Source organism: Cryobacterium algoritolerans (assembly GCF_004402785.1).
GTDB classification, from domain to species: domain Bacteria; phylum Actinomycetota; class Actinomycetes; order Actinomycetales; family Microbacteriaceae; genus Cryobacterium; species Cryobacterium algoritolerans.
Genome location: NZ_SOFP01000035.1, coordinates 1 through 50,775, shown reverse-complemented (window position 1 = coordinate 50,775; position 50,775 = coordinate 1). Strand labels below are relative to the sequence as shown.

Below are 50,775 nucleotides of genomic sequence, written 5' to 3'. Positions count from 1 at the left end.
GCTGCAGGATCTGCTTCGCTTTGATCTTCCGTACCATTGCCGGTACTCCTTCCACCGTGTGGCGCTCACACGGTGGAAGGAGCTTTTCAGGTGGGGCTCAACCACGCCGCTAGTGGGGCTGAACGATACAAATCACGCATCTAAACAGTGGGGCTCACTCGCACCACAGGTGGTGCCCATCGAAGCCAATATTCATGGAGCCCACAAAAATGGGTCACCTCCCAGGCTCCAGAACGGGCGCTCGGACAAAAGCAGGTCGTAAGTGAGAATCAGGCGGAATTGATCGGAATCCAGGCTGCGATTCTCTCTAGCGACGAAGTCTGCTGTGGCGTCCTTACCGTATTTGGACACGATCAGTGCCGACCAGGGGGAGCGAAGACGGGTAGCCAAGCGGTCTAGTTTCTCTACTTCTTCATCGGTCATTCCAGTGAACGAGTGCTTCACCTCCATCGGTATAAGGTCGCCGCCAGTGAGGAGCATCAAGACATCGGCCTCGCCTTCGGCGTCGGCATTCCCCTTCAGTCGCACTTCGATCCCCGGGTGGAACCCTACAAGTTCGCTGCCGAAGGAGCCACCGAAAATAAAGTGGAAAAATCGCATTGCCATTAAATACCCCATGGCGTCGTGTTCGTAGACCCGCCGCGTTCGCTCTGACAGCCTGTATTTGAATTCAGCGGTCGGGCGGTCGCCGAAAGGGGTCTCCATGCCTGCCGCGCAACCGCGGCAGATAATCGGCGGTGCAAATGCTGCCACGGGAATCCATTGCTTGGACCCGCATTTCTCACACAGGAGTGGGAAACCTTTGACGATTAGGCCGCGCCGTTCGGCCCAGAGAAGCCAGGACTTGGCTGCGTCTTGGTTGTTCCCGAGAACTCTCTTAAAGTCGTTCATTGACTTTTCGGGCAGGTCATCAATTGTGCGGGCGACGACTTCCGACGGCTCGATAGTTTGACCTTGCTGCTGTTGCCGGCGCTTGTAGAAACTTATCCCTGTGTGAGCCGCCATCTCCTCCAAGAATTCGAGCAAGGGCGCATGGGCAAGGTAGTGCAGCTCCCGGAGATCGAGAAACGATGTGACTGCTACCCGTCCCGCGCGACCAGGTTCAGATTCGTTGAGCTCGAGGCCTCGGCAACCCGCAGCTATGCGTGCCGTGAGCATTCGACTGGGCCAGTGGATATCGACCGCAGGACTTTTGTCGGAGGAAACGCCGCGATTTTGAGCCCCGGCAAAGAATCGTCGCCCATGCGCGTCAGCCCTAACATCGTTGCCCCGCGGAAAGGGGTCCGATAGTACTTGCACGTCTACCTCGAAACCCACCAGCCGACCGAGGGCGTTGTTCCTCAGTACATTCCGGTGAGTATCCGGTGCCAGCGGAACCAGACTCGTCTCTCCTTCGTTCCAGACGAGCACTTCGTCGCGTGTCCAGCCGGCTGGAAATCCGAAATCATACAGGTCTTGCTGTGAGGCAGCTGGACGCCGGGGCGGACCCGAAAGCTCCGGGCCGCATCTCCCTGGCCGGTCCTTGCCTGGAGCTCCTGATCGAGCTCATCGAGGGCGAGGGTGATCCCGGGGAGACGATGGTGCAGATGCTGGAATCGTGGCGGGACGATGCAGCCCCCGGCGACGGGGGGTATTTGGGTGATATGGTCGCCGCGAACGGATTCGTCGCTGAGGTGGCCGCGTGGTCGCTGGCCTTTTGCACAGTCAACTCCGACCTCATCGACGAGGCCGCGGCGATGATCATCCACGCCGGCAGCCCAGTTGAGTTCGCGGCGTTCGCAGCGCGGTTCAGCGGCCGGATCGCGGACGTCGACCCGGAAGCGCTAGACGCGGCCGAACGCCTGTTCGCCGGCTCCCTGTTGGCCCTCGAACGCATCGACGAGGCCGTCGCTGACTACCTTAACGACCAGGCGCGCCGGTAGATGCCCAGCTTCACTCCCGAGGACGAAGAGGGCCTGTCCCGCGCGATCTCAGATGCCGTCACCGGCGTGCTCAACGAGCACGGTGCACGTGCAGGCCTCCAGCCGCTGAGATGGAGCCTCACTACCGAACTGGAGACTGACTTTTACGGCACCCACCCTGGTGGCCGTGAGCATCCCGATGCCCAAGCGCTGTGTGCGTCCTGGGCGGACCACCTGGGGCTGGCCGAGTGGGGTGCAGGCTATCCGGACGAGGCTAGCCGGCTGTGGGCGGCCAGACTCGGCAACTGGCGGCTCAGTGTCTCCGTTTTCACGGACCCCGAGCTCTACCGGTCTGTGTACCCCGACGAGCCCGACGAGGGCGGCTGGTAGGCCCGGACGCCGAAGGCGTCGCCCCAGTGGGTGAAGGGACAGGTTGCTGGTCAGGAGCTAGGAGCCAAGCGAATCGACAGCAGTCCCTAACGTGTAGTCAAGCAGTGCGGTGGGTTGGATCGAGGCTGGGGCGCTCATCATTGAACTCCCGGGCGAGATGTCGATGCCGCGAGCGGCCGGGATGACGATGGCGGCGGCGGCGAGGAGGTGAGTGCCACGGGAACGCATTTGGTGGCGACTTCGTCTGGCGTCTGCCAACCAGTAAATCGGATACCGAACGCGTCTTCAAGGATATTCCGCACCTGCCGTACTAGTGACTGGTCTCCATCAACGCGCACCCGGATAGTGGGTACGCGCCCGTAAGACGGACCTTGAGCGACACGGATTTGGGCCCAGTCGCAGAGTCAGGGCTGGCCCCGCTCCTCGTTTCACAAGGGAACCTTGAGCGACACGGATTTGGGCCCAGTCGCAGAGTCAGGGCTGGCCCCGCTCCTCGTTTCACAAGGGAACCTTGAAGGAGCACCAGGAACGGTCGCGCCCGGACGGACACCCGTCCTATCGACGCGAACTCTGCGATGCCATGCAAGTCGCTTGACATCAAGAGGAGCATCCACTCGGCGGGACGCAACCTTCGCAGTTCCCGTGCGACAGGTTCCGTGGACGGCAAATGGGTGCACCGGACGCGTGGCAATAGACGCTTCGAAGGGAGGGCTTCATTTACTTGGTGCTCTTCGTGGCGGCGTCATACGTCGGTGCGTCCGGTGCGTCCCTGCCGGGTCCGATGCCGACGGGCAGGGCGGCTTCGGGGTGGTTCAGGTCGAAGGCCGGGCGCTCCGACCGGATCCTCGGGATGGAGCTGAAATTGTGTCGCGGTGGGGGGCAGGACGTTGCCCACTCGAGGGAAGAACCGTACCCCCAGGGGTCGTTCACAGTGACCTTAGGGGCGCGGCGGGCGGTGATGTAGACGTTCACGAAGAACGGGATCATCGAGATCGCCAGGATGACCGATCCGATGGTCGAGAGCTGATTCATCCAGGTGAAGCCATCCTCTGGCGTGTACGACGCGTACCGGCGAGGCATTCCGAGTACCCCGAGCCAGTGCTGGATGAGGAAGGTCGTGTGAAACCCGATGAAAAGCAACCAGAAGTGCCACTTACCCAGATGCTCGCTGAGCATCTTCCCGGTCCACTTGGGCCACCAGAAGTAGAACCCGGCGAACATAGCGAACACGACGGTGCCGAAGACGGTGTAGTGGAAGTGCGCGACGATGAAGTAAGTGTCGGAGACGTGGAAGTCCAGCGGCGGTGAAGCAATGATGACACCGGTCAATCCGCCGAAGAGGAACGTCACCAGGAAGCCCAGCGACCAGAGCATCGGGGTCTCAAAGGTAATAGAACCTCGCCACATGGTGCCGATCCAGTTGAAGAACTTCACCCCGGTCGGTACCGCGATGAGCATACTCATCAGGGCGAAGAAGGGCAGCAGCACGGATCCGGTGACGTACATATGGTGTGCCCACACGCTGATTGAGAGGGCGCCGATAGAGATGGTCGCGTAGATCAGGGTCTTGTAGCCGAAGACCGGCTTCCGGCTGAAGACCGGGAAGATCTCGGTGACGATACCGAAGAACGGCAACGCAACGACGTAGACCTCAGGATGGCCGAAGAACCAGAACAAGTGCTGCCAGAGGATGGGGCCGCCGTTGGACGGGTCAAAGATGTGCGCCCCGAAAATGCGGTCTGCGGCCGCAGCAAGCAGCGCAGCGGCCAGCACGGGAAACGCCATCAGGATCATGATCGCGGTGACCAGCGAGTTCCAGGTGAAGATCGGCATCCGGAACATCGTCATCCCCGGGGCGCGCAAGGTGATGATCGTGGTGATGAAGTTCACAGCGCCCAGGATCGTGCCGAAGCCGGACAGGGCCAGTCCCATCATCCACAGGTTCCCGCCTACGCCTGGTGAGAAAGTCGTGCTCGCGAGCGGTTGATAGGCGAACCAGCCAAAGGATGCCGCTCCTTGCGGCGTGAGGAAGCCGGCCACCGCGATCAAACTACCAAAGCTATAGAGCCAGTACGTGAAGGAATTCAGCCGCGGGAACGCCACATCGGGGGCGCCGATTTGCAACGGGATGAGGACGTTGGCGAAGCCGAGGAACAGCGCGGTCGCGAACATCAACAACATGATGGTCCCGTGCATGGTGAACAACTGGTTGTACTGCTCTTTGGTCTGCACGACCTGCAGGCCCGGTTCGAAGAGCTGGGCCCGCATGACCAACGCCAGGACCCCGCCCAGGCAGAAGTACAAGAACGAGGTGGTCAGGTACATGTACCCGATGACCTTGTGATCTGTAGTGGTGATCAGCGAGATCAGCACATCCCCTCGTTTCGAGGGTACGGCCTTCGGGGGCCGGATACCCGAAGTGTTCTGCGCGCGATCGCTAGTAGTAGTTGTCACCGATGTCAACTTTCTTGCGTATTTGCAAGCTTCCGCATGCGCCTAACTGACAATATTTTGAACTTATGCATTGTCTGAGTGGGTCGTGACGGCGACGCGTTAAGTTCTCTGAGATTCGCATCAGCATGTTTCCAGAAACATGAGGATGCTTCACGCTACTCCGATGAGTCTGCGGGAGGCAAGGACCATCGCCGCGAATGCCAAGCAGGGGCTTTCCGCCACGGAGGACATTGGTATTCGGTGGGTCACCGTCGAGGCGTACCGGACGCTGAGCGCCGCTGCGGAAAGATACAGCTGGACCCTCGTCGCGCCCGGCGGGGGAGGCCGATCGTCAGCCTCATGTTCCGTGCGGGGAAAGCCGTGGTCGGCGCGATTATTTGGTTCCTTCTCATCATGACTCAACAGAGCACTGCAGGCTCCTAAGACCCGCAGGCCAGCCTGCGAGAAGTCCGGCCTGGGTCATCGCTGAGGAGCACGGTGTTGCCGTCGATGCCCCGCTGATGAGCGTCGCTGCACTACCTATTTCACGCTGACGTACGTCGTGCCATCAGGCCCGTCGTCGACGCTGTTGCCCAACTACAGACCCTGAACGACCGGTGGATCGAGGGTGAAAACTTGACGAAGCGACAACGCGCATCCGGTACAAAGGATGGCCTTTCTCCCTGGAAAGGCTAGGCCCAACGCCACAAGTGGCCTACCGTGGGTAAAGTCCCGGAGGCCAATTCGTTGCTGACGAATGTCGGCCGGCACCGCGATCGAGTAAGGAAGCTCCCCGTGGCGTACAACGTTGCCCAGAAACTCATCGCGTCGCACTTGGTCTCGGGGGAGATGGTGCCAGGGACCGAAATCGGCCTGCACATCGACCAGACCCTCACCCAGGACGCGACCGGGACGCTGGTCATGCTGGAGTTGGAGGCGTTGGGACTGGATCGAGCGCGTACGGAGGTTTCCGTGCAGTACGTCGACCACAACCTGTTGCAGGCCGACAGCAAGAACGCGGAGGACCACGACTTTCTCCGTTCCGCCTGCCAACGGTTCGGCCTGTGGTTTTCGAAGGCCGGCAACGGGGTGTCACACCCCACTCACATGCAGCGCTTCGGCGTCCCCGGCAAGACGATGGTCGGCTCCGACAGCCACACCCCGGCCGCCGGCTCGCTGGGAATGCTGGCCATCGGCGTCGGCGGCACCGAGGTGGCCCTGGCGATCGCCGGTGAGCCCTTGTACATCAGGATGCCCGAAATCTGGGGCGTGAAGCTCACCGGACAACTGCCACCGTGGACCAGTGCCAAGGACCTCATCCTCGAAATGCTGCGCCGGTACGGCGTCAAGGGCGGCGTCAATCGGATCGTCGAGTACTACGGTCCCGGCCTCGCCACCCTGACCGCGATGGATCGGCGCGTGATCGCCAATATGGGCGCCGAACTGGGCGCGACCACCACCGTCTTCCCGGCCGACGACCAGGTACGAACTTTCCTGCGCGCCGAACAGCGCGAGCACGATTTCACCGAACTACTCGCGGACGAGGATGCGACCTACGACGTGACCGAGGAGATCGACTTGGCTTCGATCGAGCCGTTGATCGCGCTTCCCAGTTCGCCCGGCAATGTCGTTCCAGTCAGGGAGGTCGCGGGGCGCCCGGTGGAGCAAGTCGTGATCGGGTCATCCGCGAATCCGGGCCTGCGCGATTTCGCGATCGTTGCCGCAATCATGAAAGGGCGCCAGTCATTCCCCGGCCTGTCCCTCGACGTCAATCCCAGCTCCCGCCAGATTCTGCAGGACCTCACCATCATGGGGGCCACCCTGGATCTGATCGGGGCGGGCGCCCGGCTGCATCAGTCCGGCTGCATGGGCTGCATCGGCATGGGCCAGACCCCGGCGAATGGCAGCATCAGCCTGCGCACGATGCCGCGCAACTTTCCCGGTCGCTCGGGCACCCAGGAAGACTCGGTCTACCTATGTTCGCCGGAGACGGGGGCCGCCGCCGCGCTGACGGGACAGATCACCGATCCGCGAGACCTGCCCGGGCTTTTCGGCTTGGAATATCCCCAGATCACAATTCCAGTGGTGTCGAGTGTGAACCTGGCGATGCTCGAGAAGCCCTTGTCGCCGGAGGAATCCATCGCTGTGCACCTAATCAAGGGCGAGAACATCTCCTCGTTGCCGGTCTTCGGACCGCTCGCCGAGCGCATCGAGGCACCCGTCGCCCTGATCGTGGGCGATGACATTTCAACAGATGAGATCCTGCCGGCCGGTGCGCGCGTGCTCCCTTTTCGCAGCAACATCCCCAAGCTCGCCGAATTCACCTTCGATCAGGTCGACCCGACCTACCCGACTCGCGCCGCCCAAACCCGAGACACGACCGGTCACATGATCGTCGCCGGGGCCAATTATGGGCAGGGCTCCTCTCGGGAGCATGCCGCGATCACCCCGCGTTTCCTCGGACTGCGGGTGGTGTTGGCGGTCTCGTTCGCTCGTATCCACTGGCAGAACCTGGCCAACTTCGGCGCGCTGGCGCTCCAGTTCGTAGATGCCGCCGATCACGATCGCATCGCGCAGGATGACGTGCTCGTGCTCGACGGGATCCGTGAGGCTCTCTCGAACGGAACGGAGATCCTCGTGCGCAACACAACCCGTGATGAGGTCTACCCCGTGCGCCACGAACTCTCGACCCGGCAGATCGAGATGCTCCTCGTCGGTGGCCTCATCCCGTGGCTGCGCGCCAGGAGCGCGCGCGGAGCCACCGTTCCTGAGGAACCCGAAATAGGCCAGCCCCGTTTCATTTTGCGCCCAAATTCCGTTCTGTGACGATACCGCCCCGGCGCGCACGTGACGGTCGGCACCAGACGAGCCACGAGCGCGTATTCGTCGCCGGTGAAATGCAGCCTGCCCCGTCCGGTCAAGCCAACGGGCCACCCTTCATCAGCTAATTGACCTTCAACTCAACCGCGGCACTATGCGCCCAGACCGCGCGGAAAACGGAGATTCACCATTATGGGATGCTCGAAAATCAGCGGACTCCACGCGCTGGCAGCGTAGCGGGATTCCGAACTGAGAACGGGCGTACTGACCAGCCATGCGCGGCAATCACAGCACCGTTGACACTCGCACGGCGGTAGCGGAGCATGAGTGCAATGAAAGTTGAGAATGACATGCAAAAGAAGTCGCTCACCGCACTCGTGCGCCACCATCTTAATCACGCACGGGACGCATCCATGGTCGCAGCGCGGAGACCGTGTACGGCGGCCACGTGCACGTCCTTCGGCAAACGCTGATCGCTCTCCGTGCCGGGCAATGCCTTGGAGAACACGACAACTTGGCTGAAGCGACCGTGCAGGTCCTCGAGGGGCGGGTCGTTCTCGCCTCGGGTGGCGCAGCGTGGTCTGGATGGTGCGGGGACCTGATCACGATGCCGCCGGGCCGCAACTCGCTGGAGGCTGTCGAGGACGCGGTCATCCTGCTCACTGTAGCCAAGCTCATCGCTCCGGCGCGGAGTCCTGAGCCGATTGCACTCGGTCGGCCAGCGGCAGATTGGGCCGTTGACGGGGCGGCCCCGGAAACCATCGTGCTCGACGCCCGCACCATCCCGCACGCTATCCGGCGCGCGGCCATCTTCGGGGCGCTCGACGCTGTTGCGCCGGGGTTCGCCCTTGACGTGATTTAGGAGACGCGCCCTTGCCTGGACATCGTCCAGGGAGCGCGCTACGGACCATGGGGCTCCTTCGCGGCCTGGCCGCACTCGTCTACCTTGTAATGCCGGTGAGCACCGTCGTCGCAACGGGCTCCTCGGGCCGAGGCATCGATGCGGCGCCCGCCCGGCGACTGTAGCGTGGAGGACATGGCACTCACCTATTTCAGCGGCCTCGATTCTAGCGTGGGCGCTATCGGGGACGACGCTGTCGGCGCTAACGCCCGAAGGTGGTCCGTTGACAGGATCGTTCCGGTCGTGGGGGCCGGACTGGCTGCTGTGTCCTATATTTCTGTGAGCGAGGGGGCGTGCAGGGAAGCCGGTGTTCCTGGAACCGTGGGTCCAGCTTGGGTGCTCCGCGGAGCAACGAGCTATAAGCGGTATACCGAGAGCGTCGAACAGGCCATGCTCGACGCCGTGCAGCCCGCGCTGGGGCGACCGGAGGCTGGGCGCGCGGCCTTGCTCCCGATTACGACGTCCACCGCCTGGTGGGAGTTGCCCCAGGACGCGCGCCGAGCGATTTTCGAGGAGACCTCGCACCACATCGCAGTCGGCCTGGAGTACCTGCCCGCGGTCGCGCGACAGTTGTGTCACGGCCGGGACCTCGGCGAGCCCTTCGACTTCCTGACTTGGTTCGAGTTCGCTCCCAGCGATGAGTCCAGGTTCGACCAACTCCTTGCGCGGCTGCGCACGAGTCGCGAGTGGGAGTACGTGGAGCGGGAGATCGAAATCCGCCTGACACGCGAACCTGAAGTCGAACGTCTACCCTTGGCAAACCGATGAACCCATTCCGGCGCGCGACCAAAACCGTTTTGCATCTCGTCTGAGATCCGTGAGATGCGTTAAACCAACGTTTACCGGGCGGCGGTCTCCGCCATCGGCTCAGTGGGGTCGGCAGCACGTTCTCGGACGGGCCCTGTGACAAGTAGAAAGGCTGCGATTGGCCCCAGGAAGAGCGTCAGAAGGAACCACGTCCATGCGGACCTGTTACGCGTGCGCGCATAGCCCCCGGCGAGGATCGCCACGGTAAACCAGAGCGCTCCGACGGCAGATGTATCCCAAGTCACCCGGTCAAGCTAGCACGGGGCCACTTCCGGTCATCCAGCCGACGCGGTCTACCGTCGTAGATGGCAAACGTCGAACGGACAACGATGCACAGTGCCATCAGCTCGCGGAAGCTCAATACGCCAGATCCGTCATCCAGCTCAGACGCCTCAGGAAACCGCCGAGTCGTCTCGCCCAAAATGTCGAGAAGCGTTCTGGGCGCCGGCGCACTTGTGCTGCGGGACTCGATGCCGTCGAGGCGTCGCTCCATCATCAGCACAGACATATCGAAGAGCTCATCTACAAAAGGGCTGCGAGCATATTGCATCGAGGATCAGCGGGTGTCCATAAATTGTTCATCGACTCGCGAGATCGCAGCCCGATGCGGTTGCGGGCGTCACCACCGAGGCACGCCTGAGAGTCCGCGTCGTCATGAGATGGTCGAAGCAGCGAGGGATGAGTGCTTTACCGCAATGCCTAGGGGCAGATTGGGAGGTCATGGCGGGGCGACCTGCTGGAATCCGCATCGTGTGTTCCCGCTCATGCTCGTGGGCGGTTTACCCCGAGGACGCAGCATCTCGCCACATCGTGACTATGTCGGGACCGCCTTTGGGCAGTGTAAACGAACCATGCACTTTGAACCCGTGCCGTTCGTACAGTGCGACGTTCGAGGGGTTGCTGGCCTCTAGGTAGGCCGGCATCCCGGCCAGGTCGATCAGGCGTAGATTGCTCGCCAAAAGGTCGAGTCCATACCCTCGTCCCCGATTCTCGGCTCTGGTGCCCAGCAGACTCAGGTAGAAGTGCGCCATATCCCGGGGGTGGGCCTGGTCAAACAGGTCAAACGCCTCCATCACCGGACCGGCATCTGCACCCAGCATCTCTTCGATGGTCGGTTTCAATGCCGCTTCCTGCTCATCCGAGAGATCTGTTCCATTCGGCGGGATCCACACGGCTGTGGCGGTATTGCCCGGGGTCAGCCACACCCGCGGATAGCGCATCGCTCCATCGACGAACAGCGTCCATAACCGTCTTTGCTGCTCAGCACGTAGGGACGGATCCGGAAACGCCCAGCTCCAGGTCGGATCGTTGTAGAACGCGCTGACAAGGATCTCGACAACTTCATCTCTGTCGTCTGGGGTTGCGATACGCGGGCTGGTGTCTTTCGAGTCCATGCCGTTCACCCCAATCTTGCGGGTTACCCCACGGCGCCGGCCGGGCCATGGAAACCATGCTGGGCAGCGACAACCGAGCACGGGCATTCACGCTAGTCCCGTTGAAACTTATTGGTCAAGTTCTAGGCGAATCTGTAGTCAGGAACCTTCTGCGCACTCGGGCGAGGCGGCGCCGATAGCCGAAAGACTATCGCTTCGAAGGGTTTAGAGGGATCTCATCTCACTGAAATCATGCCGAGGACTCATCTACGACAAGGACGGATCCGTGGCCGAGGTCGCCTCCCAGCTGCACCTGCACCGAACGAGCATCTACAACCGGCTGGGCCGGATCAGAGACCTCATCGGGGTGGACCCGCTCAACGGCTACGTTCGCCTGTAGCTGCACCTGGCGATGAAAGCCCGCCGCTGGGCCGGGCGGCCGCGACTCTGACCGCGGACGCGGCAGAATGCGTATATGACCACCGATGATCCGTGCCCCGTTTTCTTCCTCTCGGACAGCACCGGCATTACCGCGGAAACGCTCGGGAACACGCTGCTGACCCAATTTCCGGCCATCGAGTTCGATCGCATGACGATTCCGTTCATCCTCAATGTCGAACAGGCCCAGGCCGTCGTCGACACCGTCGACGGCCTGGTCGCGCGCGGACTGAGACCGATCGTGTTCTCGACCGCCGTCGGCAGCGACATCCGCCGCACGCTCGCCACGTGCACGGGTACCCTGGTCGACCTGCTCGGCACCTACCTCGGGCAGCTCGAGGAGGCCCTCGGAACCCGGTCGAGCAATATTCCCGGACGGGCGCACGGCCTCGGCAACGCGGAGCGATACCAATCGAGAATGACCGCCGTGGAATACGCCATGGAGCACGACGACGGGCAGAGCCTGCGTGCCCTGGAGAAGGCCCAGATCATCCTGGTCGCGCCCTCCCGGTGCGGGAAGACGCCGACAACCATGTACCTGGCCTTGCAGCATGGAATCTTCGCCGCGAACTTCCCCCTCGTCGACGAGGACTTCGATCGTGAGGGCCTCCCGGAACCGTTGAGACCATTCGTCGACAAGTGTTTCGGCCTGACCACCAATCCCCTGCGCCTGAGCCAGGTGCGCACGGAACGACGACGGGGATCGTCCTACGCCTCGCTGCGTCAGTGCGGATTCGAACTGCGCAGCGCGGAACGCCTGTACACGTCCCATGGGATCCCGTTCCTGAATTCGGCGAGCATGTCCGTCGAGGAAATGGCGGCGATGATCCTGCAGCGGATGAAGCTCAAACGCTAGCGAAATGTTCCGCGCAGTGTCGGGTGCCGTTCGCCCGGCGGGTCGGGCGGGGCCGCGGGGCCGCGGGGCCGCGGGGCCGCGGGGCGTGACACTATGGGAAAAGGACCTCGCCCACAACGTCGGGGAATCCGTCCAGCGTGGCAGCACCCCGCCCGCATATCTGCAAAGGAGCAGCAATCATGACGACTGACATCCTCTGGTTCTCGGAAATCGGACTCACTGACCTGGACCGGGTGGGTGGCAAGAACGCCTCCCTGGGTGAGATGGTGCAGAACCTGACCACCGCCGGCGTCAAGGTGCCGGACGGATTCGCGACCACGGCCGATTCCTACCGGCATTTCCTGGCCGATTCTGGCCTGGACGAGTGGATCGTCGACCGGCTGCTCGGCCTGGACATCGACGACGTGACGGCCCTCGCGGCCGCCGGCCGGGATATCAGGGCCCGGATGCGCGAGACGGCCTTCCCGCCGGAATTTGAGGCCCAGGTCAGGGTCGCCTACCAGGAACTCGTCGACCGGCACGGCGACGCGGCGGATCTGTCCTGGGCGGTCCGCTCCAGCGCGACGGCGGAGGACCTGCCGGACGCCTCGTTCGCTGGCCAGCAGGAGACGTTCCTCAACGTTCGGGGCATTGAGAACATCCTTCCGGCCATCAAGGACGTCTACGCGTCGCTCTACAACGACCGGGCGATCGCCTACCGGGTGCACCACAACTTCGCGCATGCTGAGGTGGCCCTGTCAGCCGGGGTGCAACGCATGGTCCGCTCCGACGTCGGCTCATCCGGCGTCATGTTCACGATGGACACGGAGTCCGGGTTCCGCGACGCGGTCTTCATCACCTCGTCCTACGGGCTCGGCGAGGCCGTCGTCCAGGGCGCAGTCAACCCGGACGAGTTCTACGTGTACAAGCCCGCCCTGCAAGCCGGTCGCCCCGCCATCCTCAAACGCAGCCTCGGCGAGAAGGCGCTGCAGATGACTTACACGGCCAGTCGCGAAATCGGCCGCACGATCGACTTCGTGCCGGTTGCCCCCGAGCTGCGCAACCGGTTCAGCATCACTGACGAGGACGTCGCCGAACTCGCCCGCCACGCCATGGCCATCGAGGCGCACTATGGGCGGCCCATGGACATCGAGTGGGGCAAGGATGGCCAGGACGGCGGGCTCTACATCCTGCAGGCGCGTCCGGAGACCGTGCAGTCTCGCAAGTCCGCGGTCGAGCTGAGCCGGTTCCGGTTGCACGAGACGAGCCGGGTGCTCGTCGACGGTCGCGCCATCGGCCAGCGAATCGGCGCGGGAAACGTGCGGATCCTTTCCTCAATCGACCAGATGGCGAGCTTCGCCACCGGCGATGTGCTCGTCGCCGACATGACCGACCCGGACTGGGAACCGATCATGAAGCGGGCCAGCGCCATCGTGACCAACCGCGGCGGGCGCACCTGCCACGCGGCGATCATCGCCCGCGAACTCGGCATCCCCGCGGTGGTCGGGACCGGGAATGCGACGGACATCCTCTCCGACGGCCTCGAGGTGACGGTGTCCTGCGCCGCGGGTGAGACCGGCCTGATCTACGAGGGTCTGCTGGGCTTCGGGGTCGAAGAGACCGAACTCACCCGGTTGCCCGCGGCGCCGGTCAAGGTCATGATGAACGTCGGCACGCCCGAGCAGGCGTTCACCTTCGCCCAGCTGCCCAATCACGGGGTGGGACTGGCCAGGCTCGAGTTCATCATCAACCGCCAGATCGGCATCCACCCCAAGGCACTGCTGCACCTGGACGAGCAGCCCGCCGCGGTCGCCGCTGAGATCCGCGCGCGCATCGCCGCCTACCACGACCCCCGGGACTTCTACCTCAAGCGCCTCGCCGAGGGTGTGGCCACGATCGCAGCGGCCTTCGCCCCCGAGCCGGTCATCGTCAGGATGTCGGATTTCAAGTCCAACGAGTACGCGAACCTCATCGGCGGGCAGGGCTACGAGCCGCACGAGGAGAACCCGATGCTCGGTTTCCGCGGCGCCTCCCGATACCTGGAGCCCTCGTTCCGGGACTGCTTCGACCTCGAATGCGAGGCGTTGTCCTTCGTCCGCAACGAGATGGGGCTGACCAACATCAAACTGATGATCCCGTTCGTGCGTACCCTCGACGAGGCCAGGGGTGTGATCGAGCTGCTCGACGAGAACGGGCTGCGCCGCGGCGAGAACGGCCTGGAGATCATCATGATGTGCGAGCTGCCGTCCAACGCCCTCCTCGCCGACGAGTTCCTGGACTACTTCGACGGATTCTCCATCGGTTCCAATGACATGACCCAGTTGACGCTGGGCCTCGACCGGGACTCCGCCATCGTCGCCGGCGGCTTCGACGAGCGCGACCCGGCCGTGAAGAAGCTGCTCAGCATGGCGATCGCGGCCTGCAGGGCCCGCGGTAAATACGTCGGCATTTGCGGCCAGGGGCCCAGCGACCACCCAGACTTCGCCGAGTGGCTCGTCCGCGAGGGGATCGACTCCGTGTCGCTCAACCCGGACACCGTCGTGGACACCTGGCTGCGCCTCGCGAAGGCGGCCGCCGGCACCGAGGTCGACGACGACGCCGGGGCCGACAGCGCTGCCGCCTGACCGCCCGGACCGGGTCAGGGCCGCCGGAGCGCCCTGACCAGCGGGACCTTGCCGAGGGCCGTCCGTTCCCCGGCGTCGACCACCTGCACGGTGACCCTGGTTCCGCTCGCCCCGGCCCCCGCGAGGGCGGAGGCCACGGCGGAGCCGACCCGGGAAATCGGGCGGCGTTTTAACAACTGACCCACGCTCCTAGGCCGCCCCCAGCCGATTGGATACCGGGATGGCGCGCCGGTTGAGGTAATTTACGACCCGTCACGGGCGCGCTCAGGTCAGCGTAAGCGCGCTCTTGCACCGCGGATACCTGCGGCATCCGAGGAACTGCCCGCGCTCGCCGGTGCGCTCAGCCATGAACGCAGGGCCGCACCACCCGAGGGTTAGGCTGCAACGTGTGATATCAGCAGCCGTGCCCACCGCCACCGAACGGCTGCCGGAGCGCGCAGCCGTGATCGACCTCGACGCGATCAGACACAACGTTCGCCACCTCGTTGCGCTCGCCGCCCCAGCCCGGCTGATGGCGGTCGTCAAAGCGGACGCCTACGGTCACGGGGTTCTCCCCGTCGCTCGCGCGGCGCTCGAGGCGGGAGCGGAGTGGCTCGGCGTGGCACACATATCGGAGGCACTGGCACTCCGCGCTGCGGCCATTCCGGTGCCGGTACTGGCCTGGCTGAACACCACAGACAGCGACTTCGCCGCGGCAATCGCCGCGGACATTGATCTCGGATGCTCCGGCTGGGAGTTGCCGCTAATCGCCCTGGCCGCGCAGCAGCAGCAAAAAACCGCACGCATTAATCTCAAGATTGACACCGGTCTGGGCCGCAACGGTAGCACCCCCACGGAGTGGGCCGACCTCGTGGCCCGCGCCCGACAGGCGGAAGCCAGCGGATCTGTGACCGTCGTGGGCATCTTCTCGCACCTCGCGGTGGCCGATGAACCCGACCGCGTCGAGACCGACGAACAGGTTGCGGCATTCACGACGGCCGTTGCTGTGTCGCAGGAGGCGGGGTTGAGCCCGAGGGTGCGGCACCTCGCCAACAGCGCCGGCACGCTGTCCCGCCCCGACACGCTCTTCGATCTGGTGCGGGCGGCGCTGGCCATCTACGGCCTGTCGCCGTTCGCCAACCAGACCTCGAACGACCTCGGATTGCGCCCGGCGATGACCTTGCGCACGCTCGTATCGGTGTGCAAAGAAGTTCCCGCCGGACAGGGCGTCTCCTACGGGCTCAACTACCGCACCACGGCCCCGACGACGCTCGCCCTGATTCCATTGGGCTACGCCGACGGCATTCCGCGCATCGCCACGGGAGGCCCGGTGCGAGTCAACGGCGTGACCTATCCCGTGGTCGGGCGCATCGCCATGGACCAGATGGTCATCGACCTCGGTGAGGCCGCACTCGTGGCCTCCGGCTCGTCGGTGATCGGTGCCGAAGCGGTGCTGTTCGGCCCCGGCGACGACGACGCATCCGTTGACGAGTGGGCGGCGGCCGCCGGCACCATCAATTGCGAAGTGGTCACCCGCATCAGTCCCCGCGTTCCCCGCGTCTACCAAAACGTCTGAGACCAATCCGGGCAGGCCCGTCAGAGGCGCGGACGGCCAGCCCAGCGGTCGGCCTTGAGGGCCAGGTGCAGCTCAAGGCGCGCCTGCCCGCCGAGCGGGTCGACGCCCAATGCGGAACGGATGCGTCCCAGCCGGTTGTAAATACTGGTTCGGTGCAAATGCAGGTGCTCTGCGACCTCGGCCACGGACCCGTTCTTGTCGTAGAGCATCTCGAGCACGGGCAGCAGTTCCCCGTTTCGGTCGAGTGCCCGGAGTTCGGAGAAGAGCGCTGACTCGGACGGCAACACGTCTCGACTTGCGACGGCCAGGAATTGGTAGACCCCGGTAGCGCGAAACGAAACGAGCGTGCCGAGCTGGGTATCAACCCAGGCCGCTTGCACGGCGCTCCGCGCCTCGGAGTAGGCACCGGGCAGCCGTCGCAGGTCGGTGAAGGGCTCGCTCAGCCCGATCAGGACGGGTGCAGCCACCTGCCCACCGCGGCGGGACACCTCGAACTCAAAGCGCATTCGAACCTCGGACAGGTCGAAGCCGTCAACCTCGTCGTGGAGCAGCAGAACGGCATGCGTTTCGGTGCCGGCCGAGAACAGCACGGTATTGATGCCAAGCGTGGCATAGAGTGCGGCGAGACGGTGCAGCAGGCCGCTCTTGGCGGGGTCGCGCTGCGCGTTGTCACCGCGCTCGAGCAGCGCGGCGAGCCGCCAGGGTCCGCGCCCGTGCACACCAGGCCAACCGTCCACCGCCACGCCGGCATTGCGGTCCCCCAAGCACGCGGCGAGGAATTGGGCCTCGTCGGTGCGCCGCGCTTTAGAATCGGCGCTGGAACGGTTGAGCAGCATCTCAGCGAGGGCGTCCATCTCCGGGCGGATGAGCCGCAGCTCACGCAGAATCACCTCGGGCGTTTGCTCGTCGTCGAGCTGGAGGACCCACAGATACCCCACCCGGAATCCACGTGCCAGCAGCGGCACGCACACGCGGCCCAACATTCCGAGGTCGGCGTTGGCCGGCACGGGAACCGGCTTCACTGCCGAGGCGATACCGTGGCTGAGCTGCCAGGCGCTGACATCGGGCGGAACAACCTTGCTCAGCAGAAAGTTCGTGCGCACTCGGTCGGCCGTGGATTGATGCGCGCTATACGCGAGCAGCCCGCCGTCGAGGTCTTCAAGCGAGAGAGCCCGGTCAATTCGCGCGGCGATGTTGACCACTGCTTGGTCAATATCGGCCGTTTTCATAGATTCACTCTAACGGAGCAGCGTGGACGTCAGGAGACGATCGACGCACCTGGGCGCTACAGATGTCGAGCTGACTGCGGGGTGTCTGCACGATGAATCCGCCCCTGACCACCGGCCTCGAGAAAGACAAATACCTGTGTAAATACCAATTTTCTGCCTTGTGCACCGTGCGACGGAGTTACCCTCGGCGTCCGTTGTCCCCATGGCAGAGCCAGGGCGGCCCTTAAAATCCGCGTTTATCATCTTAAAGCTGACCAAAGTCGATCAGCAGGCGTCTACAAGAAGCAGGAGTTCCCCATGATCATTGGCGTTCCAACCGAAGTCAAGAACAACGAGTTCCGCGTGGCCATCACCGCCGCCGGAGTGCACGAAGCCAAGATTCACGGCCACACCGTGCTGGTACAGGCCGGCGCGGGAATCGCCTCCGGCTTCGCTGACACCGACTACGAAGCCGCCGGTGCAACCATCGTCAAGACCGCCTTCGATGTGTGGGCCGGCGCCGACATGATCCTCAAGGTGAAAGAGCCGATCGCGGCCGAGTACTCGTACTTTCGTGAGGGCTTGATCCTCTTCACCTACCTGCACCTCGCCGCCGAGCCCGCCCTCGCCAGCGCCCTGCTCGAGTCCGGCGTGACCGCGATCGCTTACGAGACCGTGCAGAAGGCTGACCGTTCACTGCCGCTGCTTGCCCCGATGAGCGAGGTTGCCGGACGCCTCGCCGTTCAGGTCGGCGCCGCGTCGATGACCCGACCGGGTGGTGGCCCGGGCATGCTGATGGGCGGGGTGCCCGGGGTGCGGGCCGCCAAAGTAACTGTGATCGGTGCCGGCGTCGCAGGCTCCAACGCCGCCGCCATGGCCATCGGGATGGGCGCTGACGTCACCATCCTGGACATCAACATCGACCGCCTGCGCGAACTCGACGCCCAGTACGCCGGACGTCTGAAGACCATCGCCTCGAACGCCTACGAGATCAACCGTTCCGTCACCGAGGCCGACCTCGTGATCGGCTCCGTGCTGATCCCCGGCGCCAAGGCCCCCAAGCTCGTCACCAACGAGCTCGTGTCGCGCATGAAGCGGGGCTCCGTGCTCGTGGACATCGCGGTCGACCAGGGAGGCTGCTTCGAAGGCACACACTCCACAACGCACGAGAACCCCACCTTCCCCGTGCACGGTTCGATCTTCTACTGCGTCGCCAACATGCCCGGCGCCGTTCCGCAGACGTCGACCCTCGCGCTGACGAACGTCACTCTGCCCTACGCTTTGTCGATTGCCGACCGTGGCGTGCGTGCAGCATTCGAGCGGGACGCCGCCCTTGCCGGTGGCCTGAACATCGCCGCCGGAAAGGTCGCGAACCGCTCGGTCAGCGTCGCCCTCGACCTACCGCTCACGGATTGGACCGACCTCGTCTCAGAGGTCGAGCTCGCGCTGGTCTAGCAGCACTGGTCGCGGATGCCGGGTACGGCCTGATCGGTCGGCCCCGGCCTCCGCGACCCACAATTTCTGCAGAGATCGGTGACCCCGACACTGTGCCCATTGCCTGGACTACAAGGAAGTATCTCCGATGTCGCAAATGAAAACCAGCACGCATCCAGCGCCGAACGCGCAACCACACCTGGCACGATCGCTCTCGAACCGTCATATCCAGCTCATCGCCATCGGCGGTGCGATCGGAACGGGTCTGTTCATGGGCTCGGGGAAGACGATCTCCCTCGCGGGGCCGTCCGTGATCTTCGTCTATATGATCATCGGCTTCATGCTGTTCTTCGTCATGCGGGCCATGGGCGAGTTGCTGCTCTCCAACCTCGAATACAAGTCGTTCAGCGACTTCGCCGGTGACCTGCTCGGGCCGTGGGCCGCCTTCTTCACGAGCTGGACGTACTGGGTGTGCTGGATCGTCACCGCCATCGCCGAGCTGATCGCGATCGCGCTGTATACGAGCTTCTGGTGGCCCGATCTGCCGCTATGGATTCCGGCGCTCGTGGCGGTAACGATTCTGCTCGGCTTCAACCTCACGAGCGTCAAGGCGTTCGGCGAGACCGAGTTCTGGTTCGCGCTGATCAAAATCGTGGCAATTGTCACGCTTATCGTCGTGGGCCTCGTGATGGTGTTCACTCAGTTCCAGTCCCCCAACGGCACCCCGGCGAGTTTCACCAACCTGTGGAACGACGGCGGGATGTTCCCGACCGGCCCGATGGGGTTCATCGCCGGTTTCCAGCTCTCCGTGTTCGCGTTCCTCGGGGTCGAGCTCGTGGGCACCACGGCCGCCGAAGCGCAGCACCCGGAGAAGAACCTTCCCAAGGCAATCAACTCCATTCCCATTCGCATCATGCTGTTCTACGTTCTCGCCTTGATCATGATCATGACGGTCACGCCGTGGCGTGAGGTCCGCGCCGATGTGAGCCCGTTCGTGGCGATGTTCGCCCTCGCAGGGCTCGGCGTGGCCGCGGCCGTGATCAACTTCGTCGTGCTCACGAGCGCGACATCCTCAGCGAACTCCGGTCTGTATTCAACATCCAGAATGCTTTTCGGGCTGTCGGTCGAGGGCACGGCATCGGGGCGGTTCCAACGTCTGACCCGCCACAAGGTGCCGGCCAACGCCCTGCTGTTCTCGTGCATGTTCCTGCTCATATCGGCTGTGCTGCTGTATTCGAGTCCATCGATCATGGCCGTGTTCACCGTGGTGACAACAATGGCATCGGTGCTGTTCATCTTCGTGTGGACCATCATCGTGGTGAGCTACATCGTGTATCGCAAGCGCCGCCCGGCGCTGCACGCAGCATCCAAGTTCAAAATGCCCGGCGGTGTGTACATGAGTTATGTCCTGCTCGCGTTCTTCGTATTCCTGATCTGGGCGCTCACCCAGAAGACAGATACGCTGCAGGCGTTGGTCGTGACGCCGGTGTGGTTCATCGGGCTCGGCATCGCCTGGCTCATCATCCGCCGTCGCCCCGAAATGGCCGCTAATCATGAACTTCACCGGGCGAGTGTCGAGGCCGACCGGGCTTTGGCGCTCACCTTCCGCGACTGAGGGTCGAGACGAGCCGGTCAGTCCGAGGCAGCGCGGTGCTCAGCCGGCGTCACAGGGGAGACATCTGCATGTACTGCAGCCTGTCCGCCTCCCGCCGGGCGTCCCAGAGGAGCCTCACCGTTCGCAGCACGAACCCGATCAGCGTCAGCACAGTGGAGACCGCGACCAGGTAGAGGGAAACCGTGACCATGAGGGCCGGCCTCTCCATTTCCACTCCGGGGTAGCCGGCTCCGAACTGCCACAGGGCGTATCCGGCACCGGCAAGCAGAACCACCAGGCCCAGGCTGCCCAGGAACAGCTTCGGGCCGTCGCCTCGCAGAAGCTGCACGATTCCGTCCAGGAGGAACGACGCCGCGAACGGCAGACACACCGTGCCCATCAGGATCGACTTACGGGCACCGACGGGCCATTGCTCCACTCGTTGTCTTAGGTCTTCAGTATCATCAGCAGATGGCTCAATGCACAGCTCCAAGAGAAGGCCACCGCACTGCAAACGGTCGCGCGAACTGCCCTGCATGCTCGTCCAGCTATGGGCGTTCTTCATACTCGCCGCCTCGGTCGTACCCGTCCTACTCCACACCGGCCGTGCCTGTGCGTAGGAGTGGAAGCCTGTCGGGCACTAGCGGGGGCGGGGGACGTGGTGTCGCCCGTCCGGCTTGGCAGCCCAGCGGGTCGACTGCCTCGTACACGCAACAGCAGGTGCGCGACCTGGAGTCTGTCCGCGCGGCGACTGTCTTCCGAACTCAGGTAAATGACGTGTTCCTCTGTCACGCCTGGCCCGACAGTCAGGCGGCCGCGAATGACGTTTACGAGTTGCTCCTCGGAAAAGACGTGTCGGTGTGGTTCAGTGAGGTGAGCCTGCGACCTGGCTCGGACATGCGAATAGCCATCGACCGTGGACTGGTGAGTTCGCGCATGGGGATCGTGCTGGTGACGCCCGCAATGCTCGACAAGCTGCGTACCGACCGCAGCATTGCGAGCAACGAGCTCAGCGCTCTGCTGCGCCGGAGCCTCTTAGTGCCGGTCATGCACGGGGTGACGTTCGAGGAGCTCGACCAGGTCACCCCGACACTCGCGTCGCGTGGTGGATTCAGTACGGCCGAAGAGCCCACGGAAGACATCGTCGTGAAGATTGCTGAGCTCGTCGGAATCGTTACGCAGGAAGAGGCCGACGAACTCAGCACGAAGTCGGCCGCCAAGTAGCGCTGAGTGGCAAGCCTCCACGACGCCTCGATGGCCCAACCAGGAACAACCCGATGAACCAGCGTCAATGCTTACCGGCCGGTTAAGGACATCAGCGTCGTGCCCGTAAGCCGGACCTCCATCGGGAACAGTCCCGCGGAGGCTGGATTGCACCGCCCACCCATGCAGAATTGTCGAGTTTAACCTGTCCGTAGAGAAATCTCGCTCCGGTGCGTCAACCGCAACAGGCTGAGTCCCGCATGCGCGCTACGGCTGCGCAACACAGCGGCATGGCTCTCAACAAGGTCGCTGCCGGTTTGTCCGAACTACGTTGCAAAAGTCCGCACTGGACTATCACGCGACAGGGGCGGTCCGAGACCCTCCTGGCACTCGCGGGAGAAAAAGGTGGCATAGGCCGGCAGCCGAACCATCGACATCAGCCGTGGGGGAGTACGACTGGGCAAACTCGCGCGTGTTCGGCAGGATGATTCCCCCGCGGGACAGACTCGAACTTGTTGACACCATCGGTGCAGGGAAGCGAGAAACCACCCTTCCTCGGTTCGACAACAGGATCACCGTTAACATGGGCGACGACGCTTTCGCTGACAGGCGGCAGTGCGAGGTGGCCAGCGGGAGGAAGGTCTAGCAAGCTCCGTTCGCGGAACAGCGTGCAGTACCTGTCGACGAGTACTCGGCGGCAACGCCCAGTCGTCGGCGTGCGCCGCGTACTGGAGCAACCGTGTCAACTTCACTAGGCCAGCACGGATTTCGCTTCCCGTGTCCCAGAGGAGTCGTTCCTGACGCCGACACGAAGAGGGAAAAAGACCGACTCGTCGACAAAGATCCATCCAGCTCAGCGATTCGTTGGCGTCGACCGTAATTTGTATGACATGTGGATCGGAAATGGAGACGCCGTTTGCGGCGAGCCCACGCACGCCAACCATCGGTCTGGTCCTGTGAGAAGGGGCCACACACGCTCTTGCGCCCCTGAGGGTTGGCTGAACCGCGCCAGAGGTCGCAGTCAGTGGCAGTCGATGCGGCAGCAGCCTTTGGCGTTCACAGGTCGACGGGTAGGCCCTAAGAGGCATTCGCAGACTCCGGAGGTTCCTCCGCCGGAGGGAACTCCGAGACGGACGAAAGGAGGTGATGTCGGTGGATTCCTGCGGACCTTCTCGACTTGCTCGGAACTCGCAGACGGCAGGCCTGACCGCTCAGCCGAACGTTGCCTCGGCGCACCCTGAGGTTCCGGGAGTGAGACGGAGTACCGTCCACCGAAGCCAATGATGGAGCTAGGGGACTTGGCGTTTTACTGCGCCGTCGGACGGTTCGAAGTGCGCGTCGCTCGTGATGGTGTCCATCGTGGCAGCGATGAAGGTGACGAGGCCGGGAATCACGTTTGCCCAGTACATGAGATCGGTCAGGGTAATCATGGTTTCACCCCGATTGATGCGCTGGAAGCGTTCGTAGTTCAAGCCCGCTGGGAGCGTGGCTCTCGAGCAATAGGACTTGAGATCTGCGTTCTGGTCCAGGAGGTACTCGCGAATCCGGTTTGCGATCGCGTGCTGAACTTCGGCCGCTGCCTGTTGCGGCGACTCGACATTTGTGGATGTGAGCCGGGAACTGGAGTTGCCGAACTTCTTGCGATTCGTGGCGAGGGAACGTGGTTCGAACACGGCGCCCCCGGGTTTGGGAGGTCTGGGCATGACGCAATCATACGCACTATTCACCATTTCTATCGGATATGTCTTCCGTGAAGACAGTTATCGAGAATTCCTGGCTGATTTACACCGCTTTTGAAATATCGGTGTGCGGGGTAGCCGCACACGCACATAGGCATGACCCCCACACTCCTCATTTCCGTCCTGCCCGCCCCCGAAATCGCCACGCGGAAAGCGCCCACCGGCTCTGCTCGCTCAAAAGCCCACCTCGCCGGGATGAAGGCGCTTTCAGACGTTACGTACGACAGCGAAGCGCGGGTGCTTCGATTCGGGACGACGTCCGATGACCCGAGTTTGGCGGCCGCCAGGATGACACTCCGAGGCGGAGTTCCCGACGACAAGGACCAGGCAGCGATGGCGGCGGCTCGGGCCGCCCTGAGCGCACTGAGCGCGACGAAGATGGCTGAGTATGTGCCGGACCTGCCGGCCGAGCAGCTCGAGTCCATTCGGCCCTTTGTCGAAGATGCTGTTGCGTTGGCACTGCCGCAGACGACGTACTCCGTCGAGACGCTCCTGGGGCCCTGCATCCATTTCGCGTATTGGGCTGTGTACGTGGTCGGCGCCGAATTGGATGCCACGATCATCTTCAACCGGGAGTTGATCGAGCACTATGTGCGCGACAATCTCCCCGATCTGGCCCAAGGAACCCAGCGCAACTATCGCTCATGGCTCTTTCGAGTCGCGGAAGCCGTCAACCCGGAAGCCAACCCGCGGAACCCGATGCCGCTCAACGAGCGAAGCCTCGACACCCCCTATGACGAGGCCGAGCGCGTCGCGCTCGACCGGTGGGCGGCAGGGCAGGGCACCGTGTACATGCGTCGTGGCGCTAGGACCCTGATTGCCCTTGGCGCTGGGGCTGGCCTTACGTCGGTAGAAATTGCGACGCTTCGACGCGACTCCGTGACGGTGAGCCCCGATCGAGTCGTCACCATCAACGTCACCAACGACGGTCGCGTCCGCACCGTCATCGTTCGTGCTCGCTACGAGAAATCTCTGGCCAAGGCCATCCGTGATCTGCCGGGCGAGTCTTTCGTGTTTCTGCCCAAGCGAGCGAGCACGAAGAACAACGTCGTGAGCGCGTTCGTGGCCCGTGCCTCGAGCCCGACCGGCAGCCCCTCCGTTCGGGTTCGTCGACTCAGAAACACCTGGCTCGTGCAGCAGATGACCGACCGTGTCGATGTCTTCACGTTGATGGAGGCCGCCGGCCTCCAGTCCCTCGAATCGATCTCCAGGCTTGCTAGCTATGTTCCACGCCTGAGCAGCGACGCACGCATCGCACAGCTGCGGGGCATGAAGTGACCCGCCCCACCGGTGCCAGCCAGCGTGAACAGGCCGAGGAATGGATGCTCACAACGTTCGGGCAACGCATGGGCGACTACCTCAGCGAGCTGCGCACGGAACCACTTGGTCTCGCCGTGGTGGAAGTTGACCGAGTCCTGAAAGTGGCGCGCGTTCGGCAGCTCCTGGCGGGCTGGCGTTCCGAGGACGTGTTGTCGGCGGCTGGACGGAAACCGATATTGGACGAATCTGCCGCGCTAAGCCTGATCTTGCTCCAGATCCGGATCAACCGTCCCACGTTGATCACGGAACTGGCCCAGACGTTCCTCAAGCTCAGTCCGAGACAGCGCGCTGTGCTCCGGCTCACCCACGACGGCCTGGACGAGCGTGTCTATGAAAGGATTTGGCGCGCGCTCCAGCGTCTGATTGCCTTGGTCGACGAATTCCCCGGCCGACGGGACAAGGTCCTCACCGAAGCCGAGTACCGGAAGGTGAAAGCAGCTCGCGATCCCGAGCAGTGTCGCTCCCGTCGCATCCGAATGTGGACCTTGGCCAATGACCTGGTCCATGGCTCGTGGCTACTTCTTCCCGAGGAACTTCGCAACCGGTCCGATGGAAACCACGCCATCGATGCCACATTTGTTCCGCTCCAAGGAAAGATTGGAAACCCGTCGTCCAGGAACCTCGAAGGCAACCGTCGCACCGCCAACCCTGACGGTGGCTTCTACAAACGCGAAGGCAGCCACGGAGCCGTCACCCATGCGGACGCTCGTGCGTTCAAGAAGTCAGATCCAGGCCAAAAACACAAGGGCCGATCCATTGAGAAACTCTCTTGGGGTGTGGAAATCGAAGTTGCTCGGCTGACTCCCAACACACCGGGTGAAGTGGATTCCTTCCCCTTGGTGACAACAGCTCTCGGATTCCACATACCAGGCGCCATCACCGGGGAAGGCTTGAATCTCCTGAACGCTCTGGCCCTACGGCAGCGCAAGATCAACTTCGTCATCATGGACCGCGCCTACTCAGGCGCCAAGTTTGACGAGTTTCAAGTGCCGGCGCGCCGTCTGGGGGCGAAATTGGTGTGCGACTACAAGGATGAGGATCTCGGCGTTAAGGCCTTTGACCCGCGCGGCTTCATCCAGGTCTCAGGAACCTGGTACTTGGACACGCTCCCGGGAGTCCTCTGCAACGCGGACAGGATCATCAACGCAGTTCGGAAGAAGCACGGTGAAGATGCGGGCAAGCTTGCCAAAGCGGAAGCGGCTCACGAGAAGAAGTCAGGACAGTTCAAAGGGTCTCTCCGCAACCCGATTGAGAACGAGGAGGACCAAGAGGAACTCACGTTGACCATCGAGGCGGCTCGAAAGAAGTACGGCAGCAGCGCAAGCGTCCTGGGCCGGGCGGAAACTCTTTACTCCCAGCAGGTGAAGCGTCGGGAGCTGTTCCGGCTCAAGAGCAAGGGGCGCATGAGCGCGGATGGCACGCGCCGTTACATGATTCCCACGGACGCGCCGGGTTATGAGCTTTGGAAGGCGAAGCCGCTCGCCCACCAGGGTGACAGCGTGCTCATGAAGCTGCCGACCGGCAAGGACGCCGAGACCCCCAACGCCGGCGGTCTCAAACACGAGCAGTACTACCCCTACGGAAGCGAGCAGTGGCGAACCACGTACGGAATGCGCAACGGGGTCGAATCGGTCAACCGGAACCTGAAACGCAGCCAGTATGAAGACATCGCCAACCCCGACAAACGCGCCGTGCGCGGCAACACGTTCTCGTACATCGTCGTCGCGCTTGCCTCCGTCGTCGAGAACATGCGCCAGATGCTGAGCTTCTACAAACGCAAACTCGCGATCAGCTCGGTAACAGCGAAGAACCGAGAACTCCCCGGTACCTTTTGGCAAACCGCCGGCCCTGCCCCCATCATCGTCGAGGACCTGCAACCACCCGGCTAGAAACGGCCCGCTCCACACACACCCCCCCGCTTACCGAGCAAGACCAATTCCATTTGGCGTACCTGAAATTCTCAGGTACGCCATTTTTGCATTTAACCCGACGGTTGCACATGTCGCGAGGAGCCCGTAGTACACGATTTCGGGCAAAAAAATAGGCCGGACAACCGATATCGGTTGTCTCGACCTATTTCCCAAACGGAAGTCCGGAATACTCCGAACCTCTCTCTGTGCCCGAGGGGGGACTTGAACCCCCACGCCCATAAGGGCACTAGCACCTCAAGCTAGCGCGTCTGCCATTCCGCCACCCGGGCTGGTGCTTCGGCAGTCGTTGTCCGGCCGCCGAATAGATAATCTAGCATGGATTCCGCCGCTCTCAGTCCGCGCCTATCGTCCCCGTTATCCGACGTGGCCCGGTAGCGTGAGGGCCATGCTTTCCTCCGCTGAAAACGCCCCGGCCGACGCTTGTCTGGACCTGACGGCCGAGATCGCCCGCGACCTCATCCGTTTCGACACGACCAACTATGGGGAGGGTCGTTCCAACGGTGAAACGGATGCCGCTGAATACGTCGCCGCCAACCTCCGCGCCCTCGGCCTCGCCCCGCAGCTGTTCGACTCCGAACCGGGCCGCACGAGTGTCGTCGCCCGCGTACCCGGTCGCGACTCCAGCCAGGGCGCGCTCGTGGTCCACGGGCATCTCGACGTTGTGCCCGCGGACCCTGAGGCCTGGTCGGTGGACCCGTTCGAGGGCGTGATCAGGGACGGGCTGCTCTGGGGCCGCGGCGCCGTGGACATGAAGAACATGGACGCGATGATCCTCGCAGCCTTGCGGGACATCCTTGGTTCGGGTCAGCAGCCGGCCCGGGACCTGGTCGTGGCCTTCTTCGCCGATGAGGAGGCCGGGGGAGTGCTCGGCTCGCACTACCTGGTCGATACGCACCCCGAACTGTTCGCGGGGGCAACCGAGGCGATCAGCGAGGTCGGCGGTTACTCGATCACCTTCGGCGGCCAGCGCGCCTACCTGCTTCAAACGGGTGAGAAAGCTCTCATCTGGATCAAGCTCATCGCCCGCGGCGAGGCGGCCCACGGCTCCCGGCTGATCCACGCCAACGCGGTCACCCGCCTCGCCGAGGCGGTGGCCCGGGTGGGCAGGCGCGAGTGGCCGATCCGGCTGACCGACACCACCAGTGCGCTCCTGGCTGAACTGGCGCGCGTGCTCGGTGTCGACCCGCAGCGAGTCGGCCCGGACGAACTGGCACTTGCCACCGGCACGGCCTCCGGTTTCATCCAGGCCAGCCTGCGCACCACCACGAACCCGACCATGCTGCAAGCCGGTTACAAGCACAACGTCATCCCGGACCGTGCTGAGGCGCTGATCGACATCCGTACCCTCCCCGGCGACGAGGACGCGGTACTGGGCGAGTTGGCCGAGCTGGTCGGGCCCGACATTGAAATCGTGATCATGCACCGGGACATCGGGCTGGAAACCGAATTCGGCGGACCACTCGTCAACGCCGTCGTCGACACGCTCGACCGACACGACCCCGGGGCGCCGGTGCTGCCGTACCTGCTCTCCGCCGGAACCGATAACAAGGCGCTCAGCACTCTGGGCATCAAAGGCTACGGGTTCGCCCCGTTGAAACTCCCAGCAGATCTTGATTTTCCGGCGATGTTCCACGGCGTAGATGAGCGGGTGCCGCTTGACGCGTTAGTGTTTGGCAGGCAGGTGCTGACCGACCTGCTCTCGAACTACTGAAAGCGAAGCGAGCGGCAAGTGAATCTAATCAACGCGATCATCCTGGGACTCGTCCAGGGGCTGACCGAGTTCCTTCCCGTCTCCTCGAGCGCCCACATTCGCATTGTCGGTGAGTTGCTCGGCACCGGGGCCGACCCGGGGGCTCGCTTCACCGCCATCATCCAGATCGGCACGGAGGCTGCCGTCGTGCTCTTCTTCTGGCGCGACATCGTGCGCATCATCGGCCAGTGGTTCCGGTCCCTCACAGGCAAGGTGCCGCGCACGGACCCGGATGCCCGAATGGGCTGGCTGATCATCTTCGGCTCCCTGCCGATCGTCATCCTCGGTCTGATTTTCCAGAACCAGATCGAATCGTCGCTCCGGAACCTGTGGATCACCGCAACCGTGCTGATTGTTTTCGGAATCCTGCTCGGAATCGCCGACTACGTCGGCGCCAAGAGGCGCAGGCTCAAGGACATCACGGTCGGTCACGGTGTCGTCTACGGGTTCGCCCAGGCCCTCGCGCTGATCCCCGGGGTCTCCCGCTCCGGCGGCACCATCACCGCAGGCCTCTTCATGGGTTACGAGCGCCGCGCCGCCGCCCGGTACGCCTTCCTACTCGCCATCCCCGCGGTCCTGGGCAGCGGCTTTTACGAGATGTACAAGTCGATCGCCAAGCCCTGCCTCACCGGTGCGACCAACTGCACCCCCGAAATCTTCGGCCCGTTCGAGACCCTCGTGGCCACGGTCATCGCGTTCGTGGTGGCACTGTTCGTGATCGGGTTCTTCATGAACTACATCTCCAAACGCAGCTTCCTGCCGTTCGTGATCTACCGGATCGTCCTCGGCCTCGGTCTCTTCGTGGCCCTGGCGACCAACACCATCGCCGCCTAGTTAGGCTGGTGGTATGCGCGCCTGGCAACGACCCGAGATCCCGAAACTCCCCGGCCAGTCCGGCGCACCGTGGCTCTACGACACCGCCACTCAGACTCTCGTCGAGGCAAAGCCGTCCGCCGCGGCCCGGCTCTACGTGTGTGGCATCACCCCGTACGACGCGACCCACCTCGGCCATGCGGCCACCTATCTGGCCTTCGACACGCTGCAGCGGGTGTGGCTCGACGCGGGGTTCCGGGTTCATTACGCGCAGAATGTTACCGATGTCGACGACCCGTTGCTCGAGCGCGCGACCGCGACCGGTGCCGACTGGCGCGAACTCGCCGCCAGCCAGGTTCAGCTTTTCCGCGGCGACATGGAGGCACTGGGGATCATCCCGCCGAACGATTATGTCGCCGTCACCGAGGTCATCGACGAGATCGCGGCTGCCGTCGCCCAGCTCTGGGATGCCGGGATCGCGTACACGGTGCCGACCGTCGACTCCATCGTCGACACCACCCGGTTCGGTACGATCGGTACCGCCGGTTCGGACATCTACTTCGACATCGCAGCGGCGGAGCGTTCCGCGCCGTGGACCCTCGGCGAGGAGAGCAACCTGGCCCGGACCGAGATGCTCGACCTGTCGGCGGAGCGCGGGGGAGACCCCGACCGCCACGGCAAGCGCGACCCGCTCGACCCGTTGCTCTGGCGCGCCGCCCGGGCCGGCGAACCGTCCTGGCCATCACCGGTCGGCGCTGGACGACCCGGCTGGCACATCGAATGCTCCGTGATCGCCCTGAAGGAACTCGGCACGGACTTCACCGTGCAGGGCGGCGGCAGCGACTTGGTCTTTCCGCACCACGACATGAGCGCAGGGCACGCTGCCGCGCTTTCCGGGCATCCGCTCGCCGGGGTGTACAGCCACACCGGGATGGTCGCCTACCAGGGCGAGAAGATGAGCAAGTCCCTCGGCAACCTCGTGCTCGTCTCCCGCCTGCGCGCTGCCGGGGTCGACCCGCGGGCCATCCGGCTCGCCCTCCTCGCCCAGCACTACCGCACCGACTGGGAATGGATGGACGCACACCTCGACTCCGCGGTCACCCGGTTGGCAGCATGGACCTCCGCGTTCGGCAGCGGAGCCGCCCGTGGCCCGGTGGACGCCCAGTCGGTCATCGACGCGCTCCGCGCCGCCCTTGTCGCCGACCTCGACACCCCAGGTGCTCTGGCCGTGCTCGACGCCGCAGCACTCGAGGCCGTCGACAACCCGGCCGCGGTTGCCCTGGCCGTGGACGCGCTGCTCGGCGTGGCGCTCTAGCCTGGTCCTGGTCCTGGTCCGACCTGACCCGACTTCCGGCCCGGCCGAAACTGGGTTCAGGGCTGGCGGGGCCCCTCAGGGCCGGGCCGTCCATCTGTACGCCCGTCCGTCCGGCCGTCGCCGCGTTTGCGGAGGTATTTCTCGAACTCCTGGGCGATCGCCTCGCCGCTGGCCTCCGGGGAATCGACGGTGTCCCTGGCTTGTTCCAGTTGGGCGATGTAGGCGGCCATTTCCTCGTCCTCGGCGGCAAGAAGATCAATCCCGCTCTGCCACTCCGCAGCCTCATTTACGAGGTCGCCCCTGGGGATGACCACGTCGATGATCTCTTCAAGCTTGTCGATCAGAGCCAGCATCGCCTTGGGCGAGGGCGCATTGTGCACGTAGTGCGGCACGGATGCCCAGATCGACAGGGTGGGGATGCCCACCGCCTCCGCAGCTATCGCGAGCACACTGAGTATACCGACCGGGCCCTCGTACGAGCTGCGCTCGATCTGCAGCTCGGCCCGCACCTGCGGGTTATCACTGGAAACGAAGATCGAGATCGGCCGAGTGTGCGGCACGTCCGCGAGCATCGCACCGAGGAAGACGATCCCACCCACGTCCGCGGCGAGGGCCGCGTCCAGGATCTCCGACGCGAAGCTCTTCCAACTGCGCGAGGGCTCGGTGCCGAGAAGCAGGTAGATGTTTCCGGCGTTCGTGCCGCTCACCCGTAGCTGGGCATCGTCGGCAAGCGGCACCGCTGACTCGCCGGGGGTCGTCGGCCCGTACATGATCGCGCCCGGCCACTCGAGCAGCCGAATGCCGTCCTCACCGGTGGAGATGGTCGGCCGATTGAACTGGTAGTCGAAATAGGTCTCTGGGTCGATCTCCGCGAGGGCGGACACATCGAGCAGATCCTTCAGGGTGCTCACCGCGCCGGTAGCGGCCTCTCCCGCGTCGTTCCAACCCTCGAACGCCACCACGAGGAGTCGTTCGCTGAGGAATCCGTTGCCATCTGTCACTGCCTGAAACCTCGATCCCGGGGATGCGCCACCCGGCACACCATCAGTCAAGGATAGGCGGTGCCCTCTACACTTGGACTCCGTGCACCCGATCCAACCCGAATCCCTCCTGCCTGCGGCCGTGCTCTGGGACATGGACGGAACCATCGTCGACTCAGAGCCGTACTGGATGCGCGCCGAGACCGAACTCGTCGAATCCTTCGGCGGCGTCTGGACACACAGCGACGGCGTGCTGCTCGTCGGTTCCGGCTTGTGGGGTTCCGCCTCGATTCTTCAGGGCCGCGGGGTCAACCTGGGCGCCGACGCGATCGTCAACCAGCTCACCGACCGGGTCCAGGAACTCCTGCGCGACTTCGGCCCGCCGTGGCGCCCGGGCGCCCTGTCCCTGCTCACCGAGCTCAAGGGGGCCGGCGTGCCGATGGCGCTCGTCACAATGTCCACCGCGCGGATGGCGCGCCAGATCTCCGACCTGGTCGGGTTCGCGGCCTTCAACACGATCGTCGCGGGCGACATGGTCACCAACAGTAAGCCGCACCCCGAGGCGTATCTGTCCGCGGCCGGGCACCTCGGCGTCAACCCGGACCTCTGCATCGCCGTGGAGGACTCCCTTCCGGGGATCGCCGCGGCCGTCGCCTCCGGCGCGGTCGTCATCGGCGTGCCCCACATCGTCCCCCTCCCGGAGAGCGCCCACTACGACCTGTGGCCGACCCTCTCCGGGCGAACGCTGGCGGGCTTCACCGCCGTGTTCGGCGAGCGGCGCGGCCGCACCGAACGCACTCCGATTCAGCCCGATTCCGATTCCGCCGACAACGAGGATGTAAGCAACGCATGAGCGACAACCAGGTCATCCAGAACAGCGGACCGTTCAGGATCGGCGACCGGGTGCAGCTGACCGGTCCCAAGAACAAGCTGAACACGATCACGCTAGAGCCGGGTAAGGTCTTTCATACCCACCGTGGAATCCTCACGCACGACGACATCATCGGCCTTCCGGACGGGTCCGTCGTCACCAACAACGTCGGCGTCGAACACCTGGCCCTGCGCCCGCTCCTGATCGACTTTGTCATGTCCATGCCGCGCGGAGCCGCCATCATCTACCCGAAGGACGCGGCACAGATCCTCGCCCAGGCCGACATCTTCCCCGGCGCCACCGTCGTGGAGGCTGGCGTCGGTTCCGGCGCGCTCTCGATCTGGCTGCTCCGGGCGATCGGACCCGCCGGTCGGCTGGCCTCCTTCGAGCGCCGCGAGGAATTCGCGGATGTGGCCCGCGACAACGTGGCCACGTTCCTCGGTGCCGACCCGGAGAACTGGTCGATCACGCTCGGCGACCTGGCCGCCACCCTGCCGGTTACGATGCCCGACCAGAGCGTTGACCGGGTTGTGCTCGACATGCTCGCCCCGTGGGAGTGCCTCGAAGGCGTCTCCGCCGCCCTTAAGCCCGGCGGAGTTCTGCTCTGCTACGTGGCAACGGTGACCCAGCTCTCCCGAGTGGCTGAAGCCATCCGCGCAACCGGCCAGTACACGAACCCCGACTCGCACGAGACCATGGTGCGCGGCTGGCACGTCGAGGGGCTGGCCGTGCGGCCCGACCACCGGATGATCGGCCACACCGGTTTCCTGATCACGGCCAGGCGGCTCGCCCCGGACACCATCCTGCCTGAGCTCAAGCGCCGCCCGTCGAAAACCGACTTCTCCGACGCCGACGTGGAAGCCTGGACGCCCGGCGCCCTCGGCGAACGTAGTATCAGCCCCAAGGTGATGCGCAAGAGGGTGCGGATTGCCGAGACCGGGGCCGCCCTCTCCAAGGCGCGCAACCTGACCGGGGACGATCCGCAATCCGGCCGACCTGACGCCGGTTAGGATTGGCTCCGGCCACGATTCGCCACGCAATTCCCTGCACCACCCGGACTTCCCCAGAAATGAGAACCCGTGCGTAGAGCTCCTGCACTCGTCGCAACCGCAGCGCTGCTGATGACCGTCCTGAGCGGTTGCAGCGCTTTCGGCCCCGCTGCCGCGTCCTGCCAGTCGCCGGTCAGGGACGGCGCCGCCGCCAGGCTGGTCACAGTCACGGGGAAGGCCGGCGGCGCACCCACGGTCAACTTCCCCACACCGCTGAAGTCAACGACCACCCAGCGCAGCGAGATCCACCCGGGCACCGGTGTCGGCCTGGCCGCCGGGCAGCAGGTCAAGCTCGAACTCTCCGTCTACAACGGCACCTCGGGCAAGGTGATCACCCAGAGCAAGTACGACGCTTCCAGCGCCACCACCTTCGTGCTGAACGACAAGACGATCAAGGGCCTCGCCGAAGGCCTCCAGTGCGCGCAGGTCGGATCGCGGGTCGCCGTCGTCGTGTCGCCCGACGACGCATTCGGACCCCAGGGCGGCAACGCACAGATCGGCGTCGCCAAGGACGACAGCCTGGTCTTCGTCATCGACGTGATCAAGTCCTACCTGCCGCGGGCGAACGGGGCCGATCAGCCCGTAGCCAACGGCCTGCCCGGCGTCGTGCTCGCCGCGGACGGCACGCCCGGAATCACCGTTCCGTCCGGCACCGCCCCGAGGAAGCAGCAGATCGGCGTGCTCAAGAAGGGCTCGGGCCCGAAGGTGGCCGAGGGCGACACGGTGACCGTGCACTACACGGGGGTGCTCTGGTCCGCGAAGACCGTTTTCGACTCAAGCTGGGCCAAGGGTGGCCCGGTACAGTTCCTCGCCGCGGACGGGTCGAAGACCCAGGGCGGGATCATCCCGGGGTTTGCCAACGCCCTGATCGGTCAGACCGTAGGGTCGCAGGTCGTCACGGTGATCCCACCGACGCTGGGTTACGGCGACACCGCCCAGGCCTCCATCCCGGCTGGCTCGACGCTCATTTTTGTGGCCGACATCCTCGGGATCGACTAGGGCAAGAGGACAGGCGGTCGTTCGCTAGACTCGCACCGTGTCCACCATCCCCGACAAGCCCTCACGCGTTTCGGTCGAAGAGCGACTGTTCAGCCTCGTTCTGGCGCTCATAGCCACCGAGATCGGGCTGACCAAGGCGGAGATCCTCTCCACCGTTCAGGGCTATCGGCAGCGCTACGCCGTCGGCGGAGACAATGCCAGCCTCGAGCGGCAGTTCGAACGGGACAAGGACGACATCCGGGAACTAGGAATCCCGCTGGAAACGGTGGAGCCGCCCGAGGAATCGGGCAGCAACCACCACCTGCGCTATCGGATTCCCAAGGGGCTGTACGAGCTGCCCGCGGACGTGAGCTTCTCCGCCGACGAACTCATGCTGCTCAAACTGGCCGCGACGGTCTGGCGGGAGGGTTCACTCTCCGGGGAATCGCGCCGGGCTCTCACCAAACTCAACTCCCTCGGTGTCGACTCGACCGACCCTGTGCTCGGCTACTCGCCGACGCTGCGCGTACGAGACGCATCCTTCGAACCGCTGAGCAAGGCCATGGACCGTGGACAGGTCGTCTCCTTCCAATACCTGAAGCCGGGGGAGGGAATGCCCCGCCGCCGCCGGGTCGCCCCGCAGGCCGTCGTGCTGCACGAGGGACGCTGGCACCTGTTCGGCACAGACAAGGAAGCCGAGGGGACCCGCACCTTCCTCCTCTCGCGCATTGTCGGCCCGGTTGTGACCGTGCCCGGCGTAACTTTCGTTCCCGGCGGCGAGGGCAAGGGTCAGGAGGCCCTGGCCGAGCTCGATACTCTGTGGCGGGCGAACCTGGCCGAGATCACGGTCGAACCTGGCAGCGATGCTGCCGTGCGGCTTTCCAAACGCCAGGCCGCCCTGCCGAACCACGATCAGGGCGAATCAATCCTGGCCCTCCATTACACCGACCTCGACCTCCTGGCCGATGAGCTCGCCGGCTATGGCCCGGAGGTGCTCGTCCGGTCCCCGGCCGCGCTTCGGACGGCCGTTCTGGCCCGGCTGACCCAGGTCAGGGACGCGCATACCGAAGCGTTCACGGACCACACTGCTGAAAAGGAAGGTACCGAATGAGCATGGGACCTGTCCTCGGAGCATCAGACAAGCTGACCTTCCTCTTGTCGCTCGTGCCATACCTGATGGACCACGAGAGCGTGAGCGTGAGCACGGTCGCCGCGCACTTCGGGGTGCCCGCCGAACGGGTGCGGGACGCGGTCAACCTTATCGCGATGTCGGGGATCCCTGGCCAGACACGGCAGTACCTGCACGGCGACCTGTTCGACATCCACTGGGAAGAATTCGAGACCAACGACAACATCGTGCTCACCCACCTGGTGGCGATCGATGACTCGCCCCGCTTTTCGGCCAGGGAAGCCGCGGCGCTGATCGCAGGTCTGCAATACCTGTCGTCGCTCCCCGAGAACGCGGATGTCGAGGCCATCGCGTCCCTGATGGCCAAGCTCAGCCGCAGCGCCTCGGCAACGCCGAGCCAGGTGGTCGTATCCAACACCGAACCCGGCGAGGCAATCGCGCTCATCAAGGAAGCCGTGGCGAGGGGGGTACAGATCGAATTCGATTACCTCAGCTCCCGGGGCGGTCACGAGGCGCGGCACGTCGATCCGATGCGGGTCGAGTCGGTCGACCGGGACTGGTACCTGCGCGGCTGGTGTCATCTGCGCGGTGCCATGCGCACCTTCCGGCTCGACCGAATGAGCGGCCTCCGCGTCACGGACGCCCCCACCGGCCCCCGATCCGCCGAAGCCCTTCCCGACACATTGTTCCAGGGATCGGAGTCCGACCTCGAGGTCGTCGTCGAGCTCCCCGCCGCCGCGGTGCCACTGCTCGCCGACTACGCGCCACAGAGCGCCGGCCCCGGCCCGGCCGACGGTCTGGTGCGTCAGACGATCCGGGTAGCCCACTTCCACGGGCTCAAGAGAATCGTTGCCGGCCTGGCCGGAGTCGTCACCGTCGTCGGGCCGCCGGAAGCGCGGGGACTCACCAGGGATTGGGCCGCTGCGGGTGCGGCACGCTACGACGAGGCCGTCCCCGGCGACCGGGAGGAGTAGGCCATGCCCTGGTGGAGTTGGATCCTGCTCTGGACCTGCCTGTTCCTGGCCCTGCTCGGGATGCTGGCCTGGTTCGGCTACGCACTCTTCCGGAAGGCCGTGCGCACGATGGAGGCTCTTGAAGCCCTCGCCAGCCAGGTCGCGGGGCTTGACCTCGCCCCGGAGCTGTCGCCGCGGCCCCGGTTCCGGTCGGCGGTGTTCGAGGAGACGGCTGATGTTCTGCCCGCCGTCGAGCTGGGGCGCGCCGAGCAAGCGCACCGTCGCCAGATCCGTCGGGATCGCTTGGTTGCCCGAGGTAAACTGTTACAGCACGCCCCTTTTACCCAGAGGACGGACTCCCATGCTTAACAACCTGACCGGATGGCATTTCCTGATCATCCTCGTCATTGTTCTCCTGCTCTTTGGCGCGCCCAAGCTTCCGGCTCTCGCACGCAGCCTCGGCCAGTCGATGAAGATCTTCAAGAGCGAGATCAAGAGCGACAAGCCGGACGACGAGGCCACCAGCACCAGCACCAGCACCAGCACCGGCACCGGCACGACGGGCACCGACTCCTCGAAGGCCGCCGGCCCCGCCGACCCCAGCTCGAAGTCGTAACCTCCGTGCCAGGGCGCACTCCTCGGCGCGAGGCTGCCGACGGGAAGATGTCGCTCGGGCAGCACCTGCTCGAGCTGCGGAAGCGTCTCTTTCTCGCGGCTGCCGGAATCCTGGTTGGAGCCATCGTCGGGTGGTTCCTCTCCGACTTCGTCTGGGACGCCCTGCGTGAGCCGATCTACACGATCGCCACCGCCCAGAAACGCAGCGCGCAGCTGAACTACCCGGACATCACGTCCGCCTTCGACCTGAAGTTGAAGATCTCGTTCTATGTCGGCCTCGTCGTCTCCAGCCCGATGTGGCTGTACCAAGTCTTCGCCTTCCTTGTGCCCGGACTCACCCGCACCGAAAAGCGTTACACGTTCGGTTTCTTCTTCACCGCCGTTCCCCTGTTTCTCGCCGGCTGTGCCGCCGGGTTCTACGTCCTGCCGCACGTGGTCGAGCTGATGACGAGCTTCGCACCGGCACAGGATGCCGCACTGGTCACCGCGCAGAGCTACTTCGATTTCGTGCTCAAACTCGTTGTCGCGATCGGCGTGGCCTTCGTTCTGCCCGTTTTCATCGTGCTGCTCAACTTCGCCGGCGTCATCAGCGCCCAGTCGATCATCAAATCGTGGCGTGTGGCCATCCTCGTCATCATCCTGTTCACCGCCATCGCCACCCCGGCCGCAGACGTGGTGTCGATGTTCCTCCTGGCCATCCCGATGGTGTTGCTCTACTTCGCGGCCTACGGGGTCGCAACCATGCATGACCGGCGCGCCGCCCGGCGCAACCGAGCCTTCGAACAGGAGCTGGCGCTTTAGGCGCATCCGATGACCTCAATGCAGTCGCCGGCCGAACGCTACTCGGCCTCCAGAACCCGCGCCAGCGCTCCGAAACTCGAATCGTTCCGGGCCGGCCTTCGCTTCGAACTGGACGCGTTCCAGCTGGCTGCCTGTGCCTCGCTCGAGGCCGGCAACAGTGTGCTGGTGGCGGCGCCGACCGGCGCGGGCAAGACCCTGATCGCCGAGTTCGCCATCTACCTGGCCATGCAGGGAACCTCCCAGAAAGTCTTCTACACGGCGCCGATGAAGGCGCTGAGCAACCAAAAATTCCAGGAACTGGTCGCCGAGTACGGCGCGGACCAAGTGGGGCTGCTAACCGGGGATACGAACGTGAACCCTCAGGCGCGCGTTGTTGTGATGACCACCGAAGTACTGCGTAACATGCTCTACGCCGGCTCCGACCTGCTCGCCAACCTGGCCTTCGTCGTCATGGATGAGGTGCATTACCTGGCCGACCGCTTCCGCGGGGCGGTCTGGGAGGAGGTCATCATCCACCTCCCACAGAACGTTCGGATGGTCTCCCTCAGCGCGACGGTGTCCAACGCCGAGGAATTCGGCGACTGGCTCCAGGCCGTGCGCGGCGAGACCGATGTGATCGTCTCCGAGGAACGCCCGGTTCCGCTCGAACAGCACGTTCTCGTCAAGAGCAAAATGCTCGACCTGTTCGACTCCACAGGATTGGCCGGAACCCATCGGGTGAACCCCGAACTGGTGCGCCTGGCACAAGCAGGTGGGCGTGGGGTGGCCGTCCGGTTCCGCGGTGGCCGGCAGGGGAGTGATCGCGACCGGAATCCCCGGCAGTCCTCCTTCGACGCCGGGCGCATGGACCGTTCCGAAATCGTGCGGCAGCTCGAGGGCAAGCACCTCCTGCCGGCGATCTTTTTCATCTTCAGCCGGGTCGGCTGCGACCAGGCCGTGCGTCAGGTACTCCGGGCCGGGGTGAGGCTCACGGATGCCCGGGAGCGCGAGGAGATCCGTCAGATCGTCGACGAACGCTGTCGCACCCTGCTCGACGAGGACCTCGGTGTGCTCGGCTACTTCGAGTGGCTCGACGGCCTCGAGCGCGGGGTCGCCGCCCACCACGCGGGGATGCTGCCCGCCTTCAAGGAGGTTGTCGAGGAGCTCTTCCAGAAGAAGCTCGTCAAGGCCGTCTTCGCCACCGAGACCCTGGCCCTCGGCATCAACATGCCCGCCCGCACCGTAGTCCTCGACAAGCTTGAGAAGTTCAACGGCGAGGCCCGGGTCCCGATCACACCGGGGGAGTACACCCAGCTCACGGGACGTGCCGGCCGCCGCGGCATCGACGTGGAGGGTCACTCGGTCATCCAGTGGGCGCCCGGGCTCGACCCTCAGGCGGTCGCTGCACTGGCGTCGCGGCGCACCTATCCGCTCAATTCCAGTTTCAAGCCCACCTATAATATGGCCGTCAACCTGATCGACCAGTTCGGGCGGGAGCGCACCAGGGACGTACTCGAGTCGTCCTTCGCCCAGTTCCAGGCGGACCGGGCCGTCGTGGACATGGCCCGCACGGTGCGCCAGCAGGAGGAATCCCTGGCCGGATTCGCCGGGTCGATGGTGTGCCACCTGGGCGACTTCACCGACTATTCGGCCATCCGACGCAAACTCACCGATGTGGAACGGGAGAGCGTGACCGGGGAAACCGGCGCCCGGGCTGCCAAGGAGCGGCGCCAGCGCGAGCTCGCCAGCCTGCGCAAGCGCATGCGCGCGCACCCGTGCCACAGCTGCCCAGACCGTGAGCAGCACGCCAGGTGGGCGCAGCGCTGGTGGACGCTGAAACGGGAGACGGATGCGCTCACCCAGCAGATCACGACCCGCACCGGCGCCGTTGCGCGCGTGTTCGATCGCGTCACCGACGTTCTCCTCGGCCACGGCTACCTGCTCGAAGACGCGGACGGCTCCGTCACTCTCAGCGAGAGCGGACTGATTCTCAGACGCATCTACGCGGACAGGGACCTGCTCGTCGCTGAGTCGCTGCGTCGAGGCCTGTGGAACGACCTGGACCCAGCCGGTCTCGCAGCGATGGCCTGCGCCCTGGTCTTCGAACCGCGCCGGGACGAGGGGATGATCGACGAACGCTACCTTCCGAAGGGAACGTTCCGGCCGGCCCTCGACCAGACGGAAGTGCTGTGGAGCCGTCTCGACGACCTCGAGCGGGACAACAAACTCCCCGGCAGCAATCCGCTGGCTGTCGGCCTCAGCCTGGCCATGTGGAAATGGGCGCGCTCCGGTTCTCTCATCGACGTCCTGGACGAAGCGGAGATGGCCGCCGGTGACTTCGTGCGGTGGACAAAACAGACCATCGACCTGCTCGACCAACTCTCAGTGGTGGCAGACGGTCCGGTCGGGCGCACCGCCCGGCAGGCCATGGACGCGATCCGCCGCGGCATCGTGGCCTATTCGTCCGTCGCTTAGGCTGTCGGAGTGAATCTGGGGACCGCTCGGCGGCAACTGCCGCTGCTGGCGGCCGTCATTCTCGCCGCCGCGACCGGGGGGATCCTCGACGCGGGGTTCCCCGACCGGTCCTGGTGGGTACTCGCGCCGCTCGGGGTTGCCCTGATGATGGTCGCCCTCCTCGGGCGTGGGTCGTGGGCGGGCCTCCTGATCGGCATGGTCGCTGGGCTGTCCTTCTGGCTGATCCATATCAGCTGGCTGACCCTCTACCTCGGCCCGGTACCCTGGCTAGCCCTCGCCGGCCTCGAATCCATTTTCTTCGGTGTCGGCCTCGCCCTCATCGGCGTCGTCCTCAACGTGGGTCCCCGGGTGTGGCCGGGCGCGGCAGGGCGCCTCGGAGTCGTGCCCGTCGTCGTCGCCGGCTTGTGGACGGCCAGGGAGGCCATCTCGGCTGTCTGGCCCTACGGCGGCTTCGCCTGGGGCCGGGTGGCCATCTCCCAGTCGGAGAGCCCGTTCAACGGCCTCGTCGCCTGGGTCGGGATGTCCGGGCTCAGCTTCCTCATCGTGTGGCTGAGCACCTTGGCCGTTCAGCTCGTGCGGGAGTTTGAGATCGGGGCTCTCGCCCGCTGGAGCATCGCCGTCGCATCCGTCGCCCTGCTGCTCCTGGTGCCGGCGTGGCCGACCGTCCCGTCGGGGACGGCCCGGATCGCCGCAGTGCAGGGGGCATCGGATGCGGGCCTGTTCGCCCGGTACTCGGCCGGCCAGATCCTCGCCGACCACACCTCTGCGACGCTTCCCCTGATCGGCCAGAAGGTCGACTTCGTCGTCTGGCCGGAGAACGCCAGTGATATCGACCCGACCCGTTCACGGGATGCGGCGAAAGTGCTCGACTACCTCGGCACGGCGATGAACGTGCCGATCGTCGCCGGGACCATCACCCAGCGGGAGGGAAAATTTTACAACAGTTCCCTGCTCTGGAAGGCGGGAAAGGGTGCCGTAGACGTCTACGACAAGGTACACCCGGTTCCATTCGCCGAATACATGCCCGACCGGGAATTCTGGCGCCCTTTCGCACCCGAGCTGATCGACCTGATCTCCCGGGACTACGCGATCGGCACCCGGGACAACATCTTCGACATCAACGGGATCAGGGCGGGCATCGCCATCTGCTTCGACATTGCCGACGACCAGCTCGTGCACGAGATGATCACCGGCAAGGCGCAGGTCATCCTCGCCCAGACGAACAACGCCGACTTCGGGCACACCGATGAGAGCGTGCAGCAACTCGCCATCGCCCGGCTCCGCGCGATCGAGGCCGGCCGCACGGTGGTCAACATCTCCACCGTGGGCACCAGCGCGATCATCAGGCCGGATGGCGAGACCATGGACCGGCTGCCGACCTGGAAGTCCGGCTCCATGGTCGAGGCGGTGCCGCTCAGTGACACCGTCACACCGGCCATCGCCGGGGGCCGGGAGCTCGAGTGGCTTGTCTCCGGGCTCGGACTCACCGGCTTCACGCTATGCCTGCTCAACGCACTGCGCACCCGGCCAAGAGGTCGGGTGCGCAGGGGTCGAACGGTGTGAGGAGCTTCAGGCGCCGATCTTCTGCTGGCCCCTCCGGGCACGCAGGAAAGTCAGCCGTTCTTCCAGAAGTTCTTCGAGTTCGGCGCGGGTGCGCCGTTCTAGGAGCATGTCCCAGTGCGTGCGCGGGACTTTCTCGTCGGAGTGATCCACGATCACCGGCTTGGAGTCCACCAGCCGGGTGGCGGTCTGTGAGCAGAAGCGGCACTCCCACTCGTCAGGTGCCTCTGCCTCCGCCGAAAAGATCATCACCGTCTCCCGCGCGCATGTGGCACACAGGTACGTGTGACTGACTCGTGGTGAAAAGGTTACGCCCTCTTCGCTTTGAAGGCTTTGTGCGCCCAACCTCATGCCACGCAAACTGCGATCCGCCATTGTGTGGTCTCCTCTCGCGATGCAACTCCTAGTTCTAAACCATCAAGCTGGACGTTATCTTTCCGTGACGTCGATTCTCGGTGGTAACTCTCAGCTTTGGTCGGCGATCACGCCCACCGCAAGGTCGCTCCGGTCGGTGATCAGGCCGTCGACGCCCGCGTCCAGGAGCCGCCGCATCGCCGCCGGGTCATTCACCGTCCACACGTGCACCTCGACACCGACGGTGTGCATCGCCCGGATGAAACGCGGGGTCAGGATCCGCAGGGACCTGACCGTTTCCGGCACCTGCATGGCGGACAGACCGTTCACCGCACGCCGAACCTGGCCGCGAAGCCCAAGTTCGGCCGAGATGAACGCCCGGCCGACGAGTGAGGAGGACGCGGAGGTGGCGACCCCCGGGAAGGCAGCGGATCGTGCGTGCCCGGCGCTCTTCGGAGAAGGAGGTGATCAGCACCCGGGCGGTGGCGTTCGCGGCCCGGACTGCGGCCACCGTCGCCTCAACCGCGGCCTCCGACTTCACATCGAGGTTGAACCGGGCGTCCGGGAACGCCTCCAGTGCCTCGCCGAGCGCGGCAAAGGACTGGCCCTGGCCCAGGTTGATCCGTCGGAGTTCGGCCATCCTGAGCCGGCTCACCCGGATCCGTGCTCCCGGCACGGCAAAGTCCGCGTCGTGGCTGAGCACCGCGACACCGTCTTCGCTGGCCCGGACGTCTGTTTCGAGGTGCGTGGCGCCGGCAAGAAGGGCATGCCGGAAGGCCAGGAGGGTGTTCTCGGGTGCGTTCAGGGACAGGCCGCGGTGGGCGAAGACGCGAGGCGCAGCACCGTCAAGGAACCAGGATGCCCCACCCCCAGGCATGGTGACCGCCTAATCGGCCGGCGCGGCCTGGGACGCCGGGTCCTGCGCCTCGGCGGCACCGACGTGGGACCCGGGTACGGGTGCCTGGCCGAAGGCCCGCCCAACCCCCTTCATCGCTTCGGTGAGTTCACTGGGCACGATCCAGAGCTTGTTCGCGCTTCCCTCGGCCAGTTTGGGCAGGGTCAACAGGTACTGGTAGGCCAGAAGTTTCGGGTCCGGGTCGCCGTCGTGGATTGCCTTGAACACGATCGTGATGGCCTCGGCCTCACCCTGCGCACGCAGGACGGCCGCTTTCGCGTCACCCTCCGCCGAGAGGATGGCAGCCTGGCGCGCGCCTTCCGCAGTCAGGATCGCGGACTGCTTCGTTCCCTCGGCGGTGAGGATCACGGCGCGACGGTCACGCTCGGCACGCATCTGCTTTTCCATCGAATCCTGGATGGAGAGGGGCGGGTCGATCGCCTTCAGTTCCACCCGGCCAACCCGGATGCCCCATTTGCCCGTGGCCTCATCGAGGACGATTCGCAGTTGCCCATTGATGTTGTCGCGGCTGGTCAGAGCCTGTTCGAGGTTCAACCCTCCGACGACGTTGCGGAGGGTCGTCGTGGTGAGCTGTTCGACCGCCCCGAGGTAGTTGGCGATCTCGTAGGTGGCCGCTCGGGCATCCGTCACCTGGAAGTAGACGACGGTGTCGATGGAGACGACGAGGTTGTCCTCGGTGATCACCGGCTGGGGCGGGAACGACACGACCTGCTCACGCATGTCGATCAGCGGCCGCAGCCGGTCGACGAACGGGATGAGGATGTTCAGGCCCGGAATCAGCGTCTTGTGGTAGCGGCCGAGGCGTTCGACGACGCCGGCGCTGGCCTGCGGGATGATGCGGATCGACTTCGCGAGTGTGACGATGACGAACAACACGAGAGCCGCAACCGCGACAAAGACAACCACCTGCACAATAATCTGGCCGGGATCGGTCATGGGACGTTCCTTTCCGCCGGGATGACCACTGCAGTCGCCCCGTCGATTGCTGTGACGAGTACTCGTTCGCCGGGTTCGACGACGCGATCCGTGCCGGGGGACAGACGTGCCGTCCAGGTCTCGCCGTTGGCGAGCCGAACCTGACCGCCGGTGGGCCCAATGGTACTGACCACGCGGCCGTCCAGCCCGAGCAGGGCGTCCACGTTTGTCCTGGCCGGGTCTCCGCCGCGTTTGAGAAGCCGAAGCAGGGGCGGGCGAATGCCGAGCAGGAGGGTGATCGTCAGTAGGGCTGCGATCACAAGCTGCAACCACCATGGCGCACCGAGTAGGCCGGAAACAAGCGCCCCCAGGCTGCCGGCTGCCATCATCAGGAAGGTGAGGTCGAGAGTCACCATTTCAATGGTGACAAAGATCAGGATCAGCACGAGCCAGACGATCCACGCATAGTCCGCTGCGAACGCATCCATGGCGTCCCCTCCCATTTCTGATCCCTGTTCTGAAACTAGCAGGTCCTCGGACAGGGGAGCGGGGGCTTCTTGGTAAGGTCGTCTGCCAGACCAATTCGTTATCTGAGGAGTTCGCGTGACCAATCCACTTGCAGCAGGATCACTTGACGGCAAGCGTGTGCTCGTCACCGGATCGTCTCGAGGGGTCGGAGCGGCCACCATCGGCTACTTCGCCGGGGCGGGCGCGAGCGTCGCTATCAACTTCCGCAACAAAGAGGCCCGCGCGATCAAGGTTGCCGACGCCATCCGCGCCCTCGGCGGCACGGCCATCACCATCGGCGCCGACCTCACCGACGCGGATGCCGTCACCAACATGTTCGACACCATCGGCAAGGAATTCGGGGGTCTCGACATCCTCGTCATGAATGCTTCCGGCGGCATGGAAAGCGGCATGGCCGACGACTACGCAATGACGCTGAACCGAGATGCCCAACTCAACCTGCTCGCGACCGCGCGGCCGCTGCTCGCGCCTGGTGCTCGTGTCGTGTTCGTCACGAGCCACCAGGCGCACTTCTTCGGGACCGCGGAGACAATGCCCGAGTACGTGCCGGTTGCCCGCAGCAAGCGCGCCGGCGAAGATGCCCTCCGCGCCCTCATTCCCGAGCTGGAAGAGGCCGGGTTCGGCTTCGTCGTCGTCTCCGGCGACATCATCGAGGGCACCGTCACCGCCACCCTGCTTGAGCGTGCCAGCCCGGGAACCATGAGCGCCCGGAAGGACGCGGCCGGACGCCTCTACAACGTGGAGGAGTTCGCCGCCGAGGTTGCCCTCGCCGCCATCGAGCCCACCCCGTCCGACAACACGCGCTATGTCGGCGACACGACCGATCTGGTCGCCGACTAGAGCAATGGCGGATAAAGGCTGCCAACCTCCCGCTCCAAATCGGTAGCCGACCCGACCATCCACCTGACGGTGCGTGGAGGTAGTTTTGCCAACAATGGGACAATGGTGTTCCTGGCCCAGGTCCTCGTCGACGCAGGGCACGTCGTGGCGGAGCGATATTATTTCAAGTTGAAACGCGGGGGAGTGGCGGCTGAACCGGCCATCTTCCCCGGCGAGGACCTTGAGCTCAACTGGGGCGCCACGCCCAGGCGCCGGCTGCAACGGCTGCAACGGCTGCAACGGCTGCAACNAACGGCTGCAACGGCTGCAACGGCTGCAACGGCTGCAACGGCTGCAACGGCTGCAACGGCTGCAACGGCTGCAACGGCTGCAACGGCTGCAACGGCTGCAACGGCTGCAACGGCCGGAGCTCATCCTCGATCGGCGGGGCAGGTATCTGCCGTTCACGCCCGGGCCGTACGCCCGAACGTGAAGGCCATCACCGTCTGGCTGGCACCCGAGATCACGAGGAATACCCCGCCCACGAGCACGAGCACCGCCAGCGAATTGACGGGGGACAGCAGGATGGCGATCCCGGCGACGAGGCTGATCGCCCCGAAGAGCATGCTGAACCATTTACTGGCGTCTGGGGCGGTCTCCACCAGCGCGGCCACTGCCTCGACGAGCCAGGAAATGCCGATGATCATGCCGAGAACTGCAAAAGAGTTCAGGGGATTCCTGATCGCCACAATGCCGACGCCGAGCAGCAGAACGCCGAGCACGATGTTGAGCACCCGGATGCCGCCGGTGGCGCCGGTCATGATGACGCCTCGAGCCAAACGGGCGACGCCGCCGAACAGAAAATAGAGACCGAAGAGTACGGCATTGATCGCCAGCGTCGCGCCCGGCCTGGCCAGCACGACGGCGCCCAGCACAACGGCGGCGAGTCCGGCGAGGCCCATCGCCACCCGGACGCTTGTTAGCTCACTTTTGCTCAATTTACCGGGATCGATCGTCAGGTCGAATGTTGCGATGCCGTTGGACATGACACTCCTCGCAATCAATTCCGCCGGGACTGCCCTCCGGCCGCGTCCACAACGATTCCGCAGCTGTGCTGTGTTGCTCTGCACATGCCAACCGGACCCGCCAGACCGGTCCAAACCGCTCTCGAATTATGACCGATAATGTACATTATGTCAACTAGTAATGTATCTATTGCAGAACTTGCAGAATAGGACTCCTCTGGTATTTGTCCGGCGGAGCGCCCGCCGTGTCAGCAGCCTCCGCTGTTTCTCTGGGATCCGGGGAGATATATCTGCAATGGGCCAGGTCGGAGCGCTCTGATTCAGCGTCGGGAAATTCGCGGCGTATGTCCTGTACGACAGTGCCGATCCCCACACTATTCGCGGCGCACACTAGCGGTAATTGCGGCATCCCGTCCGTTACTGGGTCTCTGGCCGGTGAGGGCGACGGTGGGTCACCATCCCGAACTCATTGACCGGCTCGAACGCATCCCGGTCCCATGCCCCGGGATGCGGGACCGGGCAATTGAGGATGCTGTCGTGGGCGGCATGGACGATCGTGTGTTCCCGCATGGCGTGCCCGCAGACCGGGCATTGCTTGAGGGCAACCGCGTCGTCGGCGTCGAAGCCGCCGGCTGGGGGCGACACTTCGATCGGCCGCAGCGTGTGGTCGACCCATTCATAGAGGTGCGCGGGCACCGTTCGCCGCCGCCGCGTGTTGTACTGGACCATGTCGACAGACTACGCCGGATTAGACAAATCTGCCCGTGGGTGCTAGGGGGCGTCCGACATCTGGGACTACTCTTCGCCGAAACCGGATTCCAGCAGGTTGGCGAGGGCCTCAACGGCCTCAGCGCCGTGCTCGCCTGAGGAAGAGATCTCGGCGGTCTTCCCCTTGATCAGGCCGAGCGACATGATCGCCAGCAGACTCGTCGCCTCCTTGCCGTTGACCGTGACCCGGGCGGTGAACGTGCTGGCCAGTTTCACGAACTCCGCGGCGGGCCTGGCGTGGAGGCCGTCCTTGTTGGTCAGGGTGACCGTGCGGGTCACCGCGGCAGGTCCGTCGGGGGTGCCGACGGGCGGCGGGCCGGAGGACGTCAGCGCTGCCGACCGGGCGGCCCTCACCACATCATCGAGGCTGCCCCCGACTTCCGCGGCAACGGCCGCAGCCACTCCCCCCTCGACGAACGGCGCATCTACGATTCGAACACGCGCCCGCACAGCTTCGTCGAGGAAGTCGAGCGCGGTTTCGGCGGTGAGGATCGCCGAGCCAAGGTCACAGAGTACCGCCACGCCTGCCCCGGCATTCGCCCGTTCAATCCCGCCGAGCACCAGTGTGAAGCTGGTGCCGATCCCCCCTTCGTCGGTGCCCCCAGCGGCGACGAGCGCGGTGTGCGGTGCCATCTGGCCGGCCAGGTCGACGAGGCCCGCGGCGATTTTCGCGCTGTGGGAGACGAAAACCAGTCCCACCCGAGGGGTTAGCTCCAATTTCGTGCCTCCGCCGCGGTCTCGGCCGCGGCCCTCAATAAAAGAGCAGATGACTGTGCGCCCGGGTCGCGGTGGCCGATGGCCCGCTCACCCAGGTAGCTCGCCCGGCCCTTGCGGGCGACCAGCGGTTCGGTGGCCAGTGCCCCGGCCTCTGCGGCGTCGGCTGCTGCCCGCAGGATGGCCAGGTTGTCCGCCCCGGCGGCGTGCGCGGCGCCGGCGGCGCCGACCGCCGGCGTCCAGGCGTCCACCATCGTCTTGTCCCCGGATTCGGCCTTTCCCCGCAACACGATGCCGTCCCTGGCCGCCGTCAGGAGGGTCACGAGCGCGGCCCCGTCGAGGTCGGTCTCATCGGCGATGGCGATCGCCGCCTTGAGGAACGCTGTGCCATACAACGGGCCGGCCGCCCCTCCCACGGTGGAGATGAGCGTCGTCGCCACCATCTTGAGGACGTCACCCGGGCCGGCCTCGGCAGGAACAGCATTCAGCTTGGCCAAAACGGCCTGGAAACCACGATCCATGTTCTCGCCATGGTCTCCATCGCCGATTTCGCGGTCCAGGTCGATCAATTCGATCCGGTGCTCGCTCATGACGTTTGCGCTGTTTCTGATCCAGGCCTTGGCCCAGGTGGCACCCAAGTTCATCTGTTCTCCCTCTACCGTCCCCACCGTAGTGCCGCGGTCTGCACCGGCGCATCCCACAGGGTGGTCAATTCATCGTCGAGCTTCAGAACGGTGATCGACATGCCCTGCATTTCGAGGGCGGTCGTGAAATTCCCGACCAGGGTGCGGGTCACCTCGATGCCGCGCTCGGTAAGCACCTCGGCGGCCCGTCGGAAGACGATGTACAGCTCGACCTGCGGCGTGCCACCCATGCCGTTGACGAACAGGAGCACCTTGTCCCCGGCCACGAAAGGGATGTCATCGAGGATCGGGCCAAGAAGACGGTCGACGATGGCGTCGGCGGGTTCGAGCTTAATTCGCTCGCGCCCCGGCTCGCCATGGATGCCGATACCGATCTCGATTTCGTCCTCCGCCAGGGTGAAGCTCGGCTGTCCGGCGTGGGGCACGACGCAGGGCGTGAGAGCCACACCCATCGAACGCACCTGCCCGATGACCCTCTCGGCCACCAATGCGACCGATTCGAGGTCGTCACCGCGGTCGGCGGCGGCCCCCGCTATCTTCTCGACGAGGACTGTCCCGGCGACGCCGCGGCGACCGGCGGTGTAGAGCGAGTCCTTCACCGCCACGTCGTCGTTGACGAGTACGGACCGCACCTCCACTCCGTCCGCGGCGGCGAGGTCGGCGGCCGTCTCGAAATTGAGCACGTCACCGGTGTAGTTCTTCACTATGTGGAGCACGCCTGCTCCCCCGTCGACCGCCTTCGTCGCGGCAAGGATCGGGTCGGGAGTCGGCGAGGTGAACACCGCGCCGGGCACCGCGGCATCGAGCATTCCCGGCCCGACGAATCCGCCGTGCATCGGCTCGTGGCCGCTGCCGCCGCCACTGACGATCCCGACCTTGCCGGCGACCGGGGCGTCCGTGCGCACGATGAAGAGGGGATCGGTGGAGACCCGAACGAGATCGGCGTGGGCAGCTCCGAAACCGGCGACGGCCTCATTGACGACATTCTTCGGATCATTGACGAGCTTTTTCATGACTCTTCCTTCGATCGAGTTGGCGGAACGACGCGGCATTCGGGTCGCGGCGCTTGTTTTGCACGTTCTCCCCCAAACTACGCGCTGCCGTAGTTGCCGGTAAGGGGCAATTAACAACACGGCCATCTGCCTATTCCGCTCCCGAATCCAGCGCGCTATGGTGGTGCCAACCGCTCACCGCGAGGAGATCGCCTCGAATCTCCAGCCTCACCAAGGAAGGTCAAAGTGGACAATATTGGAGTCGTGTTTTTGTCGGAGGTTGTGGGCACAGCGATGCTCGTCCTCCTCGGTACCGGAGTTGTCGCCAACGTAGCCCTGGCTAAGAACAAGGGGCTGGGCGGCGGTTTCCTCATGGTGACTATCGGCTGGGGTTTTGCCGTGTACGCCGGTGTCACCGTCGCCTACAACTCTGGCGCCCACCTGAATCCTGCCGTCACACTAGGTTTGGTGGCCTCCGGCGCGAAGGAGTTCGGCTCGGGCGTGACTGTGAGCTTCCTGTCGGTGCTGGTCTACATCGCCGGACAGATGCTGGGCGCCTTCCTCGGTGCTGTGGCCTGTTGGCTGGCGTACAAACAGCACTTTGATGCGGAACCCAACCCGGCCAACAAGCTGGGCGTGTTCTCGACCGGCCCGGCCATCCGTTCTTACGGTTGGAACCTCGTCACCGAGATCATCGGTACCTTCGTACTGGTGTTCGTGGTGATCGCGTTCGGCGGTGGACGCCAGGGTGAGAGTGGCGGCCTGGCAGCCCTTGGAGCCCTGCCCGTCGCTATCCTCGTTATCGTGATCGGCACCTCGCTCGGTGGCCCGACGGGGTACGCGATCAACCCGGCGCGTGACCTCGGGCCCCGGATCGCGCACTTCCTACTGCCGATCAAGGGCAAGGGATCCTCCGACTGGGCCTACTCGTGGGTTCCCGTCGTTGGCCCGATCATCGGTGGGCTGCTCGCCGGCTGGGCGTCCTTCGCCCTCCTGCCGCTCCTCACCTAACGCACGGAACGGGCCGATTCAGACTTTGGATCGGCCCCTCTTTTTTGCGTCACCCCATCCAACGCGCCACACCCTAAGGAGTTATCCATGGCTCAGTACGTAATCGCGATCGACCAGGGAACGACAAGTTCCCGCGCGATCATCTTCGACAAGGCAGGGTCGATCGTCTCGACCGGCCAGCTCGAGCACGCCCAGATCTTCCCCCAGGCCGGCTGGGTCGAGCACGACCCGATGGAAATCTGGAACAACACCCGTGAGGTGATCGGCCAGGCGCTGTCCAAGGCCAACCTCACCCGCCACGACATCGCCGCCGTC

Annotated in this window: 48 protein-coding genes, 1 tRNA gene and 2 pseudogenes; 31 read left to right on the top strand and 20 right to left on the bottom strand. The window is 64.6% G+C overall.

Annotated elements, in window-relative coordinates; all coding sequences use genetic code 11:
- Positions 1-192: 192 nt before the first annotated feature.
- Entirely contained in the window at positions 193-1,158 is a 966-nt protein-coding gene (locus tag E3O19_RS06820) for a hypothetical protein (protein WP_134566423.1), read from the bottom strand.
- A 302-nt stretch (positions 1,159-1,460) separates the two neighbouring features.
- On the opposite strand from E3O19_RS06820, the gene E3O19_RS06815 reads away from it, so the two are divergent.
- Both E3O19_RS06815 and E3O19_RS06810 read left to right on the top strand, forming a co-directional pair.
- Positions 1,461-1,922, top strand: a complete 462-nt coding sequence (locus E3O19_RS06815; protein WP_134566421.1) for a hypothetical protein — start codon at positions 1,461-1,463, stop codon at positions 1,920-1,922.
- Positions 1,923-2,291 (top strand): hypothetical protein, encoded by a 369-nt coding sequence (locus tag E3O19_RS06810; protein ID WP_134566420.1) that lies wholly within the window; start codon positions 1,923-1,925, stop codon positions 2,289-2,291. It abuts the gene before it with no gap.
- A 717-nt stretch (positions 2,292-3,008) separates the two neighbouring features.
- On the opposite strand, the gene ctaD is transcribed toward E3O19_RS06810, so the two are convergent.
- A complete protein-coding gene (gene ctaD, locus E3O19_RS06805) occupies positions 3,009-4,664 on the bottom strand; it encodes an aa3-type cytochrome oxidase subunit I (RefSeq protein ID WP_420898592.1) in 1,656 nt (551 codons plus the stop codon).
- Between the two features lie 855 nt (positions 4,665-5,519).
- On the opposite strand from ctaD, the gene E3O19_RS06800 reads away from it, so the two are divergent.
- The 3 genes from E3O19_RS06800 to E3O19_RS06790 all read left to right on the top strand — a co-directional run bounded on the left by E3O19_RS06800 (position 5,520) and on the right by E3O19_RS06790 (position 9,213).
- Positions 5,520-7,550: an aconitate hydratase gene (locus E3O19_RS06800; RefSeq protein WP_134566418.1), complete on the top strand. Its 2,031-nt coding sequence runs from the start codon at positions 5,520-5,522 to the stop codon at positions 7,548-7,550.
- A 508-nt stretch (positions 7,551-8,058) separates the two neighbouring features.
- Complete coding sequence (locus E3O19_RS18665; RefSeq protein WP_338145080.1) at positions 8,059-8,406, top strand: hypothetical protein; 348 nt, start codon at positions 8,059-8,061, stop codon at positions 8,404-8,406.
- Between the two features lie 174 nt (positions 8,407-8,580).
- Positions 8,581-9,213: a chlorite dismutase family protein gene (locus E3O19_RS06790; protein WP_134566416.1), complete on the top strand. Its 633-nt coding sequence runs from the start codon at positions 8,581-8,583 to the stop codon at positions 9,211-9,213.
- 818 nt (positions 9,214-10,031) lie between these two features.
- Here E3O19_RS06790 and E3O19_RS06780 read toward each other — a convergent pair.
- Positions 10,032-10,646: a GNAT family N-acetyltransferase gene (locus E3O19_RS06780; RefSeq protein WP_134566412.1), complete on the bottom strand. Its 615-nt coding sequence runs from the start codon at positions 10,644-10,646 to the stop codon at positions 10,032-10,034.
- Between the two features lie 241 nt (positions 10,647-10,887).
- Between E3O19_RS06780 and E3O19_RS06775 the strand changes: the two are divergent.
- From E3O19_RS06775 to ppsA, 3 genes and pseudogenes are all read left to right on the top strand, one after another.
- A pseudogene (locus E3O19_RS06775) lies at positions 10,888-11,025 on the top strand (helix-turn-helix domain-containing protein); the annotation flags it as partial.
- A gap of 75 nt (positions 11,026-11,100) precedes the next feature.
- On the top strand, positions 11,101-11,919 hold the full coding sequence (locus E3O19_RS06770; RefSeq protein ID WP_134566408.1) for a pyruvate, water dikinase regulatory protein: 819 nt from the start codon (positions 11,101-11,103) through the stop codon (positions 11,917-11,919).
- A gap of 179 nt (positions 11,920-12,098) precedes the next feature.
- Positions 12,099-14,522: a phosphoenolpyruvate synthase gene (gene ppsA, locus E3O19_RS06765; RefSeq protein ID WP_134566406.1), complete on the top strand. Its 2,424-nt coding sequence runs from the start codon at positions 12,099-12,101 to the stop codon at positions 14,520-14,522.
- A gap of 14 nt (positions 14,523-14,536) precedes the next feature.
- On the opposite strand, the gene E3O19_RS17770 is transcribed toward ppsA, so the two are convergent.
- The gene (locus E3O19_RS17770) at positions 14,537-14,707 is read right to left on the bottom strand and encodes a hypothetical protein (RefSeq protein ID WP_166804504.1); all 171 of its coding nucleotides are present in this window, start codon (positions 14,705-14,707) and stop codon (positions 14,537-14,539) included.
- Between the two features lie 79 nt (positions 14,708-14,786).
- Positions 14,787-14,933 carry a topoisomerase DNA-binding C4 zinc finger domain-containing protein gene (locus E3O19_RS18815; RefSeq protein ID WP_134566404.1) on the bottom strand — a complete coding sequence of 49 codons (147 nt, stop codon included), beginning with the start codon at positions 14,931-14,933 and terminating at the stop codon, positions 14,787-14,789.
- Between E3O19_RS18815 and alr the strand changes: the two genes are divergently transcribed.
- Positions 14,911-16,077, top strand: a complete 1,167-nt coding sequence (gene alr, locus E3O19_RS06755; RefSeq protein ID WP_241981245.1) for an alanine racemase — start codon at positions 14,911-14,913, stop codon at positions 16,075-16,077. The genes E3O19_RS18815 and alr overlap by 23 nt on opposite strands.
- A 20-nt stretch (positions 16,078-16,097) precedes the next feature.
- On the opposite strand, the gene E3O19_RS06750 is transcribed toward alr, so the two are convergent.
- Positions 16,098-17,306 carry a PucR family transcriptional regulator gene (locus tag E3O19_RS06750; protein ID WP_134566400.1) on the bottom strand — a complete coding sequence of 403 codons (1,209 nt, stop codon included), beginning with the start codon at positions 17,304-17,306 and terminating at the stop codon, positions 16,098-16,100.
- Positions 17,307-17,603: 297 nt separating this feature from the next.
- Between E3O19_RS06750 and ald the strand changes: the two genes are divergently transcribed.
- Together ald and cycA are read left to right on the top strand one after the other, a co-directional pair.
- Positions 17,604-18,740 carry an alanine dehydrogenase gene (gene ald / locus E3O19_RS06745; protein WP_134566398.1) on the top strand — a complete coding sequence of 379 codons (1,137 nt, stop codon included), beginning with the start codon at positions 17,604-17,606 and terminating at the stop codon, positions 18,738-18,740.
- A gap of 136 nt (positions 18,741-18,876) precedes the next feature.
- Positions 18,877-20,334, top strand: coding sequence for a D-serine/D-alanine/glycine transporter (gene cycA / locus E3O19_RS06740; RefSeq protein WP_198413876.1), 1,458 nt, complete (start codon positions 18,877-18,879; stop codon positions 20,332-20,334).
- Between the two features lie 49 nt (positions 20,335-20,383).
- Here the strand turns inward: cycA and E3O19_RS06735 are convergent, their stop codons facing one another.
- Entirely contained in the window at positions 20,384-20,752 is a 369-nt protein-coding gene (locus tag E3O19_RS06735; RefSeq protein ID WP_134566394.1) for a hypothetical protein, read from the bottom strand.
- A 338-nt stretch (positions 20,753-21,090) separates the two neighbouring features.
- Between E3O19_RS06735 and E3O19_RS18080 the strand changes: the two genes are divergently transcribed.
- Together E3O19_RS18080 and E3O19_RS06725 are read left to right on the top strand one after the other, a co-directional pair.
- Positions 21,091-21,537, top strand: a complete 447-nt coding sequence (locus E3O19_RS18080; protein WP_198413875.1) for a toll/interleukin-1 receptor domain-containing protein — start codon at positions 21,091-21,093, stop codon at positions 21,535-21,537.
- A gap of 421 nt (positions 21,538-21,958) precedes the next feature.
- Complete coding sequence (locus E3O19_RS06725; RefSeq protein WP_134566390.1) at positions 21,959-22,162, top strand: hypothetical protein; 204 nt, start codon at positions 21,959-21,961, stop codon at positions 22,160-22,162.
- Between the two features lie 643 nt (positions 22,163-22,805).
- Here E3O19_RS06725 and E3O19_RS06720 read toward each other — a convergent pair.
- Positions 22,806-23,219 (bottom strand): hypothetical protein, encoded by a 414-nt coding sequence (locus tag E3O19_RS06720; protein WP_134566388.1) that lies wholly within the window; start codon positions 23,217-23,219, stop codon positions 22,806-22,808.
- 426 nt (positions 23,220-23,645) lie between these two features.
- Between E3O19_RS06720 and E3O19_RS06715 the strand changes: the two genes are divergently transcribed.
- Both E3O19_RS06715 and E3O19_RS06710 read left to right on the top strand, forming a co-directional pair.
- On the top strand, positions 23,646-24,533 hold the full coding sequence (locus tag E3O19_RS06715; RefSeq protein WP_134566387.1) for a hypothetical protein: 888 nt from the start codon (positions 23,646-23,648) through the stop codon (positions 24,531-24,533).
- Positions 24,530-26,464, top strand: a complete 1,935-nt coding sequence (locus E3O19_RS06710; protein ID WP_134566385.1) for a hypothetical protein — start codon at positions 24,530-24,532, stop codon at positions 26,462-26,464. Before E3O19_RS06715 ends, E3O19_RS06710 begins: the two co-directional genes overlap by 4 nt.
- 228 nt (positions 26,465-26,692) lie before the next feature.
- Here the strand turns inward: E3O19_RS06710 and E3O19_RS06705 are convergent.
- Positions 26,693-26,775 (bottom strand) — tRNA-Leu (locus E3O19_RS06705).
- Positions 26,776-26,891: 116 nt separating this feature from the next.
- On the opposite strand from E3O19_RS06705, the gene E3O19_RS06700 reads away from it, so the two are divergent.
- Genes E3O19_RS06700 through mshC form a run of 3 tightly spaced genes read left to right on the top strand, consistent with a single transcriptional unit; the run spans position 26,892 to position 30,384 of the window.
- Positions 26,892-28,217 (top strand): M20/M25/M40 family metallo-hydrolase, encoded by a 1,326-nt coding sequence (locus E3O19_RS06700; RefSeq protein ID WP_134566383.1) that lies wholly within the window; start codon positions 26,892-26,894, stop codon positions 28,215-28,217.
- 18 nt (positions 28,218-28,235) lie between these two features.
- Positions 28,236-29,090 carry an undecaprenyl-diphosphate phosphatase gene (locus E3O19_RS06695; protein WP_134566381.1) on the top strand — a complete coding sequence of 285 codons (855 nt, stop codon included), beginning with the start codon at positions 28,236-28,238 and terminating at the stop codon, positions 29,088-29,090.
- A 13-nt stretch (positions 29,091-29,103) separates the two neighbouring features.
- A complete protein-coding gene (mshC, locus tag E3O19_RS06690; RefSeq protein ID WP_134566379.1) occupies positions 29,104-30,384 on the top strand; it encodes a cysteine--1-D-myo-inosityl 2-amino-2-deoxy-alpha-D-glucopyranoside ligase in 1,281 nt (426 codons plus the stop codon).
- Positions 30,385-30,440: 56 nt separating this feature from the next.
- Here the strand turns inward: mshC and E3O19_RS06685 are convergent, their stop codons facing one another.
- On the bottom strand, positions 30,441-31,385 hold the full coding sequence (locus tag E3O19_RS06685; RefSeq protein ID WP_134566377.1) for a PAC2 family protein: 945 nt from the start codon (positions 31,383-31,385) through the stop codon (positions 30,441-30,443).
- A gap of 82 nt (positions 31,386-31,467) precedes the next feature.
- Here E3O19_RS06685 and E3O19_RS06680 point away from each other — a divergent pair, with 82 nt between their 5' ends.
- From E3O19_RS06680 to lnt, 10 genes are all read left to right on the top strand, one after another.
- Complete coding sequence (locus E3O19_RS06680) at positions 31,468-32,217, top strand: HAD family hydrolase (protein WP_277613010.1); 750 nt, start codon at positions 31,468-31,470, stop codon at positions 32,215-32,217.
- Positions 32,214-33,245 (top strand): tRNA (adenine-N1)-methyltransferase, encoded by a 1,032-nt coding sequence (locus E3O19_RS06675; protein ID WP_134566375.1) that lies wholly within the window; start codon positions 32,214-32,216, stop codon positions 33,243-33,245. Before E3O19_RS06680 ends, E3O19_RS06675 begins: the two co-directional genes overlap by 4 nt.
- Positions 33,246-33,314: 69 nt before the next feature.
- On the top strand, positions 33,315-34,283 hold the full coding sequence (locus E3O19_RS06670; RefSeq protein WP_134566373.1) for an FKBP-type peptidyl-prolyl cis-trans isomerase: 969 nt from the start codon (positions 33,315-33,317) through the stop codon (positions 34,281-34,283).
- 37 nt (positions 34,284-34,320) lie between these two features.
- Complete coding sequence (locus E3O19_RS06665) at positions 34,321-35,373, top strand: helix-turn-helix transcriptional regulator (protein ID WP_241981244.1); 1,053 nt, start codon at positions 34,321-34,323, stop codon at positions 35,371-35,373.
- Entirely contained in the window at positions 35,370-36,365 is a 996-nt protein-coding gene (locus E3O19_RS06660; protein WP_134566372.1) for a helix-turn-helix transcriptional regulator, read from the top strand. Before E3O19_RS06665 ends, E3O19_RS06660 begins: the two co-directional genes overlap by 4 nt.
- Before the next feature lie 3 nt (positions 36,366-36,368).
- Entirely contained in the window at positions 36,369-36,713 is a 345-nt protein-coding gene (locus E3O19_RS06655; RefSeq protein WP_134566370.1) for a hypothetical protein, read from the top strand.
- Positions 36,706-36,960, top strand: coding sequence for a Sec-independent protein translocase subunit TatA (gene tatA / locus E3O19_RS06650; protein WP_134566368.1), 255 nt, complete (start codon positions 36,706-36,708; stop codon positions 36,958-36,960). The genes E3O19_RS06655 and tatA overlap by 8 nt, the downstream gene beginning before the upstream one ends.
- 47 nt (positions 36,961-37,007) lie before the next feature.
- Entirely contained in the window at positions 37,008-37,760 is a 753-nt protein-coding gene (tatC, locus tag E3O19_RS06645; RefSeq protein ID WP_134566429.1) for a twin-arginine translocase subunit TatC, read from the top strand.
- Between the two features lie 9 nt (positions 37,761-37,769).
- A complete protein-coding gene (locus E3O19_RS06640) occupies positions 37,770-40,214 on the top strand; it encodes a DEAD/DEAH box helicase (RefSeq protein WP_134566366.1) in 2,445 nt (814 codons plus the stop codon).
- A gap of 9 nt (positions 40,215-40,223) precedes the next feature.
- The gene (gene lnt / locus E3O19_RS06635; protein ID WP_241981243.1) at positions 40,224-41,777 is read left to right on the top strand and encodes an apolipoprotein N-acyltransferase; all 1,554 of its coding nucleotides are present in this window, start codon (positions 40,224-40,226) and stop codon (positions 41,775-41,777) included.
- Positions 41,778-41,783: 6 nt separating this feature from the next.
- Here the strand turns inward: lnt and E3O19_RS06630 are convergent, their stop codons facing one another.
- The 5 genes and pseudogenes from E3O19_RS06630 to E3O19_RS06615 form a co-directional block, all read right to left on the bottom strand.
- A complete protein-coding gene (locus E3O19_RS06630; RefSeq protein ID WP_134524827.1) occupies positions 41,784-42,149 on the bottom strand; it encodes an RNA polymerase-binding protein RbpA in 366 nt (121 codons plus the stop codon).
- A 90-nt stretch (positions 42,150-42,239) separates the two neighbouring features.
- The gene (locus tag E3O19_RS18280) at positions 42,240-42,458 is read right to left on the bottom strand and encodes a glycerophosphodiester phosphodiesterase family protein (RefSeq protein WP_241981242.1); all 219 of its coding nucleotides are present in this window, start codon (positions 42,456-42,458) and stop codon (positions 42,240-42,242) included.
- 175 nt (positions 42,459-42,633) lie between these two features.
- Positions 42,634-43,005, bottom strand: a pseudogene (locus tag E3O19_RS18275) (glycerophosphodiester phosphodiesterase); the annotation flags it as partial.
- A gap of 9 nt (positions 43,006-43,014) precedes the next feature.
- Positions 43,015-43,980 carry an SPFH domain-containing protein gene (locus E3O19_RS06620; protein ID WP_134566365.1) on the bottom strand — a complete coding sequence of 322 codons (966 nt, stop codon included), beginning with the start codon at positions 43,978-43,980 and terminating at the stop codon, positions 43,015-43,017.
- Positions 43,977-44,447 (bottom strand): NfeD family protein, encoded by a 471-nt coding sequence (locus E3O19_RS06615; RefSeq protein ID WP_134566363.1) that lies wholly within the window; start codon positions 44,445-44,447, stop codon positions 43,977-43,979. Before E3O19_RS06615 ends, E3O19_RS06620 begins: the two co-directional genes overlap by 4 nt.
- A 115-nt stretch (positions 44,448-44,562) precedes the next feature.
- Here E3O19_RS06615 and E3O19_RS06610 point away from each other — a divergent pair, with 115 nt between their 5' ends.
- Positions 44,563-45,327: an SDR family oxidoreductase gene (locus E3O19_RS06610; RefSeq protein WP_134566361.1), complete on the top strand. Its 765-nt coding sequence runs from the start codon at positions 44,563-44,565 to the stop codon at positions 45,325-45,327.
- Between the two features lie 443 nt (positions 45,328-45,770).
- On the opposite strand, the gene E3O19_RS06600 is transcribed toward E3O19_RS06610, so the two are convergent.
- The 5 genes from E3O19_RS06600 to dhaK form a co-directional block, all read right to left on the bottom strand.
- Complete coding sequence (locus E3O19_RS06600; protein WP_134566359.1) at positions 45,771-46,352, bottom strand: HdeD family acid-resistance protein; 582 nt, start codon at positions 46,350-46,352, stop codon at positions 45,771-45,773.
- Positions 46,353-46,748: 396 nt separating this feature from the next.
- Positions 46,749-47,060: a hypothetical protein gene (locus E3O19_RS06595; protein ID WP_134566357.1), complete on the bottom strand. Its 312-nt coding sequence runs from the start codon at positions 47,058-47,060 to the stop codon at positions 46,749-46,751.
- 66 nt (positions 47,061-47,126) lie between these two features.
- Positions 47,127-47,798, bottom strand: a complete 672-nt coding sequence (gene dhaM, locus E3O19_RS06590) for a dihydroxyacetone kinase phosphoryl donor subunit DhaM (RefSeq protein WP_174776904.1) — start codon at positions 47,796-47,798, stop codon at positions 47,127-47,129.
- A gap of 8 nt (positions 47,799-47,806) precedes the next feature.
- Positions 47,807-48,457 carry a dihydroxyacetone kinase subunit DhaL gene (gene dhaL, locus E3O19_RS06585; protein WP_134566355.1) on the bottom strand — a complete coding sequence of 217 codons (651 nt, stop codon included), beginning with the start codon at positions 48,455-48,457 and terminating at the stop codon, positions 47,807-47,809.
- 11 nt (positions 48,458-48,468) lie between these two features.
- Positions 48,469-49,470 carry a dihydroxyacetone kinase subunit DhaK gene (gene dhaK / locus E3O19_RS06580; protein WP_134566353.1) on the bottom strand — a complete coding sequence of 334 codons (1,002 nt, stop codon included), beginning with the start codon at positions 49,468-49,470 and terminating at the stop codon, positions 48,469-48,471.
- A 273-nt stretch (positions 49,471-49,743) separates the two neighbouring features.
- On the opposite strand from dhaK, the gene E3O19_RS06575 reads away from it, so the two are divergent.
- Together E3O19_RS06575 and E3O19_RS06570 are read left to right on the top strand one after the other, a co-directional pair.
- Positions 49,744-50,460 (top strand): MIP/aquaporin family protein, encoded by a 717-nt coding sequence (locus tag E3O19_RS06575; protein WP_241981246.1) that lies wholly within the window; start codon positions 49,744-49,746, stop codon positions 50,458-50,460.
- 87 nt (positions 50,461-50,547) lie between these two features.
- Positions 50,548-50,775: FGGY family carbohydrate kinase (locus E3O19_RS06570; protein WP_241981241.1), on the top strand; the 228-nt coding region annotated here is incomplete at its 3' end.

Coding starts and splice junctions, on each gene's coding strand:
- E3O19_RS06820 (WP_134566423.1), bottom strand. CDS start 1,158: ATGCTCACGGCACGCATAGCTGCGGGTTGCCGAGGCCTCGAGCTCAAC.
- E3O19_RS06810 (WP_134566420.1), top strand. CDS start 1,923: ATGCCCAGCTTCACTCCCGAGGACGAAGAGGGCCTGTCCCGCGCGATC.
- E3O19_RS06790 (WP_134566416.1), top strand. CDS start 8,581: ATGGCACTCACCTATTTCAGCGGCCTCGATTCTAGCGTGGGCGCTATC.
- E3O19_RS06780 (WP_134566412.1), bottom strand. CDS start 10,646: ATGGACTCGAAAGACACCAGCCCGCGTATCGCAACCCCAGACGACAGA.
- E3O19_RS06770 (WP_134566408.1), top strand. CDS start 11,101: ATGACCACCGATGATCCGTGCCCCGTTTTCTTCCTCTCGGACAGCACC.
- ppsA (WP_134566406.1), top strand. CDS start 12,099: ATGACGACTGACATCCTCTGGTTCTCGGAAATCGGACTCACTGACCTG.
- E3O19_RS06750 (WP_134566400.1), bottom strand. CDS start 17,306: ATGAAAACGGCCGATATTGACCAAGCAGTGGTCAACATCGCCGCGCGA.
- ald (WP_134566398.1), top strand. CDS start 17,604: ATGATCATTGGCGTTCCAACCGAAGTCAAGAACAACGAGTTCCGCGTG.
- cycA (WP_198413876.1), top strand. CDS start 18,877: ATGAAAACCAGCACGCATCCAGCGCCGAACGCGCAACCACACCTGGCA.
- E3O19_RS06720 (WP_134566388.1), bottom strand. CDS start 23,219: ATGCCCAGACCTCCCAAACCCGGGGGCGCCGTGTTCGAACCACGTTCC.
- E3O19_RS06700 (WP_134566383.1), top strand. CDS start 26,892: ATGCTTTCCTCCGCTGAAAACGCCCCGGCCGACGCTTGTCTGGACCTG.
- mshC (WP_134566379.1), top strand. CDS start 29,104: ATGCGCGCCTGGCAACGACCCGAGATCCCGAAACTCCCCGGCCAGTCC.
- E3O19_RS06675 (WP_134566375.1), top strand. CDS start 32,214: ATGAGCGACAACCAGGTCATCCAGAACAGCGGACCGTTCAGGATCGGC.
- E3O19_RS06660 (WP_134566372.1), top strand. CDS start 35,370: ATGAGCATGGGACCTGTCCTCGGAGCATCAGACAAGCTGACCTTCCTC.
- E3O19_RS06655 (WP_134566370.1), top strand. CDS start 36,369: ATGCCCTGGTGGAGTTGGATCCTGCTCTGGACCTGCCTGTTCCTGGCC.
- tatA (WP_134566368.1), top strand. CDS start 36,706: ATGCTTAACAACCTGACCGGATGGCATTTCCTGATCATCCTCGTCATT.
- tatC (WP_134566429.1), top strand. CDS start 37,008: ATGTCGCTCGGGCAGCACCTGCTCGAGCTGCGGAAGCGTCTCTTTCTC.
- E3O19_RS06640 (WP_134566366.1), top strand. CDS start 37,770: ATGACCTCAATGCAGTCGCCGGCCGAACGCTACTCGGCCTCCAGAACC.
- E3O19_RS06630 (WP_134524827.1), bottom strand. CDS start 42,149: ATGGCGGATCGCAGTTTGCGTGGCATGAGGTTGGGCGCACAAAGCCTT.
- E3O19_RS06620 (WP_134566365.1), bottom strand. CDS start 43,980: ATGACCGATCCCGGCCAGATTATTGTGCAGGTGGTTGTCTTTGTCGCG.
- E3O19_RS06615 (WP_134566363.1), bottom strand. CDS start 44,447: ATGGATGCGTTCGCAGCGGACTATGCGTGGATCGTCTGGCTCGTGCTG.
- E3O19_RS06600 (WP_134566359.1), bottom strand. CDS start 46,352: ATGTCCAACGGCATCGCAACATTCGACCTGACGATCGATCCCGGTAAA.
- E3O19_RS06595 (WP_134566357.1), bottom strand. CDS start 47,060: ATGGTCCAGTACAACACGCGGCGGCGGCGAACGGTGCCCGCGCACCTC.
- dhaL (WP_134566355.1), bottom strand. CDS start 48,457: ATGAACTTGGGTGCCACCTGGGCCAAGGCCTGGATCAGAAACAGCGCA.
- dhaK (WP_134566353.1), bottom strand. CDS start 49,470: ATGAAAAAGCTCGTCAATGATCCGAAGAATGTCGTCAATGAGGCCGTC.
- E3O19_RS06575 (WP_241981246.1), top strand. CDS start 49,744: ATGCTCGTCCTCCTCGGTACCGGAGTTGTCGCCAACGTAGCCCTGGCT.